The 56,642-nt window shown below is 43.1% G+C and carries 41 protein-coding genes and 1 pseudogene; 27 read left to right on the plus strand and 15 right to left on the minus strand.

Annotated features, from left to right (window positions below):
• Positions 1-66: 66 nt before the first annotated feature.
• The 4 genes and pseudogenes from FOR85_RS07180 to guaA all read right to left on the minus strand — a co-directional run bounded on the left by FOR85_RS07180 (position 67) and on the right by guaA (position 4,441).
• Positions 67-1,497, minus strand: coding sequence for an ATP-binding protein (locus tag FOR85_RS07180; protein WP_144297347.1), 1,431 nt, complete (start codon positions 1,495-1,497; stop codon positions 67-69).
• Positions 1,498-1,553: 56 nt separating this feature from the next.
• Positions 1,554-1,787, minus strand: a pseudogene (locus tag FOR85_RS07185) (GMP synthase (glutamine-hydrolyzing)); the annotation flags it as partial.
• Positions 1,788-1,798: 11 nt separating this feature from the next.
• Positions 1,799-2,782, minus strand: a complete 984-nt coding sequence (locus FOR85_RS07190) for a lipopolysaccharide assembly protein LapB (protein ID WP_144297348.1) — start codon at positions 2,780-2,782, stop codon at positions 1,799-1,801.
• Positions 2,783-2,830: 48 nt separating this feature from the next.
• A complete protein-coding gene (gene guaA, locus FOR85_RS07195) occupies positions 2,831-4,441 on the minus strand; it encodes a glutamine-hydrolyzing GMP synthase (protein WP_144297349.1) in 1,611 nt (536 codons plus the stop codon).
• 402 nt (positions 4,442-4,843) lie between these two features.
• Here guaA and FOR85_RS07200 point away from each other — a divergent pair, with 402 nt between their 5' ends.
• The 3 genes from FOR85_RS07200 (at position 4,844) to FOR85_RS07210 (ending at position 10,030) form a co-directional block, all read left to right on the plus strand.
• The gene (locus FOR85_RS07200) at positions 4,844-6,586 is read left to right on the plus strand and encodes an FAD-binding oxidoreductase (protein WP_144297350.1); all 1,743 of its coding nucleotides are present in this window, start codon (positions 4,844-4,846) and stop codon (positions 6,584-6,586) included.
• 24 nt (positions 6,587-6,610) lie between these two features.
• Positions 6,611-8,305, plus strand: coding sequence for a glycerol-3-phosphate dehydrogenase/oxidase (locus FOR85_RS07205; protein WP_144297351.1), 1,695 nt, complete (start codon positions 6,611-6,613; stop codon positions 8,303-8,305).
• A gap of 159 nt (positions 8,306-8,464) precedes the next feature.
• Positions 8,465-10,030, plus strand: coding sequence for an FGGY-family carbohydrate kinase (locus FOR85_RS07210; RefSeq protein WP_144297352.1), 1,566 nt, complete (start codon positions 8,465-8,467; stop codon positions 10,028-10,030).
• Between the two features lie 79 nt (positions 10,031-10,109).
• On the opposite strand, the gene FOR85_RS07215 is transcribed toward FOR85_RS07210, so the two are convergent.
• Both FOR85_RS07215 and FOR85_RS07220 read right to left on the minus strand, forming a co-directional pair.
• Positions 10,110-11,273 (minus strand): MalY/PatB family protein, encoded by a 1,164-nt coding sequence (locus tag FOR85_RS07215; RefSeq protein ID WP_190295520.1) that lies wholly within the window; start codon positions 11,271-11,273, stop codon positions 10,110-10,112.
• A 33-nt stretch (positions 11,274-11,306) separates the two neighbouring features.
• Positions 11,307-12,113, minus strand: coding sequence for a crotonase/enoyl-CoA hydratase family protein (locus tag FOR85_RS07220; RefSeq protein ID WP_144297354.1), 807 nt, complete (start codon positions 12,111-12,113; stop codon positions 11,307-11,309).
• A 241-nt stretch (positions 12,114-12,354) separates the two neighbouring features.
• Here FOR85_RS07220 and rlmF point away from each other — a divergent pair, with 241 nt between their 5' ends.
• Positions 12,355-13,407: a 23S rRNA (adenine(1618)-N(6))-methyltransferase RlmF gene (gene rlmF / locus FOR85_RS07225; protein WP_144297355.1), complete on the plus strand. Its 1,053-nt coding sequence runs from the start codon at positions 12,355-12,357 to the stop codon at positions 13,405-13,407.
• A gap of 114 nt (positions 13,408-13,521) precedes the next feature.
• On the opposite strand, the gene FOR85_RS07230 is transcribed toward rlmF, so the two are convergent.
• From FOR85_RS07230 to dnaA, 6 genes are all read right to left on the minus strand, one after another.
• Entirely contained in the window at positions 13,522-14,130 is a 609-nt protein-coding gene (locus FOR85_RS07230) for a manganese efflux pump (protein WP_144297356.1), read from the minus strand.
• 59 nt (positions 14,131-14,189) lie between these two features.
• Positions 14,190-15,671: a DUF6880 family protein gene (locus FOR85_RS07235; protein ID WP_373681947.1), complete on the minus strand. Its 1,482-nt coding sequence runs from the start codon at positions 15,669-15,671 to the stop codon at positions 14,190-14,192.
• A 140-nt stretch (positions 15,672-15,811) separates the two neighbouring features.
• Positions 15,812-18,346 (minus strand): DNA topoisomerase (ATP-hydrolyzing) subunit B, encoded by a 2,535-nt coding sequence (gene gyrB, locus FOR85_RS07240; protein WP_190295522.1) that lies wholly within the window; start codon positions 18,344-18,346, stop codon positions 15,812-15,814.
• A 658-nt stretch (positions 18,347-19,004) separates the two neighbouring features.
• Complete coding sequence (locus FOR85_RS07245) at positions 19,005-20,264, minus strand: DNA replication/repair protein RecF (protein ID WP_144297359.1); 1,260 nt, start codon at positions 20,262-20,264, stop codon at positions 19,005-19,007.
• Positions 20,265-20,344: 80 nt separating this feature from the next.
• Entirely contained in the window at positions 20,345-21,520 is a 1,176-nt protein-coding gene (gene dnaN / locus FOR85_RS07250) for a DNA polymerase III subunit beta (RefSeq protein ID WP_144297360.1), read from the minus strand.
• 190 nt (positions 21,521-21,710) lie between these two features.
• On the minus strand, positions 21,711-23,156 hold the full coding sequence (dnaA, locus tag FOR85_RS07255; protein ID WP_144297361.1) for a chromosomal replication initiator protein DnaA: 1,446 nt from the start codon (positions 23,154-23,156) through the stop codon (positions 21,711-21,713).
• Positions 23,157-23,804: 648 nt separating this feature from the next.
• Here dnaA and rpmH point away from each other — a divergent pair.
• The 8 genes from rpmH to FOR85_RS07295 all read left to right on the plus strand — a co-directional run bounded on the left by rpmH (position 23,805) and on the right by FOR85_RS07295 (position 31,322).
• Positions 23,805-23,939 carry a 50S ribosomal protein L34 gene (rpmH, locus tag FOR85_RS07260; RefSeq protein WP_007394757.1) on the plus strand — a complete coding sequence of 45 codons (135 nt, stop codon included), beginning with the start codon at positions 23,805-23,807 and terminating at the stop codon, positions 23,937-23,939.
• Between the two features lie 205 nt (positions 23,940-24,144).
• Entirely contained in the window at positions 24,145-24,516 is a 372-nt protein-coding gene (gene rnpA, locus FOR85_RS07265; protein ID WP_144297362.1) for a ribonuclease P protein component, read from the plus strand.
• A 1-nt stretch (position 24,517) separates the two neighbouring features.
• Entirely contained in the window at positions 24,518-24,892 is a 375-nt protein-coding gene (gene yidD, locus FOR85_RS07270) for a membrane protein insertion efficiency factor YidD (RefSeq protein ID WP_144297363.1), read from the plus strand.
• 215 nt (positions 24,893-25,107) lie between these two features.
• On the plus strand, positions 25,108-26,790 hold the full coding sequence (gene yidC / locus FOR85_RS07275; RefSeq protein WP_144297364.1) for a membrane protein insertase YidC: 1,683 nt from the start codon (positions 25,108-25,110) through the stop codon (positions 26,788-26,790).
• 214 nt (positions 26,791-27,004) lie between these two features.
• Positions 27,005-28,450, plus strand: a complete 1,446-nt coding sequence (gene mnmE / locus FOR85_RS07280) for a tRNA uridine-5-carboxymethylaminomethyl(34) synthesis GTPase MnmE (RefSeq protein ID WP_144297381.1) — start codon at positions 27,005-27,007, stop codon at positions 28,448-28,450.
• A gap of 108 nt (positions 28,451-28,558) precedes the next feature.
• Positions 28,559-29,017: a transcriptional regulator NrdR gene (gene nrdR / locus FOR85_RS07285; protein WP_068405041.1), complete on the plus strand. Its 459-nt coding sequence runs from the start codon at positions 28,559-28,561 to the stop codon at positions 29,015-29,017.
• A 109-nt stretch (positions 29,018-29,126) separates the two neighbouring features.
• A complete protein-coding gene (gene ribD / locus FOR85_RS07290) occupies positions 29,127-30,182 on the plus strand; it encodes a bifunctional diaminohydroxyphosphoribosylaminopyrimidine deaminase/5-amino-6-(5-phosphoribosylamino)uracil reductase RibD (protein ID WP_144297365.1) in 1,056 nt (351 codons plus the stop codon).
• Positions 30,183-30,647: 465 nt separating this feature from the next.
• Positions 30,648-31,322 carry a riboflavin synthase gene (locus tag FOR85_RS07295; protein ID WP_144297366.1) on the plus strand — a complete coding sequence of 225 codons (675 nt, stop codon included), beginning with the start codon at positions 30,648-30,650 and terminating at the stop codon, positions 31,320-31,322.
• Positions 31,323-31,379: 57 nt separating this feature from the next.
• On the opposite strand, the gene FOR85_RS07300 is transcribed toward FOR85_RS07295, so the two are convergent.
• On the minus strand, positions 31,380-34,313 hold the full coding sequence (locus FOR85_RS07300) for a hybrid sensor histidine kinase/response regulator (protein WP_144297367.1): 2,934 nt from the start codon (positions 34,311-34,313) through the stop codon (positions 31,380-31,382).
• A gap of 183 nt (positions 34,314-34,496) precedes the next feature.
• On the opposite strand from FOR85_RS07300, the gene fmt reads away from it, so the two are divergent.
• From fmt to FOR85_RS07345, 9 genes are all read left to right on the plus strand, one after another.
• Entirely contained in the window at positions 34,497-35,603 is a 1,107-nt protein-coding gene (fmt, locus tag FOR85_RS07305; RefSeq protein WP_144297368.1) for a methionyl-tRNA formyltransferase, read from the plus strand.
• An 84-nt stretch (positions 35,604-35,687) separates the two neighbouring features.
• A complete protein-coding gene (locus tag FOR85_RS07310; protein ID WP_144297369.1) occupies positions 35,688-37,274 on the plus strand; it encodes a transcription antitermination factor NusB in 1,587 nt (528 codons plus the stop codon).
• Positions 37,275-37,332: 58 nt separating this feature from the next.
• On the plus strand, positions 37,333-38,754 hold the full coding sequence (thrC, locus tag FOR85_RS07315) for a threonine synthase (protein WP_144297370.1): 1,422 nt from the start codon (positions 37,333-37,335) through the stop codon (positions 38,752-38,754).
• Positions 38,755-39,102: 348 nt separating this feature from the next.
• The gene (locus tag FOR85_RS07320) at positions 39,103-40,200 is read left to right on the plus strand and encodes a LysM peptidoglycan-binding domain-containing protein (RefSeq protein WP_144297371.1); all 1,098 of its coding nucleotides are present in this window, start codon (positions 39,103-39,105) and stop codon (positions 40,198-40,200) included.
• Between the two features lie 79 nt (positions 40,201-40,279).
• A complete protein-coding gene (dprA, locus tag FOR85_RS07325) occupies positions 40,280-41,530 on the plus strand; it encodes a DNA-processing protein DprA (RefSeq protein WP_190295521.1) in 1,251 nt (416 codons plus the stop codon).
• Between the two features lie 105 nt (positions 41,531-41,635).
• Positions 41,636-42,289, plus strand: coding sequence for an L-threonylcarbamoyladenylate synthase (locus tag FOR85_RS07330; RefSeq protein ID WP_144297372.1), 654 nt, complete (start codon positions 41,636-41,638; stop codon positions 42,287-42,289).
• Positions 42,290-42,448: 159 nt separating this feature from the next.
• Positions 42,449-43,411 carry a TIGR01777 family oxidoreductase gene (locus FOR85_RS07335; RefSeq protein WP_144297373.1) on the plus strand — a complete coding sequence of 321 codons (963 nt, stop codon included), beginning with the start codon at positions 42,449-42,451 and terminating at the stop codon, positions 43,409-43,411.
• Positions 43,412-43,606: 195 nt separating this feature from the next.
• Positions 43,607-44,680 carry a metallophosphoesterase gene (locus FOR85_RS07340; RefSeq protein ID WP_144297374.1) on the plus strand — a complete coding sequence of 358 codons (1,074 nt, stop codon included), beginning with the start codon at positions 43,607-43,609 and terminating at the stop codon, positions 44,678-44,680.
• 116 nt (positions 44,681-44,796) lie between these two features.
• Entirely contained in the window at positions 44,797-45,933 is a 1,137-nt protein-coding gene (locus FOR85_RS07345) for a metallophosphoesterase (protein ID WP_144297375.1), read from the plus strand.
• 107 nt (positions 45,934-46,040) lie between these two features.
• Here the strand turns inward: FOR85_RS07345 and FOR85_RS07350 are convergent, their stop codons facing one another.
• A complete protein-coding gene (locus FOR85_RS07350; RefSeq protein WP_144297376.1) occupies positions 46,041-47,528 on the minus strand; it encodes an alpha/beta hydrolase in 1,488 nt (495 codons plus the stop codon).
• Between the two features lie 476 nt (positions 47,529-48,004).
• Here FOR85_RS07350 and grpE point away from each other — a divergent pair, with 476 nt between their 5' ends.
• The 6 genes from grpE (at position 48,005) to FOR85_RS07380 (ending at position 54,765) form a co-directional block, all read left to right on the plus strand.
• Positions 48,005-48,619, plus strand: coding sequence for a nucleotide exchange factor GrpE (grpE, locus tag FOR85_RS07355; protein WP_144297377.1), 615 nt, complete (start codon positions 48,005-48,007; stop codon positions 48,617-48,619).
• Positions 48,620-48,876: 257 nt separating this feature from the next.
• Positions 48,877-50,820 (plus strand): molecular chaperone DnaK, encoded by a 1,944-nt coding sequence (dnaK, locus tag FOR85_RS07360; RefSeq protein ID WP_087814963.1) that lies wholly within the window; start codon positions 48,877-48,879, stop codon positions 50,818-50,820.
• Positions 50,821-51,150: 330 nt separating this feature from the next.
• A complete protein-coding gene (locus tag FOR85_RS07365) occupies positions 51,151-51,693 on the plus strand; it encodes a porin family protein (protein ID WP_144297378.1) in 543 nt (180 codons plus the stop codon).
• A 168-nt stretch (positions 51,694-51,861) separates the two neighbouring features.
• Positions 51,862-52,350 (plus strand): NfeD family protein, encoded by a 489-nt coding sequence (locus tag FOR85_RS07370; protein WP_223808561.1) that lies wholly within the window; start codon positions 51,862-51,864, stop codon positions 52,348-52,350.
• Between the two features lie 21 nt (positions 52,351-52,371).
• Positions 52,372-53,232, plus strand: coding sequence for an SPFH domain-containing protein (locus tag FOR85_RS07375; RefSeq protein WP_068405008.1), 861 nt, complete (start codon positions 52,372-52,374; stop codon positions 53,230-53,232).
• A 156-nt stretch (positions 53,233-53,388) separates the two neighbouring features.
• A complete protein-coding gene (locus tag FOR85_RS07380) occupies positions 53,389-54,765 on the plus strand; it encodes an esterase-like activity of phytase family protein (RefSeq protein WP_144297379.1) in 1,377 nt (458 codons plus the stop codon).
• 103 nt (positions 54,766-54,868) lie between these two features.
• Here FOR85_RS07380 and hemN read toward each other — a convergent pair whose 3' ends face one another.
• Positions 54,869-56,413, minus strand: coding sequence for an oxygen-independent coproporphyrinogen III oxidase (gene hemN, locus FOR85_RS07385; protein ID WP_144297380.1), 1,545 nt, complete (start codon positions 56,411-56,413; stop codon positions 54,869-54,871).
• Positions 56,414-56,642 lie beyond the last annotated feature (229 nt).

Consider the following 56,642-nt stretch of genomic DNA (forward strand, 5'->3'; position numbering starts at 1 on the left):
TTGCGTTCATTTGCGTTCATTTGCGTTCATTTGCGTTCATTTGCGTTCATTTGCGTTCATTTGCGTTCATTTGCGTTCATTTGCGTTCAAAAAATAAACTGTAGATTTGCTTCGTCCGCGTGTGTCAATAATATTTAACTCAATAAGTTTTTTAAGTCTTTGATAAATTTTTGTTCTACTTTCATCAAAATAAGATTCGACTTCTTTACGTGACATTTCATCATTAAGTTTAAGTAGTTTAATAATTTTCTCATCATTACTATCAATGTTTCGTTCTAAGTCTGTGATAAGTAAATCATCAGGTAGAATGTCATTTTGGTCTACTGTGAAACCTAGCTCAAGTTGTTCAGCATTACTAAGGCTTTGCTTCAATTTGTCGTTTCTTACAATCTCTACAGTATCTTCATCTAGACTATAATGTCTATTGTATAAAACCACTTTAAACTGATTAGCTGTAACAATAAATTCAGGCTCTTTTTCAGCATTTTTATAGCTTCCTAAGATCCTTCTAATTCCACTACCATAGTTTTCCATATAAGTTATTTTATCGAGCACATGAACCAAATTACTATTGCGGCGAGCGCTAGTACCAGTTTTGATATCTTCAACACTTAACCCATCTGGTATATTACCTGCTGAGAATATCTCCATTCTATCATCGTAAATTTCTATCTTTGTATCTGCTGATAAGGTGTAGTCACGATGGGCATAAGCGTTAATTACTGCCTCTCTAATCGCTTTAGCGGGATAAGCTTCATACTCTGACCTTGCAGCGGAGCCTGTAAACGATACTTTTTTATCATTTAATAAAGAAATATATTCAAGTGTTAGATCAACTTGCCTAACTAGAGAACCACTGAACTCCTTTTTTGCTAAAAAGTCATTACTCATATCTAAGCCATCAACAACCGCTATTTTGGTCACAAAAGGGCTTTGCTCACTTAAAATTAATGCGCCATTGTTATACTCTTCATTCAAATCAAGAAGTCTTAAGCTTTTTTCATCAAATGCAATATCATTATCTAAAAGCTTATTTTGTAAATATTGAAAGGTTAGTTTTTGTTTTGTTTGAGCGGTTTGTGCTTCAAACTTGTCGGCTACCTGAGCTTGTATCATTCGCTTGACCTCATCATCAGTAGCGCGTCGTTTACTGCTACCATTTCGGATGTAGATACCTTTACTATTAAAACCTTCACCATCTTTATAATAATAAGGTAGCTGATCACCTTGTTTGATATGAATAGCAAAATGATGAGCAGATACATCAAGTCTTACCAATCTATTTAAGGGTAAATTAAAAGCGCTCTGTATCCAATCACTTAACAATGACTCCCAGCGCTTGAAACTATTAACTGACTCAGGGATAAATATACCGTCATCGTCAACTCCAAGGAAAATAGTACCGTCATTAGTATTGAGAAAAGCAGATATTTCAGCTTTCAAATCATTCACCCTTTTAGGAATATCAGACTTATACTCAACTGTTTGACTTTCCATACTTCATCTCTAATATTTAATGACGATACTTTATTTATTATTTACTTTAACTAAACCTACTCCCACTCAATCGTCGCTGGTGGCTTACTAGATACATCATAAGTCACACGCGATACTTCAGCGATTTCATTCATGATGCGATTCGATACCGTCTCAATCAAATCATACGGCAGATGCGCAAAGCGCGCGGTCATAAAGTCCACGGTCTCAACGGCACGTAGCGCAATCACCCACGCATAGCGGCGGCCATCACCGACTGATTTGATTGGTTGGAATACCGTAAATGCTTGCTTAAAAAGGATTATTTTTTCTTCTTTTCGGCACGTTTTTTCTCGATCAATGCTTGCGCCGTATCATCCATCTCCCACCATTCGCCCATGTCCTGCCAGTAATAATACGCTTGCTCCTTACCGCCAATGATCATCCCCTGAGCATTCTCATTCAGACCGCGCGGTCTAGAGTGACGCTTTTTAAGAATTTCATGCGCCACTTCAGGCAAGTTATCTTTTGCGATAGCCCATTCTTTTTCCGCCTTATCAAGCTTACCTTGATAGCAATAAGCTAGCACCTTGCCAAACGCAATATTTGCCAGCATATCTTCAGGGTATTTATCACAAAGTTGAATAATCTTTTGGTATTGCTCGGTGAGCATATAAAAGTCTACCATTCGTTCGCGTATGCCTAGATTGTCATTGGGGCAAACTTGTAATAGCTTTTCACCTTCTACACATGCTAAGTCAAATTGACCATTATCGGCATATAAGTTGACCAATTGAAACAATGCTCGCAGAAAGGGGCGATTTTCTAGGATACCCCATGGTAGTTTGCTTTTTTGCCAGTTAAACTTGCTAGGGAAATACTGTAAATACAGACGCATACATTCACGACTGCTCAGCAATGCCGTAAAACTCTCACCAACTTGCTCACATAAATAAGCTAAATTAAAGTAGGCATCAGGGTCATCTAAATTCTCTAACACCAAGAATTCTGCCAGCTCTAAAGCTGCCTCATAACCTTCTTTCTCCAAAATCATTTGAATCATTTGAAACGAGGTTGGCGGCTGCTCATCAAAATCTTGCACGATTTCATGCTGAAACTTAGTCATGACTTCATTCATAATGTCATTGATATCACGACCCTTTTTTACCTCGGCATCCACAAAGGCTTTTACTTTAATATTAAGCGCTCTACCAGCGCCAAGCGCATTTGATCTATTGTCACCCGAATTATCGCTAGCTTCATCTTCGAACATCCACTCGTTTTGTCCCACATGCACCAGTTTCATAATCTACCACTCCTTTACGTTGATATTACAATCATAGCATATGAATAATTATTCCCACTCAATCGTCGCCGGCGGCTTACTCGACACATCATAAGTCACGCGAGATACTTCCGCGATTTCATTCATGATGCGGTTCGATACCGTTTCAATCAAATCATACGGCAGATGCGCAAAGCGAGCCGTCATAAAGTCTACGGTCTCAACGGCACGTAGCGCGATCACCCACGCATAGCGGCGACCATCACCGACCACACCGACAGATTTGATTGGTTGGAATACCGCAAATGCTTGCGCCGTCTTGTCATACCAGCCTGAACGCTCAAGCTCTTGCATAAAGATGGCATCTGCCAAACGCAAGATATCCGCGTATTCTTTTTTGACTTCACCAAGGATACGCACGCCCAAACCCGGACCTGGGAACGGATGACGATAGATCATTTTCTCTGGTAGGCCAAGGGTGATACCAAGTTTACGCACTTCATCTTTAAACAAATCGCGTAATGGCTCGACCAATTCAAACGCCAAATCATCTGGCAGACCGCCAACGTTATGATGGCTCTTAATGACGTGCGCTTTGCCTTGATGCGACTTCGCTGATTCGATAACGTCAGGGTAAATCGTCCCTTGTGCTAAGAACTCAATGGTTTTGCCATCGCTTTGCGCGCTGATTTCACGGGCGCTTTTGGCGAACACATCGATAAAGGTTTTGCCGATGATTTTACGTTTGGCTTCGGGATCAGACTCGCCTGCTAAGGCGTTTAAGAATAAATCTTCGGCATCGACACGGATGACTTTGACACCCATGTTTTCAGCGAACACTTGCATCACCTGATCGCCTTCGTGCAAACGCAAGAGACCATTATCAACGAACACACAGGTCAGCTGATCGCCAATGGCTTTATGCAATAGCGCGGCAACCACTGAGCTATCGACACCGCCGGATAAACCGAGCAATACTTGTTTGTCACCGATTTGCTCTTTGAGCTGTGCCACGCGCATATCGATAATATTATCAGGCGTCCAATCGCCGGCGCAGTCGCAAATCTGATGGACAAAACGACCCAATAACGCCTGACCTTGTAGGGTATGCGTCACTTCAGGATGGAACTGTAGACCATAGTACTGCTTGGCATCATTGGCCATAATGGCGATCGGACAGCTCGGCGTACTGGCGATAATATCAAAGCCTTGCGGCGCTTCGATGACTTTGTCGCCATGACTCATCCAAACATTTAGCGTGGTCGCGTTGTCTTCACTGACCTGGTCTTCGATACCTTCGGTTAATTTTGAATGACCATCGACATTGATGGTCGCGGCACCAAATTCATGGATATCACTGGCATGAACTTTACCACCGAAACGATCCGCCATCGCCTGCATGCCGTAGCAAATGCCCAATACTGGCACACCAAGCTCAAACACGGCGTCATTGATACGCGGGCTATTTTCCGCATGCACGCTCTCAGGGCCGCCCGATAGGATGACACCTTTTGCGCCAAAGTCCGTGATGCGCTGGGTGTCGATATCATAAGGGAACATCTCACAAAAAACGCCAGAGTCGCGTACACGGCGAGCAATCAGTTGGCTATATTGCGAGCCAAAATCAAGAATAAGAATACGATCTTCTTTGATAGTAGGGATAGCAGCGGCAGTGGTCATAAATCGATGTCCATCAAGAAAAAATTAGTGCCCTATTTTAACAAGTTTGCGCCTATTAATGGCTATTAGATGGTGAATTATTGACGATTTTTGCGAGATATTACGCCTTGATAAGAATAATACGCCAGCGCGAACCCCAATAATGCCGCTACTAAATAAAAGTCATAAATTTTTATTATACAAAAGCCGAGTATATATGAAATATTTGTTTATATTGTGCTATGCTCAAACGATAAATATGTTTGCTTTAGGATTGGTGATTGGCATCAGCGCTTAATATCGTATGATTTTTACGATAACCCTGAGCCTAATCATTCATCTATGCTGAGTAGAAAAACTGAATCAGCTTTAACCGAATTCTTTAGTATAAAACTGTGATAACGAATCGACAGGTATGTCCCTATGAGCAAAATCAAATCTCTTATTCGTAAAACCACCAACTTTCCTGCTACCAAAAATACTGATAATAATTTAGAACCTATCCAAAAAAATAATACGGCTACTAATTCGACTGCCAATACGCCTATTGAGCAGACGCGCTGGAACGGTTGGGGCAATGTCAGTATCAATAAAACTGTCTCGCCGCATGGTGCAAAATTAATAAAATCACATATCGGTAAAACCAAAAAACTGTCCTCTGTGAGCTTACAACAGGTACTCAAAACCGTACCAAAATCACGCCTGCCTGCTGCGCTCACCGACCTTGATATCGTCTCAACTGATAAAGAAGTGAGGCTCAGACATGCGCGCGGTCAAAGCTTCCCTGATTGGATAGCGATGCATGGCGGCGACTTTGAAGTATTTCCTGATGGAGTCGCTTTTCCTGAATCGACCGCTGATGCCGAGACTTTATTAACGCTCGCCAATGAGCATGACTTAATTGTCATTCCTTTTGGTGGCGGCACCTCCGTGGTCGGTCATATCAACCCACAAAAGGGTTCACGTCCAGTCCTTACCATCGCCATGAGCAAGATGGATCAGCTGCTTGACTTAGATTTTGAGAGCCAAATCGCAACCTTTGGCGCGGGCACACAAGGGCCAGCTGTCGAAGCGCAATTGGACGCGCACGGTTACCGCCTAGGACATTATCCGCAGTCTTGGGAGCTATCAACGCTTGGTGGTTGGATTGCCGCGCGCTCTAGCGGTCAGCAGTCATTGGGCTACGGACGCATCGAGCAGCTATTTGCCGGTGGTACATTAGTCACTCCGCAAGGTGTGCTCAATATCGCCGATATTCCAGCGTCATCAGCAGGACCTGATTTGCGTGAGATGATGATGGGCACTGAGGGTCGTGCTGGTATTTTTACGACAGTCAAAATGCGTGTACAACCGCAGCCTGAGGAAGAACTGTTTAAAGTGGCTTTCCTGCCTAATTGGGAAGCAGGTAAAGAAGTGCTTAGACAAGCGGTGCAAAAAAATGTTCGCTTATCTATGTTACGTCTCAGTAATGCCGTCGAAACTGATGCGCATCTGCATTTAGGCACGTCACCGAGCCAATTTTTAGCCATTAGCACCTATCTAAAAGCCCGTGGACTGAGCTCAGATAAGGTTATGCTCACTTACGGCGTATCAGGCGATAAAGCGCAGAATAAATTGGCGCTGACACAGTTTAATAAGCTGTTAAAGCAGCACGGTAGTGTCACGGGTAAAATCACTGATATCATGGGCAGTGTTTGGGCGCATGGGCGCTTTAAATTCCCTTATTTGCGTGGCACTTTATGGGACAAAGGCATCATGGTCGATACCTTTGAGACTGCTACTAATTGGAATAATATCGACGAGCAGATGCAGCAAATGCAAGAAGCGGTGAAAACCTCTTTAACAGAGGAAGGCGAGGAGGTCATGGCCTTTACCCATATCTCACACGTCTATAAACAAGGTGCGAGCCTTTATACCACCTACTTTTTCCGCGCGGCAAAAGACCATGCGACTACCTTACAGCGCTGGAAAAAAATTAAACAGGCCGCGAGTACTAGTTTAGCTAATGGTAAAGCGACCATCTCGCATCAACACGGCGTTGGCCGTGATCATGCGCCGTACCTTGCCGCTGAAAAAGGTAGGCTTGGCATGCAAGTAACCCATGATATGCTCAAAAGCTTAGACCCTGAACAGCGTATGAACCCGGGTGTATTGCTTGAAAAGTAATAAACCAATTAAGAAGAGTGAGATATGACTCAAACCAAGCAACGCCAACAAGCATTAGCGCCTTTATCTCGTGGCTCGTCTCAAGCAGAACCTTGGGATATGCTGATTATCGGTGGCGGTATTACGGGCGCTGGGATTGCGCGCGAAGCGGCACGGCGCGGTTTAGCAGTATTATTAATTGAGCAAAAAGACTTTGCTTGGGGCACGTCCAGCCGCTCTAGCAAAATGGTGCATGGTGGGTTACGTTACATTGCCTCGGGTGATTATAAAACCACCTTGCTGAGCGTGCGCGAGCGTGAGCGTATGCTCAGTGAAGCAAGCGGCCTTGTGAATGAAATGCACTACATCATGCCGCATTATAAAGGCAAGTTTCCGCCGCCATGGATATTTAATACTTTATTACGCGTTTACGATGGACTGGCGGGCAAGCGCTACTCTAAGTACTTTAAAAAAGATGCCTTTCTTAGCCTGAACCCAAATATCAAACAAGACAAATTTTTGGGTGCCAGTCAATTTAGCGATGCGGTGACCGATGACTCGCGGCTGGTGATGCGCGTCCTTGCTGAGGCGATTCACGACGGCGCGCAGGCGATTAATTACCTAAAGGCCGAAACGTTGATTACCAATGAACAAGGCTCGGTGGTTGGTGCAACGCTCAAAGACACTTCTTCTGAGGACAATGCTCAAAACAATGTTCAAAGCAATGCTCAAAGCAATGTTCAAAGTTACGATGTTTACGCAAAAGTGGTGGTCAGTGCCACAGGCGCCTGGGCGGATACCTTAAGGATGCAAGCCAGTAAGCAAACCGAACAAAGCTTCCATAAGCAAATCCGTCCGTCACGCGGCAGTCATTTGGTCGTGAGCAAAGAGCGTTTGCCGATCGAGCAAGCCTATACCTTTTTGCATCCTGTCGATAAAAGAGCGGTATTTGTCTTTCCGTGGGAAAATCGTACGGTACTTGGCACCACTGATTTGGATCATCCACCTTTGGACGATAGCGAGGTCGGCATCACGAATGAAGAGGTCGATTATCTATTAACGGCGACTAACGAGCTGTTTAATGATGTCAAGCTTAACCGAAAAGATGTCATCAGTACGTGGGCAGGTGTGCGTCCGCTGATATCAGAAGGCGGCGATGGCAAACGCGTCAGCCCCAGTAAAGAAAAGCGCGACCACAGCGTGTGGCTCGACAATAACCTCGTCACCGTTAGCGGCGGCAAGCTAACAACCTTTCGCCTTATTGCTTTAGATGTCCTTGAAAAGTGTCAAGAAGTGCTCACCCTTGATAAGTCTGTCATTCAAAAGCAAACCTTAAATGATGATCACGTTTTTAGCAATACCGCGCCAACCAATCCTAAATTTTTTACTTTACCAAAAGCTCTACAACAATGCTTGCAAGGGTTTTACGGCTTACAGCTCGATACCTTGCTTGGACTAGCGCATGAGGATGATTTGGCTTATGTCACCGACAGCAATACCATTTGGGCAGAGATCCGTTTTGCCGCGCGCCATGAGCAAGTCATGCATTTAGATGATTTATTACTGCGGCGTACGCGCTTGGGTTTAATCCTACCGAATGGGGCAATGACGCCGTTAATTAGCGCTAGACTGAAGCAGATATGTCAGCAAGAGCTCGGCTGGAATGAGCAAAAATGGCAGCAAGAAGCCCAGCGCTATCAAAATTTATGGCAACGCTATTATCATTTGCCTGCGGCTTAGCTTCTTATCGAGTTATTATAAGGATTAGAGCTGCTAGGGCACTTTTTTTTAAAACAAAATCTGCGTAGCCTCGAGAACTCTGACGGTCGCAAGCAAGGAAAACTTGTACCAATAGCACGTTCTGATTTTGATAAATATCCCCCATAGTAAAGGACTACTATGACCACCTCTCACGACCCCATCTATTTCTTAGCTATCGACAACGGCACCCAAAGCGTCCGCGCGCTTATCTTTGATCAATTCGGCAGCGAGATCGCCAAAGCCCGCGTGCCTATCGAGCCTTATTTCTCTACTGAGCCCAATTTTGCTGAGCAGCACGCTGACTATTATTGGCAAAAGCTAAGCGAAGCTTGTCAGCAATTGTGGCAAAGCTGCGATATTAAACCTGAGCAAATCGCGGGCGTTAGTCTCGCCACCCAGCGCTATACCATGATATGTCTGGATAAAGATATGCAGCCACTGCGCCCAACTATTGTATGGATGGATTTACGCCGCGGCGAAACCAACGATATTGGTTTTTTAAGCCCACTAACCAAAATTATTGGCATGGGCGAATTGGTACAAGAGGCACAGCAAAAAGCACGCTGTAATTGGCTGGCACAAAACGAGCCTGAGATATGGGCGCAGACCGCCCATTACGTCAATCTATCTGCGTATCTTACTTATCAGCTGACAGGCGAATTAGCCGATTCCAACGGCCATGCCCTAGGCTATCTGCCTTACGATTATAAAGCGCAAATATGGCTAAAACCCAAAGATCTTAAATGGCGCTTCTTTAGCTGTCGACCTGAGCAAATGCCTAAGATTGTCGCGCCAGGTCAGCCACTTGGCCGTATCAGCGCCAAAGCGGCTAAAGCCACAGGGATTTTAGAAGGCACGCCGATGATTGCTGCCGCTAGCGATAAAGCGTGCGAAGCGTTGGGGTCGGCAGGTCTCGCTGCTGACACTGCCTGTTTAAGCTTTGGTACTACTGCGACTATCAATACCACGTCGAGCAATTACGTCGAAATCCTTAAACACATGCCCGCCTACACCGCAGCCGCGCCAAACTACTACAATCATGAGTACATGATTTATCGCGGCTTTTGGATGGTCAGCTGGTTTAAGGAGCAATTTGCTCACTATGAAGAACAACTTGCGAAAACCAAAGGTATCGATACCGAAAAGCTCCTCGATCAGGCAGTCAAAGATATTCCGGCCGGTTGTATGGGGCTGATGATGCAGCCGTATTGGTCACCTGGCGTCCGTCATCCGGGGCTTGAGGGCAAAGGTGCGCTCATTGGTTTTGGCGATGTGCACACGCGGGCGCACGTTTACCGCGCTATCTTAGAGGGGCTGGCTTACGAGCTTAAGCTTGGCTTTGATACCATTGAAAAACGTACGAGTAAAACTATCAAACACCTGCGTGTCTCAGGCGGCGGCTCGCAAAGTGACTCAGCGATGCAGCTTACTGCTGATATCTTTGGTATGCCCGCTTATCGCCCGCACACTTATGAAGCGTCAGGCTTAGGCGCTGCCATCAACTGCGCAGTCGGACTCGGCGTCTACCCTGACCATGCAGCCGCAAGTGAGGCAATGACTCATTTAGGCGATGAGTTCATCCCTATTGAGGCCAACGTCCAACTCTACAAACGCCTTTATAATGAGGTTTATCTAAAAATGTATGAGCGCTTAAAACCGTTATATCAAAGCATACAAGATATTACTGGGTATCCTGCCAGATAATATGAAACGTCTGCGTCAGCCTAGTTTTAATATAAATAAGGCATTTTGACTTTCGTAACTGGTTAACCGTCCTTATTGTTTAAGGAGTGCTATTTAAAGCGCTATGAATACGATTTAATCCCTCTATCAATAGCGATTTAGGACAAGCAACATTCAGGCGCATTTTAAGGTGCCCTTCATTGCCATATTTAATCCCTGCATTAAGCTCAACTTTGGCGGCTCGCAGCTTGTCATAAAGCGCCTGATCATCATCACCGTAAGCCGAACAATCGAGCCAAATCAAATACGACGCTTCTGGGCGCATCACCTTGATATCAGGCAGATGCCCTGCTAAAAACTCTAGCGTGATTTCAATATTGTTTTCGATATAAGCCAGCGCCTGCTCTAGCCATCCTCCACCATTTTCATAAGCGCTACGCATTACTTCATAAGCAAATAAATTGAGCTCATACTCATCATTTAACTGCTGCTGCTGACTTATTTTTTTGATTAATGAATTATCTTTAGCAAAGATCATCGAGCCCTTGATACCTGCTACATTAAAGGTCTTGGTCATTGAGGTTAGACTGACGACGTTATGCGCGTAACCTGCCGCTTCTGCCAATTTTAAAAAAGGCGTAAAGGTATGACCACTCAAGGTTAAATCTTGATGAATCTCATCACTGACAATCGCCACATCATATTTTTTGCAAAGTGCCAGTAACGCTTCAAGCTCATCGGTCGTCCACACGCGTCCGCCAGGATTGTGCGGATTGCACAACAAATATAACTTTACCTTATGCTCGATAATTTTAGCTTCGATATCGGCCAAATCTAACTGATATTTACCATCGACTTCTTTTAATAGCGATGTCACAAGTGTGCGACCGTTTTGCTCAACCTTGGTCATAAAAGGCGTATAAATAGGGTCATTAACCAGTACCGCATCGCCTGCTCCGGTAAAGACGTTCATCATCAGTGCGAGGCTTGGCACAACGCCCGGCGAAAACAAGATATTCTGCTTATCGAGTAGCAAGCCATAACGACTGCTATGCCACTGAATAATCGAATCATACAAAGCCGCAGTGGGTCTGGTATAGCCCAATATGCCATGCTGCGCGACTTGCTCAATCGCCTTTAAGATAGGCTGGGCAGTCTTAAAGTCCATATCCGCCACCCATAACGGAATCGTGTCATCGCTATAATGCCATTTAACTGAACCGGTATTACGTCTATCAATTATTTCATCGAAGTTGTATTGCACCACTATTCTCCTAAGGGGAAAATCTTTGAATAACTAACGTCCCTGAAACTCAGCTTCCCTTCTCTCAACCATCGCCATCGCTCCCTCTTTCGCATCTTCTGAATAAAATAAAGACGGCAGATAGCCATGAATATTGGCTAAAGCCGCTTTTGCGCCATTCCGACTAGCATCTTGCGCTGAGGACAATAATCCTTGTACGCCGAGCGGAGCTGCTTTACATATCTCTTGAGCAATAGTCATTGCTCGTTCGTATTCTGTGCCATTTGCCACTACTTCACTGACCAGATTTAACCTATCTGCGGTTTGTGCATCAAAGGCTTTACCAGTGAGCAAATACGGCATGGCTTTTTGCCAACCTGCTGCTGCGACGAAACGTACCGTCGCGCCACCAAACGGCATGATACCGCGCTGAACTTCCATTTGTGCAAAGTTGCAGTTATCACTTGCGATAACAACGTCACTATTTAGCATTAATTCAATGCCAGCGGTAAAGCAGGTTCCTTGTACCGCGACGACCACAGGTTTGCTGCGTAATTTGCCACCGATTCCCCACGGGTCAATCTCGTTATCATTAAACTCAAACGCGCCTTTATCCCACTTATCTTGCAACTCCATTAGATCAAGTCCGGCGGTAAAGTGCTCACCATGGGCAAATATGAGCGCACAGCGTAAGTTCTCGTCGTTTTCATAACGCGTCAGTGCTTCGGATAATTGCTTAATCATATGGCTATCAAAGGCGTTGCGTTTATCGGCGCGATTGAGCCCGATTAGGCAGATATAGCCGTCGGTTTCATAGGTGATGCGGTTATCGGTACTGGGTTTATTACTTTCCGTTGTCATATTTTTATCCTTTTAAATGCATTATTGTCATCTGCTGCGCTTATAAAATAGCCGCTTTATGCTCATTTGGCTTAGTTTCAATATAGACACCCCCATGCGATAACGCAAGGACAGATATACGCGCACAGGCAGATTGCTATTTTATTCGCCATAGGTAAATGAGTAGCCATGGATAAACCGATAGACGGGCGTGAAATCTGCTAAACTGGGTGATTATATTCAAACATTGTAGTCCGAAACTATGACCAGTAAGCCCAGCACCAATATATCAAACGCCCGTAGAGCAAATGCTAATACTCATCGCAACCGCTCACCTGAGACTGCCAAAAAGCTCGGCAAGCTACATCCGCGCAATCCGCATCAAGGGCGCTATGACTTTGCGCTATTGACCCGTGCCCTGCCGGAATTGGCTAAGCACACCATCACTAACCCGAAAGGTGAGCCGACGATTAACTTCTCTGATAGTGAGGCGGTACGCGTCCTCAATCAGGCGTTACTCGCGCATTATTATGGCGTGAAGTTTTGGGATATTCCAGAAGGCTATCTCTGCCCACCGATACCGGGTCGCGCCGATTATATCCATTATATTGCTGATTTACTCGCGCAAACCACGCACGTTAATGACGACAACACACCGCCGACGGGTAAAGAGATTCACGCCCTTGATATTGGTACCGGTGCCAGTGCCATTTATCCGATTATCGGTAGCCAAAGCTATGGTTGGCGCTTTACCGCGAGCGATATTGACCCTATTTCAGTCAATACCGCCGCGCTGATTTGCGAAGCCAACCCAAAGCTAAAAAGTGCCGTTAAAGTAAAACTACAGCCTGAGCCTAAGTTTATTTTTAAAAACATCATCGGTCGTCAAGATTACTTCGATGTGGTCGTTTGCAACCCACCGTTTCATGCGTCATTAGAAGAAGCGATGCAAGCTAATACCCGCAAGCAGCATAATCTGCAACGCCATCGTGGTAAGAATGAAAACGAGCAAATCAGCCGCCATTCAACCAAGGCTGGAAATGCTGCGCAAAATCTCAACTTTGGTGGTCAGCATAAAGAGTTGTGGAGTGAGGGCGGCGAAATTGCCTTTTTGACCAAAATGATAAAAGAAAGTCAAGATTTTGCCGAGCACGTTGGCTGGTTTACCAGCTTGGTGTCAAAGTCAGAGAACGTGAAACCATTACAACTGTTATTAAAACAGCTTGATGTTGCCCAAATGCGCATCATCGAGATGAGCCAAGGTCAAAAGAACACCCGTGTTCTAGCGTGGCGCTTTAATATTGACGAAGCGTAATTAATAAAAAATGACTATCTAAAAAATATTTATTCAAAGTTTCACGTGAAACAAAAAAAACCGCTTTGTTTATCAAGGCGGTTTTCTTATAAGTAAGAACTTGAGGTTAATAAACTAGCTAAAGAAAATCACTTTTAAGCCAATGAGTATAAGTACAAATCCGCCAAGCGCTTCCGCCTTATCCTCAAGATACGTACCTGATTTTTTACCCAAATAAACACCAAAAACGCTAAAAATAGCAGTAATAATAGCGATAATCAAACAGGCTAGCCACGCATTAAGCGCCAACAAATTCAGCGTAAAGCCAGCTGCCATGGCATCAATACTGGTCGCTATCGCAAGGGTAAACATGGTGCGATGATTGATATTTTTCTTTAGGTTGTCATTTACAGAAACTGTCTCACTATTTATATGCAGGGCTTTATCTACAACCTCTTCTCCATCTCCAAAAAACACTTCATAAAGCATTTTTCCGCCAAGACCGATAAGGATAAAGCCACCAATCCAAGGTGCAGCCGCAGCCAACCAGCCTAATAAAGCGGCGCCCAATAAATAACCGATCAACGGCATCACGCCCTGCGCAATGCCAAAATACAAGCCCGCATAAATTGCCAAATGCAACACATAACGATGATGTTGTTTTTGTGATTTAGCTCCTAACCCAATCGCAACAGCAAACGCATCCATCGCAAGAGCAATAGCAAGTAATATAACTTCAATCATTTTATTCTTCGCTTATTTCTGCTTATTGCCATAAGTTTCACGTGAAACACTATATCAATCTAATCGTTTACCTTTTCCCAAAAACTACGCTTTTTACCATGCTTGTCTTTAAGGGTAATGACATATTCTTTATGGGTCGCAAGTTCACTGTAAGGCTTAGACGATTTACTAATAACCGTATCAAGTTTGGTTAGACGATCGAAGTAGCGAGCGGCGTGACCATAAGCTTTGCTGCGAGAGCTGTCTAGAATATCGTTAAGTAAAGTGCGGTAAATAATAACTTGAAGTAAATCTGTCTTAGTTGGCAAATCTTTTAACATGCTTGTGAGATCTGTGTAATGCACATCAGCAAACTGGGAATGACGGGCAACTGCAACCTCATTAGCAAGCTCAATCTCTCCTATTTCTAGCAGTAGCGATGTGGCCATAAATACATTTTCTTGTTGTTCTGCCAGCTCATAAGCTCTTTTTCGCCACTTAGATTGCTGAGCAGGACTGGCCACAGCCATGATAGCCTTTAACCGCGAAGGGGTTGATTGTAGCTCAAACGCCTCGCCTAGCACCTCCATGAGCGCGTCGGTATCTTTTTGCATGTGATATATGTGACTCAGCCAATCCAAACGTCTGATCTTATCTAACAGACCATCGCTTTGCCACTCTTCATTTAAGTAGTGTAATGCCTTATCAAAAGCTCTTTGATTTAGCAGAAATGTTAGCAACTCTTCTAATCTTCGAGGATGAACCGGTCTAGTCTCTTGCATCTCAAAGAATATGGTTTCAAAAAAACCCACATCACCTAGCGCCCTTGTTAGGTTTTTTATGGCGATCTCAATTACCATTTTTTCATAGTTAATTGAAAAAGCATCATCACTTAAAGGGCTGTTTTGCCTTTCATTGAGCGTATCTTTAATTGCTTTTTTTGTTTGGATATTCTCACGCTCTTGTTGATAATCACCGATCAATCCACGTATCTCAGTCTCAGATAACAGTTGATCAATATTTTCTAATAAACTATCTTTGGTACCATAATCATTATCGTCAGCCAGCACTTTTACTTTCTTTATCCAAGCTTGACTGAGTATATCGCGCTCATCAGCAGGTATGTCTCGCTTTTCTTGCTCATAGCAAGTGCTAGCCACTGCTAGCCAAAATGACGTCAAACTCCTATAAATATCACCGATATAACCGTTGGAATCATCAGCACGTTCTAGGCTAGCATTAGTAGACTCTATAAATAACTCAAGTAACGTCAAGCACTCTCGTGGTTGCGCAGGATAAAGGCTCATTATATCGCTGGCTAAGTGCTGAAGCTCAGTAGCAAATTCACTAGATTCCCAGTAATCTACAAACTTCCTTCGTCTTCTAAGTCCTTTTAGTGTAGTGGTTAACTTTTTTATAAGTTTAGGTTTATCTGATTGTAATAGCAGACGCTCAATTTTTTTATCGAGCATTTTATCTATACCATACACCTCAGAGACAAAATCAATTAAGGTCTTTTTTGATAGTTGTGACAAATACTTCTTTTGTTCTGCGTTTAGCATAGTATTCCCTTCACTACTTTATTGATAATATTTCACATGAAAAAAGCCACCTTGCGAGCAAGATGACTTTATACCAATAAACAATTATATTCAAACTTCAAAACTATAACTTCAAGGTCTATAAACTAAAAGCTTAAAAGCTAAATATCCAAATTAGACACGGTCAGCGCATTCTCTTCAATGAAAATACGACGTGGCTCGACATGGTCACCCATTAGGCAGGTAAACATATGGTCAGCGGCAATCGCATCTTCAATTGTCACGCGTAACATACGGCGGTTTTCAGGATCCATGGTGGTATCCCAAAGCTGATCAGCGTTCATCTCGCCCAGCCCTTTATAACGCTGAATCGCCAAACCACGACGCGCCTCAAGCATCATTTGTTGCCAGAGATAATCAAAATCGCGTACTGGGATATCTTTGGTCGTACCTGCGCTTGCTTCACGGCGGATAAAGGCATCTTCTGCAAGCAAGGTATTCCATTCAGCGGATAAGCGCAGCAGCTTGGTATACTCACCTGAATTGATAAAGCTGGCATCTAACAAATAATGATGCGCCAATTGATGCACATAAACAGTGATACGCGGTAACCATTGAGCTTTGGCAGATAAAGAATCACTGTCATCAGCAGATGTTTCACTTTCATCAAGTTCTACCACTGCGGTCATACCCAATAAATCAGCAGCGGCAGCATCCATATTCTTTGGTTGCGGCGCATGGATATTGACCAGTTCAATCTCAGGATTTAAATCACTACCAAAGTGCTCAAGCTGTGTTTGTAATGACGCTTTCCACGCTTCCATTACTGACTTATCATAAGTCATATCGGTGCTAAGCTTCGGCGTATGCGTCAATGCATCCAATAATACTGCAGGATAACGAATCTGCAAACGCGCTTTGATAAGCTGGGTTTGGTTATAGTCATTGAGCAAGGTCTCAAGCGCTTGACCAGTAATAGCCGGCGCATCAGCACTGATATGCAACTTAGTATTATCGATTGTCGAGGATAATAAATACGCTTTTAAGGCTTCATCGTCTTTTAAATACAGCTCTTGACGACCTTTTTTTACTTTATAAAGTGGTGGCTGGGCGATATAAATATAACCGCGCTCAATCAATTCTGGCGTTTGACGGAAGAAAAAGGTCAACAGCAGCGTACGAATATGCGAACCATCGACGTCCGCATCGGTCATGATGATGATTTTATGATAGCGTACTTTGTCCGGATTATATTCATCCGGGCCAATGCCGCAACCAAGCGCGGTAATCAAGTTACCGACTTCAGCAGATGACAGCATTTTGTCAAAACGAGCACGCTCAACGTTAAGAATCTTACCTTTTAGGGGCAAAATTGCTTGGGTCTTACGGCTACGACCTTGCTTAGCTGAACCACCAGCAGAATCCCCTTCCACAATATAAAGCTCTGATAATACCGGATCTTTTTCTTGACAATCTGCCAATTTACCCGGTAAACCTGCGATATCTAGCGTGGTTTTACGGCGGGTCATCTCGCGAGCTTTACGCGCCGCATCACGCGCACGCGCCGCATCGATAATCTTATTGGCAATTGCTTTACCGGCACTTGGGTTTTCAAGCAAATAGTCGTTAAACTTATCATGCATGGCCGATTCAACGGCAGATTTCACTTCGCTCGACACCAGCTTATCTTTGGTCTGACTAGAAAACTTAGGATCAGGTACTTTTACCGAGACAATCGCTGTCAAACCTTCACGCGCATCATCACCCGTGGCGACGATTTTCTCTTTTTTGAATAAGTTTTCGCGATCCATATAGCTGTTAAGACCGCGCGTCAAAGCTGAGCGGAAGCCAGATAAATGCGTCCCACCATCACGCTGTGGGATATTATTGGTAAAACACAATACTTTTTCGTTATAGGTGTCCGTCCACTGTAGCGCCACTTCGACACTGATGCCATCGTCTTGCTCGCTGGTGAAATGAAAGACTTCATTGATACCGTCTTTGCCCGCATTGATGTAGCTGACAAATTCTGACAAGCCGCCCTTGTGCTCAAACTCATGACGTTTATCGATGCGCTCATCGGTTAGGACAATGCGCACACCAGAGTTTAAGAATGATAGCTCACGTAAGCGTTTGGCTAAAATATCGTACTCAAAAATGGTACCAGTAAAGACATCGTTACTTGGATAAAAACGGATTTGCGTACCAGTTTTATTGGTCGCCTCCATCTGCTGAATATCGGCATCAGGAACGCCATCGGTATAGGTTTGATGATAATGATAGCCTTCGCGCCAAATATTCATCTCAAGCTTTTTAGACAGGGCGTTTACAACTGAAACACCGACGCCGTGTAGGCCGCCCGATACTTTATAGCTGTTGTCATCAAATTTACCGCCAGCATGCAGTACGGTCATAATAACCTGTGCTGCCGATACGCCCTCTTCTGGATGGATATCCACAGGGACGCCGCGACCGTTATCCATGACACTGACCGACTCGTCTTCATGGATAATGATATCAATTTGGTCGCAATGACCAGCCAGCGCCTCATCGATAGAGTTATCCACCACCTCAAAGACCATATGATGCAAGCCGGTACCATCATCGGTATCACCAATATACATACCCGGACGTACGCGCACCGCTTCTAGTCCGCGCAATACACGAATATCTTTGGAGCTATAATCAGAGGGCATTCCTTCAGGGGCTGCAGCAGGCGCAGTAATCTCTAGAGCGCTTTCGCTCACCAATTGTTCGTGGTCGGTAGGTAATGAATCACTCATGTGTATTCCTTAATCTAGCCATTATCAGCTATATGTCATCTGCTCACCACAATGGCAACGCTCGACGACGTTATCTTAAATTTAACGTTTCATGGTCAAAATATGTAATTATAGAGTTAGCAAAAGTTTTATCAGAAGTCGCTTAAAAGAAGATAAAACAGTATTAAACAAGTGGACTTAAATACAGCCAATTTCTCAAAGACTGTTTTTAATATACGCTGTCATTTCTTTTACGCTTCATTAAAACAGCTTAGAAATAAGCATATATCTATCAAGCACTTAGAAGCTGAAAATTATCAAAAAACCCTTAAACAATACTGATAAAAATTTATAAGATAACTTGCTGAAAACAGGGCAAAAATAAAGCTCTATTTTAACATTTTTCTGGCGCTAAGTCACTGTTTACTGACAGTTTTCTCGGTATCAAGCAAGTATTTTAGCAAGATCACTTTTCTACTACACCCACAAGCATAACAATGAAATTTTTCGGAAAATATGAAGTGTGGTTGATAAAAATGAAGCCCAAACTTAGCTGATATTCACCATCAAAACCAGTTTATAAAAGCGTTTTTTATAAACGTATTAGGCTTCCTTGTTTCACGTGAAACACGTTAGGTTCTGACCAATACTCATGCACCAAAGGTAAAATATCGTCGGTTAAGCTGGTCATAAATACCTGACATGGCAGCTGCGCCAATGTCGACAACAGAATTTGTATCGCCCTAGCATCAAGTTCAGCGGTAATATCGTCTAGTAGCACTACTGGCGTGGCTCGCGCTTTATTATGGTCATTTGGCAAAATAACACTGCTATTGTCCTTTTCTATCGCATGGGTAGAAGTGTTTTCATTAAGCAATAACGGCAATTGTGATAAGCGTAGAGCGGTAATTAACAGTTTTTTCTCGCCGCGAGAGAGAACGTTAGCAGCCTGTTCTTTTATAGTCGGTAGTTTGGCCGCGGTGTCTGCTTTTTCTATGGTTTTTGATACTGCGTTCGCATTGCTGTCTGCTTCGTTGTTAGCATGCTCTGATAAATCACTAGAGCGCCAATGTACATGAATATCGGCGCGGTGATTACCTATCCGCGTATAACCCAGCTGCAAATCCTGCTCCAAACGCTCGTTAAGCTGGATATCTAACGGGATATTGGTGTCGTAGCCAGCGTTATAGCTTAAGCTTAGTTGCTCAGCGTAGGTAGGCAATAACTGCGTGATACTCTTCGCAAAGTAAGGCTGCCAATCGCTAAAGACTCGCTCACGATAATGATGAATAAGCGCCGCATGACTAGCAAGCCCTTTGTCCCATGATTTTAACTCAGCAAGCTGCACTGGCGTTAAGTAACGGCTCTTTTTTAGCAAACTATTGCGCTGTTTTAGTAAACGCTGATAAGCGACCCATTGCGGATGGAAACCCTGTTTCATGTGAAACACTAGCCAATCTAATAGCTGCCGGCGACTGGCACTGCCCTGCTCTAACATATCCATCGACGACGGATCTATCAGTAATGTGGGTAGTTGCTCGGTTAAGATACTTTGGTTATAAACCGTGGTTTGATTCAGCCGTAGAACCGTCGTCGCATCTGTTTGCTTTTGAATAGCTAAGGTATTGCTATCATTGAGCTTAGCGTGCACCGTTGCCGCATTTTGATGGTGCTGAATATAGCGTTTAGGCTGATGATGGCGGAAGCTTTTACCTCTTGAAAGCAAGAATATCGCTTCAAGTAACGAGGTTTTGCCACTGCCATTTGCACCGATAATAACGTTGCAAGCAGCAGTATTTAAACTGATCTGGGTTAGATTACGCAGGTGTGAAATTTGTAGACGTTCAATCATAAGGGTGACAGCCGCCTATATTACGCCCACTATTTAGTAAGCAAAAGTTTATTACTGTTATTTTTCATAAGGTCACCAAGTTATATACGCATAGGCATAATAACATACTGATGAAAGTCATCATTGAGCTGATTGACCAGTACCGAGGCATTGGATTGGCTCATATGCATTTGCAAATCACCTTGAATCACGCCCAAAACGTCTTGTAGATACGCCGCATTAAATGACAGCTCCATCGGCTCGCCTTGATATTTTGCTTGTATCATCTCGACTGCCTCATCTTGCTCAGCATTATTAGCGCGTACTTCTACCATACCATCGCTGGCAAAATTAAACACCACACCGCGAGATTTCTCATTACTTAAAATTGCCACACGGCGCAGCACATCAGTCATTTTTTCTTGGTTAAATAGTGCCAATTTATCGGTATTACTTGGCATGACACGGCGATAATCCGGGAATTTACCATCGATAAGACGCGCGGTAAAGGTCACCATTAAATCATCACTCACCTGCCCTGTACTATCCACATCACCAAAGGGTAAGCTTACTTGTAAGAATTCACGGCCAAAACTCAATGTCACAGCGTTATCTTTGTCGCCCAGCATCTTGCCAAGCTCAGAAGCCAAACGCTCAAGCTCAATCACCGCTTTACGCGGCAAAATCGCTTGCATACTTAAGTCGCTACTGACATCAATAGCACTACGCGCTAACGCCAATCTATGGCCGTCAGTCGCAACCGTAGTCAGTTGCTGCTGTGACACATCAAATAGCATACCAGTCAAATAGTAACGAACATCTTGGATAGCCATTGCAAATTGGGTTTTATGAATTAAGTCGGTCAAACGACTACGACTGATAGTCAAAGGTGTGATATTTTCAGGATTACCAAGACTTGGATAGTCTTCGCTTGGTAATGTGCCTAAAGTAAAACGACTTTTACCACTGGTCAGCAGGCAACGCTCATTTTCTTGAGTGGTCAGATTGACCTGCGCTTGCGACGGCAATGATTTACAGATGTCTCTGAGCTTTGTGGCAGGTAATGTGGTGGTACCTGCTTCGATACAGGCACCAGCAGGCAATTTTAATGTCGATGTCAGCTCTACTTCTAAGTCAGAAGCAGTTAAAATAAGCGCCCCCTCAGACAATTGCAGCTTAATATTGCCCAAGATAACCATGTTGTGGCGCTTATCAGCAGCCTTGGCAATCAAGTTAATGGCTTTTAGTAACGACTCTCGATTAATCAATAATTGCATGCTTAGTTACTCTTGTTTATTAGTTGCTCTTATTAAAAGAATTTTTATACGTTTTTAAATCATAGGGTTTTAAAATAATGGCTTAATAATACCTTGTCTACTGATGATAATCCATACAGCGTCTGTCCGCTAATCATTAAAATATTATAAATCATATCGACTCGTGACAACATTATGACGCCATAAGCTTCTAACCCGCTTGCAACATCAAGGCAAGCGTTTTGTAATCCTTATCAAACGCGGGGTCAGCGGCGCGTAGCTCATTGACCTTATCACAAGCATGCATCACTGTCGTGTGGTCGCGTCCACCAAATGACTGACCAATCTCAGGAAAGCTATCACTGGTTAATTCGCGTGATAACGCCATCGCTATTTGTCGTGGTCTAGCAATGCTGCGCGTACGTTTACGACCCATGATATCTTTTACGCTTACATCGTAGTATTCGGCGACCACTTTACGAATATTATCCATATTTACCGCTTGCACACGCATCGCAACGATGTCTTTTAGGGCGTATTGCACCATCTCAAGTGTAATAGGCGCTCCCGTCAAGTTGGCATTGGCAAATACTTGGTTTAATGCACCTTCTAATCGCCTAACATTAGAAACCACGTTTTGAGCGATAAATAGGGCACATTCTTTAGGCAGGCTCATGCCGTACGACGCCGCTTTTCTTTGTAAAATTTGTACTCGAGTGTCAATCTCAGGTGGATCTACTGCAACCGTCAAACCCCAAGAAAAGCGCGACCTGAAACGCTCGTCAAACTCCGTCATTTGTGATGGATGACGATCTGATGCCAGAATCAGTTGCTTATCACCGCTGGTAAAATCTGCAAATAAGGTTAAAAACTCATTACTACTTTTTGTTTTACCAGCTAATACATGAATATCATCTACAATTAATAAATCTACTTTTTTTATTTTCTTTTTAAAATCTTCTATTTTATTATTTCTTAATGAATAAACTAATTGATTAATAAATTTTTCGGAAGTGAAATAGTAGAAAGTTAGATTGTTTTTTAAATAGCGATGCGCTACAGAATGCATTAAATGCGTTTTTCCCAAACCAGAAGGTCCGTATATAAATAAAGGATTGTGACGATTTTTTGATTGGCGTTTTCCAAGCTCGTAACAGGCCTTATAAGCTAAGTTATTAGACTTACCAGTGACAAAGGTTTCAAAGGTGAAGTCAGGATTCAGATAGCTTAATGATTTGGCATCGGCAGACTCAATCAGTTCTGCATGACGCATATTGGCATCGATATCCGCTCTAGCAATATCATTATGCGTGCTTTGAAAGTTGTAATCAGCAGGGGGAGGGGAGGGCTGGTCTTCTTCAAACAATGAGCCTGACTGGGCCAGATTACTATCAACCATCTCACGGCCAGCATTATCAACACGTACAATAACGGCTTCAATACTACCTTGGCTATGTTTAGCAACCAACTGCTCGATGTCGTGTAAATGATTCTTTTTGATATAGGTTACAAAGTAATCATTAGGAGCAAGAATAATCAAGCTACTGGCTTCTTGGTGTGCAGATAACGGTCTCAACCACATCGTAAAGACATTATCTTTAACATGATAACGTAAGTCGTTTAGGCATTTATCCCAAATAGTTGCTGTATCAATCATGAAAAATACTAACCCCATAGTCCAAGGTGATCGGTCAAAAGAACGTCATTTTTATAGTGTAAATTTATCAGCTTTAAGTCCCAAAAAGCCTCTTTTCTTAACAAAGATATCTTATGGTCACATAACTCAAAATCATACATCTAGTAGGGCGCCAATCTAACACAAACAGCCTGTGGATAATACCTCGTTTTTTGTGGATAAGACTGTGGATAGTTTTGTGGATAAGTATATATCATGAGTTATCCATATTCCACCCACAGGTTATCCACAACCTTACCCATAGTCTATCCTATTGATAAAAAAGTAAAAAAACAAGTTAACCACAGATAATACGACCCCCAATAACAACAATATTTATATATATTAATAGTTAATTATTATAGAGTTCGACACAAACTGTGGATAAGTTTTAAAAATTGATTATCAAAATAGTTTTTCTAAGAAGATAATTTGGGTCTACTGATATGAGTTTATTTAACTAAATCTCTTAGCTGTAAATATCTCATTACCGATAAATATAAGAAAACTCACTCTGTTGTAAAATCATCTGTATGAAAACAGAGCAAATTAGTTCGTTGACCAAAATACTATGCGGTGGTATAATCCTCCGCTATTACGAATTTAGTCCATTATTTTGATAGGTGAGTTATGAAACGTACATTCCAACCAAGCGTGATCAAGCGTAAACGTACTCACGGTTTCCGTGCACGTATGGCAACCAAAAAAGGCCGCCAAGTCTTAGCTCGTCGCCGCGCTAAAGGACGTCATCGCCTTACTGTATAATTAATCAGTAGATTGCGATAAGCATGGCCGATAGTGCTTGTTGTGTTTCTATTATTTTATAGATTGCGATCGTCAATCATCACAACTGTCACTCAGCCATATATTAAAAGCGCCCACATAGGCGCTTTTTTTGTCTCTATACTTTGTTATTCTTTCTACGCTATTATCTCTGCTAGTGTTACTAGCTCTTATATTAGGTTGTATTATGTCCAATACCGTTTCAGCGCCCCCTAATGCTCGATTTACCAAAGCACAGCGTCTACTCACGCCTTCGTCCTTTCGCGAGGTATTTGACGCGCCTGAGCGTAAGCTGCATCAGAGTCATTTAATGGCGTTTGTACGTAGCAATCATTGTGAACAGCCTCGAGTCGGTATGGCCATTACCAAACGTAAAGTACCGACGGCTGTCACACGAAATTTAATCAAACGCCATGTTCGTGAACAATTTCGTATAAAGGCAAGTCACTTAGAAAACAAAGATATTGTATTTATTGTCAAAAAGTCTATGAAGCAATTAAATAATAAAGAAATAATAAATGAAATTAATAATATCTTTAAAAAGATAGAAAAAAAATAAAATGAATTTTTTATTAAAAGTAGTAAATAATTTTTTATATAAGTTGTTTTATTATTTTATTGTTTTTTATCAAAAAGTAATCAGTCCTATTTTACCTGCGCGCTGTCGTTATTATCCAACTTGCTCAAATTACGGTAAACAAGCTTTAGCATGGCATGGCGTTTGGTCAGGTAGTTGGCTATTATTAAAACGTATTAGTAGCTGTCATCCGTTAGGCGGACATGGCATTGATTTTGTGCCACTACCTTTGTCTTCTTATCATTATCAATATATATCGCCTACGACACCAGTTCATGGCAAAGCGCAAAGCTGGTATGTTTATAAAGATACTAAGAGCTATGTGGCTCGCCTAAATCATCTAATGAAGTCGATATAAACTTTATTATCGACTGAGAAGTTGTGGATATCTTTTAAGTTACCCACAAGTTATCCACACGCTTGTATCATTTAGAGCGGTTTTTTAGTAAAATGATGAACATTTTATGTGATTGACTGCTGGTATGACTGCTAGGAAAGGGGTTTGATACTGTGTGGTGGTCATGACACATGCCTGATTTTTCATTCCCTAATTTTTTAATCTAGGAAAGGTTTATGCAAAAGATATTTCGGGTGATGATCATCATTGCGATGCTAATCACCGCTTATCTGCTGATTTTAGCATGGCGAGATGATTATGCCGATGCACCAGCTGTAGACGCGGTACCAGAAACGTCAACATCGGTAGGGGCTGATATTCCTGCTACCACTGGCGCAGCAGGTGATATTCCAGCACAAACGCTACCAGTTGATACGGGCGCTGTTGCGGAGGCACCTGCGACCAATACGGGTCTCATTACGGTTACAACCGATCGCTATGACATTAAAATCAATCCAGAAGGCGGGGATATCGTTTATGCGGCATTAAAGCAATATGATGCCACGCTCAATAGCGAAAAACCTTTTGTGTTGTTAGAAAATAATAGCGGTCGCGTTTACGTGGCACAATCTGGTCTTATCGGTCCAAACGGTATTGATACCGCCGAAGGTCGCGCCAAATATAGCCACGCTGCCAATAATTATGTGATGGAGAAAGGTCAGCAAACCTTATCAGTACCGCTTACCTATCAAAAAGATGGTGTAACGGTTACTAAGACCTTTACTTTTACCCAAGATAAATATCCGATTGATATCAGCTATCAAATCCAAAATGCTTCTGCCAAAGCTTGGCAAGGTCAGATGTTTGCGCAGTTAAAGCGTGACGATAGTAAAGACCCTGGTATGTCTGATAAAGGCGCGCTAAGCATGGCGACGTATTTGGGCGGCGCTTGGGGCACACCTGAAGATCCTTATAATAAATTAAAATTCGGTAAATTTAACGATGGTGAGTTGACCACGACCAGTGATGAAGGTTGGGTTGGCATCGTTCAGCATTACTTTGTTTCTGCTTGGACGCCTGAAAACTTTACGGGTAAGTTCTTTAGCCGTGAAACGGGTAATGATTACTTTATTGGTTTTAACAGCCAGCCTGTTAATGTGGCACCGAACAAGCAAATTACCTTAAATGCAACTCTCTATGCTGGTCCAAAAGTACAGTCTGAGCTAAAAGAAGTGGCAGTAGGTCTGAATCAAACCGTCGATTATGGCTTGCTCTGGCCAATATCAAAAATATTATTTGCGATTTTGGATGGTATTCATAAAGTCATCGGTAACTGGGGCTGGTCAATTATTCTGTTGACGCTGCTGGTTAAAATCGCCCTGATGTGGGTTTCTAATAAAAGCTACTACTCAATGGCGAAGATGCGTGCTATCGCCCCAAGACTGGCTGCATTAAAAGAAGAGCACGGCGACGATCGTATGAAAATGTCGCAAGAAATGATGGCAATTTATAAAGAAGAGAAAGTCAATCCGATGGCGGGTTGTTTACCTATTCTGATGCAAATGCCGATTTTCTTGGCCCTATATTGGGTATTGGTTGAAAGTGTTGAGCTGCGTCATGCGCCTTGGATACTGTGGATTCAAGATTTATCAGCGATGGATCCATGGTTCATTTTACCGCTCTTAATGGGTGCGTCGATGTTTATCCAACAGCAACTAAATCCGCAGCCAGCTGATCCAATGCAAGCGAAAGTGATGAAGTTTTTACCGATTATTTTCACCGCATTCATGCTGTTCTTCCCAGCAGGTTTGGTGCTATACTGGACGGTGAACAACTTATTTAGCATGACCCAGCAGTACATCATCAACCGTAAAGTTGAAGAAGAACAAAAACGTCGTACCGTCAAAGCTCTGGATTAAATAAAGTTCAAGTCTAAAAAACCATCGCTACGGCGGTGGTTTTTTTATGTATCAAAGAGAATGCTTTTCTTGTGTTAATAAACAAGGAAAATAGCTATATAACCATACTTTAGGATTTTAATAATCTACTCGTTGAAGTTTGCTTTGTCAGTGCCTGCTAAGCCGTCTATAATGGGGTTTTTGCTTATTGAGAGTGATTGTGGATTCTTTAGAGATGGCACTAGCCGCCGATAATTTGGATGAGTCACCTAAAAATTCTAATGTATCTAGCCTTCCGACCATTGCGGCGATTGCCACACCGCTTGGGCGTGGTGGCGTCGGGGTTATTCGTCTGTCAGGCGCGCGTGCTTACGATATCGCTTGTCAGCTTACTAGTAAGTCGACTTTCACGCCGCGTATGGCCAGTTTTTGCCGTTTCTATCAGGCTGATGGCACGACCATTGATGAAGGTTTGGTGCTGTACTTTAAAGGTCCGCACTCGTTTACTGGCGAAGATGTGATTGAGCTGCAAGGTCATGGTGGCATGATTTTACAAAATCAGCTGCTAGCGCGGGTGTTTGAATTGGGCGCAAAACAAGCGGGCGCAGGGGAATTCTCTTACCGCGCTTTTGATAATGATAAATTGGATTTGGTGCAAGCAGAAGCCATCGCTGATGCGATTGATGCCACCAGCGCCGCTGCTGCCAGTAGTGCAATTCGCTCGCTTAGCGGTGAGTTTTCCCAAAAAATTAATCAGTTACTTGAGCAATTGATTCATCTGCGCTTGCACGTCGAAGCGGCGATTGATTTCCCTGATGAAGAAGACGTTGATTTCTTATCTGATGGGGTTATTCAAGATAAGCTTGAACAAACACAAGCCAAAATACAGCAAGTGCTAGCGACCGCCAAGCAAGGTCAGCTATTACGTGACGGTATTCATGTGGTGCTTGCTGGCAGACCAAATGCGGGTAAATCAAGCTTGCTGAATCGTTTGGCAGGGCAAGAGCGTGCTATCGTGACCGATGTCGCTGGGACAACGCGCGATACCTTACAAGAGACCGTCGTGCTTAACGGCTTAACCTTGCATCTAACCGATACCGCAGGTCTGCGCGAGACTGAAGATACGGTCGAGCGTATCGGTATTGAGCGTGCGCGTACGGCAATTACGCAGGCTGATATGCTTCTGATGGTCTTTGATGTGACTCGTGACCTTGCAAGTGACAGCACACCATTACAGCTGGCTGAGCAGCTATTTGGCGAGTTACCAGAAGCCAAGCGCTTACTAATTATTGCCAATAAAAGCGATTTATTGAACGATAACAGCAGTGAAGAAAGAATCGCTACTTCACAAGCAGAAATAAAAAATCGTGGCTATGAGCAGGTGAATGTTTCATGTGAAACAGGTGCAGGAATTGATGATTTGGTCGAAACCTTATGTGCTAAAGTAGGTTTTCATCCGCCAGAAAATAGCTTAATTGCCCGTACACGACATATTGATGCGCTAAGACGTACCGCTGATTCCTTAGCAGAGGCACATGAGCAGCTGACAGTGTTTAAAGCAGGTGAGTTGGTGGCAGAAAGCCTACGCCAAGCGCAGCAAAGTTTGGGAGAAATTACTGGTGAATTTAGCGCTGACGATTTATTAGGAAAAATTTTTGGTAGCTTTTGTATTGGCAAATAACGAGTAAAAGTCTGCTTCTTTATCTGCATAGTAAAATTATCATTTTTTAGAAAATTTAGTTTTATCAATAATTATATTCGCCCTCACTATCAACCTAAGGAAAAGCGTATGCATTGCCCATATTGTAATGCGTCAGATACCAAAGTTATCGACTCACGGCTAGCAGCTGATGGCGCGCAAGTACGCCGCCGCCGTTCATGTAATAGCTGTCAGGAACGCTTTACGACCTTTGAAGTGGTAGAAGTGGTGATGCCGCGTATTATCAAATCAAGTGGCAAAATCGAACCTTACGATAATGACAAATTGCGCCGCTCGATTTTATTACCGCTACAAAAACGTCCGATTACCATCGATGAGCAAGAAGCGATGATTAGTCGTATCGAGAAGCGCGTACGCCAAATGGGCGAGCGCGAGGTGAGCAGTAAGGTCTTGGGTGAGATTATTATGAGTGAGCTTAAAACGCTCGATGATGTCGCTTATGTGCGTTTTGCCAGTGTTTATCGTGATTTTCAAGATATCGACGCCTTTCATCAAGAAATTGCCAATATCCGTCCTAATGAAAAATAAGCATCACTCATGCTAAGTATTTAGCCTGCTTTCAAGTTTATATTGCTTACTCACTCTACTCTATAAAATCTTTAATAATAATTATCAGTTGTTGATTAAGTCCACCTTTATGTCAAACTCAAAACACTCTCAAGACGCCAAAGATCGTTATTTTATGGTGCTCGCTATTGAGCAGGCCAAGCGTGGTTTGTATACGACGCGTCCCAATCCCGCTGTCGGCTGTGTGATTGTGCAAGCGGATAAAGTAGTAGGTCAAGGCTTTCATCCAAAAGCAGGGCAGCCGCATGCTGAGGTTTTCGCCTTAAAAGATGCTGGCATGCAAGCGATGGGCGCGACCGCTTATGTGACATTAGAGCCTTGTAGTCATACCGGACGTACACCGCCTTGTGCCCTAGGTCTTATTGAGGCTGGCATAAAACGTGTTGTCATTGCCGGTCTCGATCCCAATCCACAAGTGGCTGGGCGCGGAGTAAAACTGTTAGAAGAAGCGGGAATCGCCGTAACCGTTGGGGTGCTAACCGCGCAAGCAGAAGTTTTAAATAAGGGCTTTTTAAAGGCGATGCGTAGCCAAATGCCTTATGTTAGGCTTAAAATTGCCACCAGTCTTGACGGTCGTACGGCGATGGCGTCTGGAGAGTCGAAGTGGATTACCGGCACGGCGGCGCGCGAAGATGTACAGAAACTGCGTGCGCAAAGTGGCGTTATTATCACAGGCAGTGAAACGGTCATCGTTGATAATCCGCAATTAAACGTGCGCTCTAATCAACTAGGTATTAATCCTGAACAAGTACCACAACCTAAAATAGTGATACTCGATAGACGAGGGCGATTAGAACACGATTTACAGTCTGACTATCAGCTATGCCAGAGTCCAGAAACTCTTTATTGGCATGAAGAAAACTTAATTGAGTTATTAAAGAACTTAGTGAGTGACCATCACTGTTATGACGTCTTAGTAGAGGCGGGCGCAAGCGTTGCAGGAAGCTTTTTACAACAGCAACTGGTGGATGAGCTCATTGTTTATCAAGCACCTTGCTTATTAGGCACACAAGCACGGCCTATGGTCGCTATCAATCCATTAGCGTTAGCGCAGCAGCTACGTTTTGATATCCATAGTCATGAGCAGCTTGGTACTGATCTTAAGCTTACCTTATTACCTGTATAGTCGGCGTTATAAAAGCCTTGTCTTTCAATATTTTACCCACAAGATTAAACTTACATACAATGTATGTGGATAAGTGGAATAGTTTTATAAAGGTTTCACATGAAACTGTGTATAACTTTGTTTCACATGAAACTTACTAGTAATTGTTAATAATGTTTTAAAGTTATAACTTATTTAAAATCAGCTACTTACGTATATAGCTCAAGTGTAGTGAATAATTATTAAAAAGCAGACTTATTGTGGATAACTCTTTAAAAACCAAGTTTCTCATACTACTACTCCTTATGTCAGCGCTAGTTATCCACAGTTTATCCGCTGAGTCTTTTTATTCTCGCTAATTTTATAGTAAGCGCTATAAATAGCTTAAAGACTAATAGCGATTATCGTTATTGATTTTGAATGAAATAATAGGTTTAAATAATATATGCTGCCTTTAACGGCCATAAAAAATACCAAGAGGTTAATATGTTTACTGGAATTATAGAAAGCGTTGGCAAAGTAAAGTCCATGCAGCCAACGGGCGGTGATATCCGCTTGACCATAGAATCTGCTGGCTTAGATTTTAGCGATGTGAAACTAGGCGACTCGATTGCTTCAAATGGCGTTTGCTTAACTGTGGTGGAGTTTGGTAGTAATTATTACTCTGTCGATGTTTCACGTGAAACTATTGCTCGTACAGCGCTGGCAGATTTAAAGCCCGGTTATGCGGTGAACTTAGAAAAAGCCATGCTACCAACCACCCGTTTTGGTGGGCATATCGTTGCCGGTCACGTTGATGGGGTAGGCGTGGTGAGTAAATTGCAAAAAGATGCGCGCTCACTTTATATTGAAATTGAGATACCGCACGAGTTGGCACATTATACGGCTACCAAAGGCTCTATTACCCTTGATGGTATCAGTCTCACTACCAACTTAGTCCGCGATAATATCGTTTCGCTCAATATCATTCCGCATACCGCGCAAGTCACCAATATTGCCCAGCATTGGTTGGTAGGTAGTAAAGTCAATGTTGAGGTCGATATTGTGGCGCGCTATTTAGAGCGGTTATTAAACAAATCGCAAGCGGATACTGCCCATGCTAGCAGCCCGCAAAGTACGATTACTGAGGCGTTTTTAGCTGAGAATGGTTTTATGAAATAAGGGTTAAATAGCCAAAATCATCACCAAGCTGTTATAAAAGACAGATCTTGCAAACGCTTATTGGTTTTTAATCAGCGTTTGCAAAACAGTTTTTAGCTTTTGTTTATTAATAGGCTTGGCCAAAAACTCATCCATGCCCACTTGTAAACAGGCGATTTTATCTTCTTCGCTGTTATTTGCGGTTAGCGCAACGATTGGAATATCATCGCCTTGCGCGCGAATCGCTTGGGTCGCTTGCAGTCCATCCATCACGGGCATCCGGCAGTCCATCAAAATAAGCGCAATTTCCTGACGCTGCGCTTGCAATTTGTTTAACGCCTGCTGCCCATCTTCTGCCACGATACTGCGATAACCAATCTTTTCTAGTATTTTACAAGCTATTTTTTGATTGGTTGGACTATCTTCTACCACTAAAATCAGTGGCGCTAATGTTTCATGAGCGGCGTTATCTGCGCCTAACGGGCTACTGCTTTGCTGTTTGTTTTCTTGGCTAGTTATTTGCGGTAACAGTGTTTGTCTAACGGGTAGGGTTAATCGCAGTAATTCAGAGAGTGATAATGCCACATCGAGTGGTTTGTTTAAAAAACCGTCACATTGATCCAGTAACATAGCAGGAATGCGGCGCTCAGCTTTCATACTGACCAATATTTTTGGCAGGGCAGTATTAGACAGTAAGCTATTTAGAGCCTGCTGTTTATCGATATCTATACGTGCTTTATCTTCTGATTTCTCCAATTTATTTTCAGCGTCTATATTTTTATCATCAATGTTTATTTGATGTGATAACGCGAGCGTGATGTCTTCATAATATTCGTAATCTAAGAGCAAAATAGGTGCAAGTTTTTGCGCATCTTGCGCCAGTTTATTATTTATTTGCTCAAGCGCCACTCTATCTATAGAAGTGGAAATAGTGGCTGGGATAGATAAATAAGCGCACAAATCGCGTAAATGCTTGGCTCGCAGCGGTTGTTTAATGACGGCAATAAGATGAATATAAGTCAATTGCGGATTAAAGTGGTAAATAGGCTGATAGGCTGGTCGTCTACAAGGCAAATACAGCTTAAAAGTACTGCCTTTATTAAGCGTGCTTTTCATCTCAATAAAACCGCCTAATAGTTTAGCGAAGCTATTAACGTCGTTTAATCCGAGCCCTTTTATGGCGCTGTTTTTGTGCGCGTAGTTAATAGGGTGGTTTTTGATGTGAACACTGTTTTGGCTGTTGCTTTCATTAAAATACGTCAGCAGTTGGTGCTGCTTTGCGATATCGATGCCTGTGCCGCTGTCTTTTATACTAAACCGAATCCAGTCGTGCGATGGATGAATGGTAGTGTTTGATTTATCTAGATTGCCGTGATTCGTATCATGGCTGTTATTAGAAATGTGCTCTTTATCTACCTCGCCTATACTGGTACTTTTGATATCAGCTATGTCAGCATTGGTCACCGCATCGATGGTAAGTGACACATAGCCAGAATTGGTAAATTTAATCGCATTATCTAATAAATTACGTAGGATTTGCCGCAAGCGCCTATAATCGGTATCGATACAGCGCGGGCTGTCAGGTGCAAAAAAATACAAGAGCTCAAGTCCTTGCTGCCTTAAGCTTTCTACCATCGATTGACTGACTTGTTGACCAAGCTTATAAATATCCACCGCTTCAATAGATAGACGGGATGTACGAACCTCTATCTCTCCTATATCTAACATATCGTTTAGCATCGTCAGCATAGAATGGCTGGTTTGAGTCAAAGTCGTAACGATTTGATGTTGCTTAGCGCTCAGATTATCGGGATTGATAGGTTCTAACGTGTCAATCATGGCTTCTAACGGCAGGCGTAAATTATGCCCCATCGTTGATTTAAGTGCTTCAAACTCATCAAGCTGACGTTGTAGTTGACGGTTTTGCTGCTCCAAATGCGCGGTCTGTTCGACAAGTTCGTGAATATTATTTAGGAGGACGGTAAAACCATGCACCTGCCCGTGTTCGCCAAACCAAGGCGTGATATGCAACTGATAAGCTTTTTTATTGTGCAAACCGTAAACCAATAGCGTGCGCGTGACTCGCAAATCCGCCAGCTTTTGTAGCAGGGCTTGGGTTGATTCGTCTTTAGCAAAGAAAAAATCGGTCAGTTGATAGTTGCTATCGCTGTGAAAGGTGGTGTCAAATACTTGCTCAAAGCGATGATTAAAAAAGCTGATTTGGCCATGTCTCATAATCATCAGCATCGGCAGCGGCGCATGATCGACCAATCGCTCTAACCGATGCTTTAGCGTGGTAATGCGGCGATGATTATTATGCAACTGATAACTGATACGGCTAAGTGCGTGACCCAAACGCAAAAATTCATCTGTGGTTTTCTTTTCGATAAACGGCGGCGCGATATAACCATCTTTGGCATGTCTACTTAACTCATCGGTATAAATGAGCAGTTGTTCCCAGTTGGCACGCCGCTTTAGGGTATAGAGTAAGGCCATAGCAAATAGTAAGATGGCTGTCATCAATGGCAACCAATAGCGATACGACATCCAATTGATATCAAGCGCTTCATGCCGCAGTATCAGGTACACCTTGTGACCACTTTCAAGTTCAATGGTGCCGACCAAATTGCGATTATTTAGCTCGTAGGCACTATGATGATTGCTAGCAGAGGGCAAGGAAGTGATAACGTTGGGGAAAGTGATGCCAGTAAACTCTCGTTCATCAGGGCGGGTACGTCGGTGTATATAGGTTTGCCCAGAAGGCATCATAAAAATAAGCTGATAGCTCATATCCTTTAAAAAAGGCTTTTGTAATATTTTTTTAATTGCTAAGTTTGTAGGGTTTGAGAGCTGGGTTATCTCGTGCTGTAAATTATAAAAGCTTTGGATACTGTGCTGCTCATTATGCTGCCTCATCTCATAAAACATAGTGCCGTAATACACTGCCAACATCGCTAATAATGTCAGTGTATAAAAAATAAGCAGTCGTTGTAGAGACTTAAATTGTTGCATAAAAGCAGGACCCTAAATCGGCGGTAAGTCGGTATGTCTTAATATGAAGTCAAAACTACGCTTAATCACCATTATAAAGATAAAACGCCTGATTAATAGCGCTGGATGGCTGCTATTACAATCATGGCACAACACCACAAACTCACCTATAATAGACAAATTAACCATAAATAATGCCTGACTATGACCACACTTGCTGCACAATCTGATATATCTATTGAGGCCAATCAAGCTGAGCAAAGCGCCGTAACCGAAATACCAACAGTCGCTAAGCCGCTAAGAGTGATATTTGCCGGTACCCCTGAGTTTGCTGCTGTCAGCCTTGAAGCGCTTATCAAGCAGCAAGATGCGTTGAATATAGATATCGTTGCGGTCTATACCCAGCCTGATCGCAAAGCAGGGCGCGGGCAAAAGTTATCAGCATCTGCCGTCAAGCAAGTGGCATTGGCAAATGACATCGCGGTTGAGCAGCCTCTCACCTTTAAAAAATCCAGCACCGAAGGCATGGCAGCACGGCAGACGCTGCGTAGCTATCAGCCTGACGTCATGATTGTCGCCGCTTATGGCCTCATATTACCGATTGGCGTATTGACCACGCCTACTTATGGTTGTCTTAATATTCATGCTTCATTACTGCCGCGTTGGCGCGGTGCGGCGCCTATTCACCGTGCATTACTGGCGGGCGATTCTGAAACCGGCATTACTATTATGCAGATGGATAAGGGGCTTGATACTGGTGATATGCTCCACAAGGTCAGCGCGCCTATTGAAGCTGATGATACGGCCGCCAGCTTGCATGATAAGATGGCAGCACTTGGCGCGGCGGCTATTACTACCGTATTAAAAGGCTTGGCGCATTACCAAGCACAAGCGGTTGCTCAAGATGACAGCCAAGCGAATTATGCGGAAAAATTGGTCAAAACCGAAGGCGAAATCGACTGGACGCAGTCTGCTACACAGATTGAACGTCAGATTCGTGGGTTGACTCCTTGGCCTGGTGCCTACACCTTTTTAGCAGGGCAGCGCGTCAAAATTTTGGCCAGTCTGCCGGTAAATCCATCACAGCAAACCGTTAAGCCTGCGGGTACTGTTATCAGTGTTGGGCGAAAAGCCATACTGGTCGCTTGCGGCAAAGACACTATTAGCGAACCACAAAGCAATGAATACTCAGCGACGACTTTGGCGATTACCAGCTTACAATTTGCAGGTGGTAAGCCAGTGACTGCTGAGCAAATTTGCCATGGTAATCAATTAAACGATGGCGATCAGTTTATGGCAGAAGTAAAGTAACTTACTTACGCTTAATGTATTTAATAACAAGCACTCTAACTTTTATTAGACGCTGTCGATCAGACGTCAAGGAAATTCAATTTAATGAGACAAACCAGCACTGCACCAAGAAATAATAAGCTCAAACCGTCAAGCAACCTTATTATGAATGGTAGCGTCCGTGTCCGGGTGATTCGCACTTTAGTGGCCATTCAAAATGGCCAATCACTTGCCAGCGTCCTTGACCCGTTACTCAACAGTCTGCACGACGGCGATAAAGGCTTTGCACATGCCTTACTACTGGCGACACTGCGTCAGTGGTACGCGCTGGCGCGTTTGCTCGATACGCTAGCAGACAATCCTATCGATGAGGTCGAAGTTCGTACGACTATTCAAGTGGGCTTAGCGCAATTGCTGTATTTAGAAGTGGCGGACCATGCAGCGATTCATGAAACGGTTGAAGCGGCAAAAGAGATTGATTTTGCCCATGCAACAGGTTTGATTAACGCTATCTTGCGTAAAGTTGCTAAGAATCCTAGTAAGTTCCGTAAAAAATGTGATAAAAAGCACAGTCTGCCGAACTGGCTTGCTTATCAGCTTAAGCAGGACTGGGGCGAGCAGTATGACGAGCTGATGCAAGGTTTGCGCCATGCAGCACCGATGTTTTTACGCGTAAACTCAGCGGTTAGCTCAGTAGAGGATTATCAGAAAACACTTGATGGGGCAGAGATTGATGCAGACATCGTTGAGCTAACAACTGGTTTTAAGGCGGCGAACTCGTCAGATACAGCTATAGCAACAACGCTATCCACCAAAGGTCTCCGGCTACATCAAAGCACAGCCGTGAACGCTTTGCCGCATTTCGCTGAAGGGGCGCTCAGCGTACAAGATATGCACGCTCAGCTTGCAGCGCCGATTATCAATAAAGCGATAATGGCTAAAATAAGCGCTGATAAGTCCAATACAGACATTGATTTAGAAGCCAATAATAATGAGCTGCATATCTTAGATGCTTGCGCGGCACCCGGTGGTAAATTGGCTCACTGGTTAGAGCTCATAAGCGCTAATAACGAATCATCGTTGTTTCACGTGAAACAAGATGATGCTAAATCGACACCAGTAATAACTGATATCAAGGTAACAGCTATCGATAATGAAGCGCCGCGTATTGAGCGTATTCGTGAGAACTTACAGCGCTTAAATTTAAGTCAGTACGATTTGCAGCAAGCAGAGAAAAGTGTCGCACTGAATATTGTCTGTGCTGATGCCACCAGATGGCAGCATGGGAAAAATAAAAAAGCGGCTACCAATGAGCCGGTATTTGATGCAATATTACTCGATTCTCCTTGTACTGCGACAGGCGTGATTCGCCGTCATCCTGATATCAGTATTTTGCGTACCGAAGAAGACGTTGAGCAAACTGCATTATTACAAGCGGATATTTTGCATAATTTATGGCCACAATTGAAAGCGGGTGGTTATCTATTGTATGTGACCTGCTCTATCTTAAAGCAAGAAAACGTCGAGCAAATGCAGGATTTTATCAGTCATCATAATGATGCGGTAGCGATTGAGTTTACCGAATATTGCAGTTGGGGCATCGCGCAAGCAATCGGTCGTCAGTGCTTGCCCATTGATAGCGAGAGTGGTGATGGGTTTTATTATGCGTTGCTTCATAAGACAATGGCATAAAACTGCTGAATAAACCGTTTTAAATATTGAATAACCTCATTATAGACAGGACAATCTAATGAAATATATCAGTACCCGTGGTCAGACAGCGCCGATGGATTTTAGTGATGTACTATTGATAGGGCTTGCGCCAGATGGCGGTTTAATGCTGCCTGAGCACTATCCAAACATTGATAGCAGGACCCTTGATGAGTGGCGCACGCTCAGCTATCCACAGCTTGCCATGGCGATTATGCAGCGCTTTGCCACTGATATTCCTGCCGCTGATTTGCAAGATATCATCGAGCGTACTTATACCTCCGAGGTATTTGGTTCTGATGAGATTGTTCCTGTACGCAAGCTTGAAGACAATTTATATATTTTAGGATTATCAAATGGTCCGACATTGGCATTTAAAGACGTCGCTATGCAGTTTTTGGGCAATGCCTTTGAGTATGTGCTCAAAAGAAAAAATGCGCGTATCACCATTATTGGGGCAACCAGTGGCGACACGGGTAGTGCGGCAGAATACGCCTTGCGCGGCAAAGACAATATCGAAGTTTTTATGCTGTCACCGCACGGCAAAATGAGCGAATTCCAGCGTGCTCAAATGTATAGTCTGACCGATGATAATATCCATAATATCGCCATCGACGGTATGTTTGATGATTGCCAAGATATTGTCAAAGCGCTGCAACAAGATGCCGAATTTAAAGCGGCTTATAACCTCGGTACAGTCAACTCTATCAACTGGGGTCGTATCCTTGCGCAAATCGTTTATTACTTCAAAGCCTATTTTGCCGTTACGACGAGCAACGATGAAAAAGTCAGCTTTAGCGTCCCATCAGGTAACTTTGGTAATATTTGCGCCGGTCATATTGCCCGCGAAATGGGACTGCCAGTTGACCGTTTAATCGTCGCGACCAATGAAAACGATGTACTAAACGACTTCTTTAATCAAGGTGCTTATCAGCCGCGTCCGACCGATAAAACTTACGTAACGTCCAGCCCGTCAATGGATATCTCTAAAGCCTCTAACTTTGAGCGCTTTGTCTATCTACTACTCGACAAAGACAGCGCCCGTGTCAGCGAGTTATTTGAAGGGGTGAAATCCGGTCAAGGTTTTGATTTGTCTGACTTGATGGAGGCGGTCAATACGCGTTATGGCTTTGCTGCGGGCAAATCGACCCATAGCGACCGCTTGCAAACCATTAAAGCGCTTTATGAGCAGCATGGTGAGCTAGTCGATCCACACACAGCCGACGGTATTAAAGTTGCTAAAGAATTACAGCGCGAAGGTGAAGTGATAGTTTGTGCCGAAACAGCATTACCAGTTAAGTTTGCCGATACAATTGTCGAAGCTATTGGTCACATAGAGATTACTCGCCCTGCTCATACCGAAGGCTTAGAGGACTTACCGCAGCATGTGGTGGTGCTAGATAACAAAGCTGAGCTGGTCGCTGAGCAAATCCGTCAGCACGTGACGCCAAATCTTGCCTAGGCAGCTTATTTATATAAAGTACTCATTGAAATTAATATCCAATTAAAGGTTACGCTATTGTAATAAAGTGTTTATGATTGTGTTATGGTAGATATAATTGTAATATTAGAAACAGCGTCGGCGAGTCATTATTATGCTCGGCGCTTTTTTAGCAATCAAACCCGTCAATCATATCAGTCGACAACACTGAACAGCTGCTCTAGAGGCTTTATGATGGTGATACTTAAGCCTTTTATACTTTTATTTTCTAATCGTTACTTAATGACTAGAATGGAATTTTGAACCTAAGTAATAGACTTAAGTAGACCAGATTCGACGCTAATAGCGCTACATATTGTGGATATAAAAATGAAGATGAGCTTAAAGAAGATAGCAAAAGCACTATTACTGACGACATTTAGTGGTGCAATGCTGCTGACCACTGCCCACGCTAATAATCCACCGCCGACCATTAAAGCGGACGCACCCAATCGCTATATCGTCAAAAAAGGCGATACCTTATGGGATATCTCAGGGCGTTATTTAGACAGTCCATGGCGCTGGAAAGAGATTTGGGCGACCAATAAGCAAATCAAAAACCCCAACCTTATTTATCCTAATGACATTCTTATTTTATGTGTGATTCAAGGTAAGACTTTAATTGGTGTTGATACAGGTGAGGGCTGTGCGGGCGTTGAAAAGCAGTTGACGGGCAATGTAGTGTCTAGCACAGTTTCGGTCACTTCGACCGCTAATAGTATTCCGCCTATTCCATGGTCTGCGATTCAGCATTGGCTCGATAAGACCATCATTGTTAATCCAGCAGATTTTAATACCACGCCCTATATTTTAGCTTCTAAAAAAGGCAATTTAATTACGGCAAGCGGCGATAAAGTCTATGCTAAAGGCGTACCACTTATCGTTGGACAGCGTTATGGTATTTACCGTGAAGGCGAAAAATATGTCGAGCCTAAAACACAAAAAGTTATCGGTTTAGAAGTCACGCAAGTCGCAACTGGGTTAGTGACGTCTACCGAAACCAATGGCGTGACCAGCTTGCAGCTTATCGACAGCTATGGCAAAGAAGTCCGTGAAGGCGACCGCGTTTTTGTGGAGCTAAATAATTCAATACCGCCAGTATTTTATCCAACGCCAGCAACCGTTAATCGCGGCGGTATGATTGTTCGCGTGATGGATTCTATTAGCTCAGCGGCTAAGGGGAGCGTCGTTGCTATCAATTTGGGCAGCGCACACGGTGCCAAACCTGGAGATGTATTGACCGTTTTTCAAAAAGGCGCGGTCATACGCGATATCAAGGATAATGACACGCCAGTCCGTTTACCAAGCGAGCCTACTGGTATGGTAATGGTGTTTAATACCTTTGATAATATCAGCTATGCGTATGTGCTTGATTCTGAGCTACCGCTCAATGTCGGTGATCAGCTGTTACCACCGCCGTATCTATAATAAGTTCAATATCTCTAATAAGTACAATACTTGTTCTTTGAGCTAAAAGTTTAACTTAAACTAAATGAGCTAGATGATTATGACCGCAGTCACTTCTCTTTTATCCGCCGAGCAGCGTGCCGTTTTGGCGCTGTGGACTGAAGTGAATGCGTCATTATCAGCATACCATAAACTCATCTCTAACTTTGGCACGGCAGGGCTTGCTTGGAATGCTAAAGTAGAGGCATGGCGTCAATTGGGCATTCATAGTACCCATCTTAAGCGTCATGAGCAGCCAGAACAAACGCTCACTACTATCGATAAAATCCAGCAAGCATTGTTAGACGGAAAATACGGTCTTTTATTTGCTGACCAGCCTGACTATCCAGCGCAGCTGCTAGAAATATACGACCCACCACCATTGTTATTTTACCGCGGTGATAAAGCGCGTTTGCAGCAAGCGCAAATCGCCATCGTTGGTAGTCGCAAACCCACCGCCCACGCGCAAAAAATCACCTTTGATATGGCGCAATACTTAGCGCAAGCTGGTTATATTATCACTAGCGGTCTTGCGCTGGGTGTCGATAAGCGCGCCCATTTAGGTGCTTTAGCTCAGTCTGATGCCGAATATCAAGGCCGTACGGTTGGCGTGATGGGGACGGGGATTGATGTCAATTACCCCAATCATCATGATAAATTATTTGGTCAGATTATTGATCAAGGCGGCTGTATCGTCAGTGAGTTACTACCGCACACGCAGCCGCACAAACACACTTTTCCGCGCCGTAATCGTCTAGTTGCAGGACTTAGCCTCGCGACCATTGTCACTGAAGCGACCATTCAAAGCGGCTCACTGATTACTGCGCGCCTAACCTCCGAGCAAGGTAAACAAGTTTTTGCCATTCCAAGCCATATTGATAATAGCAATGCCGAAGGCTGCCATCATTTAATACGTGAAGGTGCAACGTTGATTTATCATCCGCAGCACGTCCTTGAAGATATTAATAATCAGTTGGACTATAGAGCGCATACCTATCAGCCGTCATCTAATGCAGAGTCTAGTATTGAGCGGGCAACTCTTAGCCAAGGTTCCAATTCTCTAAATACAGAGACGCTCTCTAGCAAAACTATTAATCAATTGCCACAATCTAATCTCAAACCTTCTTCCCATACTAGTGTTATTCCTGAGCATTTAGCGCTCATTTATGAGCAACTTGATTGGCATGGGCAGGATTTAGATGCGTTGTTAAATACTACTGATATGTCGGCCGCGCAATTGATTGGGCAACTTATGGAGCTGGAGTTATTAGGGGTCATTAGTGTACAAGGTGGGCGTTATTTGCGCGTGTAGTTTTATTATTAATCAAAACGCGATTTTAAGAAATCTTTAAACCTGCTGTTTTACCCGTCGTTTAAGTTGTATTATATCCCTTCATACTTTTCTTCTTATTCTGTCATGTCTAAACCACTTATCACCGATTCTGTTGTTGAAGCCGCGCGTTGGCTGCAAAAAGGGCAGCTGCTTGCTTACCCAACCGAAAGCGTTTGGGGTATCGGCTGTGACCCCTTCAATCAACAAGCGGTAAAACAGCTTTTGGCTATCAAACAACGACCGTTAGAGAAGGGCATGATTGTGGTCACTGATAGTGTCAGTCGACTGACAGCGCTATTAAGTAATCTAAATGATGAGCAACGCCAGTTAGTATTAGATAGCTGGTGTAGCGACTCTAATTCTGATGCTGATTCTGTTTTTGATTGTGATGTCGATAGCCAACAGGCGCATACGTGGTTATTACCGTTATCAGAAAACTTACCCGTTTCTATCCCTGCGTGGATTACCGGTGCCCATCATAGTGTGGCGGTGCGGGTGATTGACCATCCTTTGGTGCAGCAGCTGTGCCGTCAAGTGGTGTCCGTCCATAATCCCTATGGCTTTGTCGTTTCGACCAGCTGCAACCCGTCCGGTCAGCCGCCTGCTTTAACGCTCTCACAAGCACAGGCTTATTTTTCTGATAGCAATGAGCAAGTTGGCTATCTAAAGGGCGAGACGCTTGGTTATCAGCTCCCTAGCCAAATCAGCAATGCTCGAACGGGTCAAGTGATTCGTTAGTAACCATTTAAAAGCTAATATTTTTTATATTAGTAGTTCAGTCCTCTATTTATACCCAATCTTACTTTACGCCTTATACCTACAATTCATCTCTTGTTTTTGTAGATGGTTTTTTGTCACACTGAGAAAAAGGCAAGACAACTATAAGGATAAAAAGCGATGAATATTCTAATCAGTGGCGGCTCGGGATTTTTAGGTAGCGCGTTTAGTGAAGCAATCATTAAGCGCTATCAAAAAGATGATAAAAAAGTGCAGATTACGTGGCTGACGCGCGATAGTAAGCAGGCGCATCCTAATGATATTAAAATGATGACCTATGATGAGCTGGTGAAGTCAGATAAAAGCTTTGATGTTATTTTGAATCTAGCAGGCGCAGGGATTGCTGATAAACGTTGGAGTGACGCGCGTAAAGAGCAGTTGCTTGCCAGCCGTATCAAACCTACTGAGGCGCTACTGGATTTTATTGCGCGTAGTAGTAGCAAACCTAAGCTATTGGTTAGCGGTTCAGCGATTGGCTGGTATGGTCCTCAAGGTGATAAGTCTTTGACAGAAAGCAGTGGTTTTAACGCTGATTTTTCGCATAAACTCTGTGACGACTGGGAACAGTTGGCGCTAAAGGCTACCGATCACGGTGTCCCTGTGGCTATCGTACGCACTGGCGTGGTTATCCATCCTAAGGGCGGTATGGTCAGTAAATTATTAACGCCGTTTAAAATGGGTGTCGGTGGTCAATTGGGTGACGGTAAGCAAATTATGAGCTGGATCAGTCGTACCGATTGGGTAAGAGCGGTGATATTTATCATTGAGCAACATCTTAGTAGTCAGAGACAGCAAGTGAATAGTATTGATAATACTCTAACAACAGCAAACGCTACGCCAGCGCTGGTTTATAACTTGACCGAGCCCAATCCTGTGACCAATCATACTTTTACTAAAACGCTTGGCGCATGGCTACATCGTCCGACATTTTTTACTTTACCAGCATTTTTATTAAAGCTGATGTTTGGTGAGATGTCGACCTTGTTGATTGATGGGCAAAAGGTGCTGCCACAAGCGCTACTGGACGCAGGTTTTGAATTTGAACACACAGCTTTAGAGCATGCACTGGAGCAGCAAGGGTGAGTTTTTAGAGGTATGTTTCATGTGAAACAATGGATTTAAAACAACGTTTTTGAAGCATTGATTTAAAAATAACGTTAAATTACTAAGTGCTTTATATTTCTAGTTCTATAAAGTTTCAATAAACCATCATGCTGTCTACAACAGGTAAGAATATTGGCGTACTATAAGCCTGTCTTTGTCTGATTCAATTTTATCATGTGGCCTTTTATCATTCTTACCCAGCTGCTCGCCCTGATGAGTAGCGTGTTATTTTACTGGTTCTTTCAACCAAAACAGCGCTTAGCTAAAGCCGGTTTGTTTTTAAGTATTTTTATTATCAACAATGTTTTTCTGCTCTACGGCTTGAGTGAATTTTGGCGCGAGCGCTTTCATGTCTATCTGGTTGTCGGCATTTTACAAGGCTTTATGTTTTATGCCGCATTAATAACTGCGGTTATTGCCTTGGTCTATGTTTATATTCTTAAACAAAAACTCCGGCCAAAACTTATACGTGCCGTTGCAGCGATAACTTATATTGGCATTGTGGGCTTGGCGGTATTTAATGCCTATTCACCAGTCGTCCATCGTCTAAACGTCACGACAGATAAGCCACTTAAGCGGCCACTGCAAATTGCTCTGGTGTCTGATACGCATTTGGGTAGATGGTTTGGCAATCGGCAGATTGATAAGCTGGTCAAGCTGATTGATGCCCAGAATCCTGATGTCGTGGTCATCGCAGGCGACGTCATGAATGATTCGACCGACGCTTATGATAAAACCAATATGCATGCGCATTTATCAAAACTAACAGCGCCGCTCGGTGTCTATGCCACTTTGGGAAATCACGATTATTCTGGTAACGAAGTGGTAATTGCCAAGGCCGTTGAACGCGCAGGGATACAGGTAATTGACAATAAAAGCGTTTGGTTAGACGATTCAGTGTTGCTGATAGGGCGTTCAGATGAGACAGATCCCGCACGTCCGGCTGCGACAGAGTTGCTTAGTGAAGTGAGGGCGGATAAACCAGTAATATTTTTAGAGCACAGCCCTGCTGACTTGGAACAAATAAAGGGTTTGCCGATCGATTTGCACCTGTCTGGGCATACACATGGCGGGCAGATATTTCCTTTAACGATATTACTAAAGTGGTTTACGCCGCTGGTTTATGGGGCAAAGTACAGTGAGGGCACGCAGTTTTTGGTGACTTCTGGCTATGGCATTGGCGCAGTACCCTTTAGGATTGGCACGCGCTCTGAGATATGGATGATTACCTTACAGTCGGTGCAGTAGTAGTTATCCCGGCGCTCACAAGTATTGAAAAAGCAGTCGCTATAATCCGCTAATTTATAAATACCGCCACAACCCAGCAAACGCTTTAACAAAATATTATCTCGCTAGGAATTTTCATGCGTTACGCGTTCATTATCACTATTATTGTCCTGCTGCAGCTGTTTAGTTTTGGCGCAGCGTGCAGTCTAGAATGGTGGCTACAGCCTTGGAGCACGCCTTTATTAATACAGGTGACTTGGCTTGCTGTCTTTGCGATTACCAATGTTTTTTTGCTGCTTAGCGTCACAAAATCATTTGCCAATAGCTATCGCTGGATAAGTGCTTGGATGATGGTGATGCACTTTATACTACTAACGGCGCTATTGAGCAGTCTATTGTATGGTGGTTTTTGGCTTTTACATGCTTTGGGTATTCCTACTTTTTATGATACAGACGTAATTAGTATTGGTTTACGCATTTTTGCCCTAGTTTTCTTTATAGGCCTATTTAGCTATACGCTGTATAACGCTTACGTGCCGGCGGTGCGCGAGTTGTCTATTAAGATTAATAAGCCGCTAAATTACTCGCTGCGTATTGCAGTAGCCAGTGATTTGCATTTGGGCCGTTTATTTGGCAATAAATCTATCGAACGGCTCAATGACATTGTGCAGAGCTATCAAGCAGACATATTGTTAATGCCAGGCGATATTATGGATGACAATACCAAGGCGTTTGCGGCCTATAATATGGCAGAAGATTTGGCAAAGCTGGTAAGTAGTCTGCGCTACGGTGTCTATGCGACGTTAGGTAATCACGATTTGTACGGTCACGAGCAGCCAATTAGTGAAGCTTTACAAGCTGCTGGCGTGCAGTTGCTCAACGATGAAGCGATTTGTCTGTCGCATCAAGGCCAGCCGATTTGGCTTGTTGGACGTTTTGATAATCATAAACGGCAGAGGGTAGCGACGGCCGAATTGCTCGAACAAGTGAATACTACTGAGCCAGTGATTTTGTTAGACCACCGACCGAGCGATATTATGGCGCATAGTCAGTTGTCGATTGATTTACAGGTTTCAGGACATACCCATAACGGGCAAATATTTCCAGCTAACTTTATTGTAAAGGCGATTAATCGCTTGGGCTATGGCTACGAAAAAATCGGTAAAGGTCACTTTGTGGTAACATCAGGTTATGGATTTTGGGGCATACCTTTTCGTTTAGGCTCACGTTCTGAAGTTTGGCTTATTACTTTAAGCGGTCAGCAGAATTCATAAAAACTATCTTTATCATATTAATGCCCTTGACGATTTAGTTGGAATAAACCTTGAACTGCCTATTAAACGCCAACCTCACTTTTTAGTGATAACAGCCGTTTTATTTATTAGGCTGCTAATAAATTTTGTGTACTGATGACGTCACGTACAAAGCCAGCAAAGCCATGAATAATATGATTGGTTTCCTGCTCAAGTCCTTGGTGCACGCTCATAAAATGAATAAAGCCATGCGGCGCACCATAGACCGTATAAGTTTGGACAGCTCTACCATAATCCTCTAACTGCTTGGCATACGCAAACGCCTCATCACGTAAGACATCGAGTTCGGCAGCGACCACATAGGTCGGGCAAATGTGGCGATTGTCACCGAGCATAGGCGACGTCAAGATATGTTGACGTGGCAGCGGACTATTTTCTAAACAAGCCGCATCAAAAACCGCCACATCGGCATGATCGAGCAATAACCCTTCGCCGTATAGCTCCCAGCTTGGATAATCATTTTCGATATCCGTTACGGGATATAAAGGCATTTGTGCCAGTGGCTGCGGCAGGCGCTGTAATATCTCAAACGTTTTTTGCCCATCAACGCCTAAATCTTGCCATGACTTTGCAGACGGCGTGATGACTTGTTGGGCAATCATGGTTGATAAGCCGCCGCCCGCACTATCTCCTGCCAAAACAATACGCGACGCTAATGCCCCGAATTTATGGCAATTATCCGCCAACCAAGCATAAGCGGCAATACAATCTCTTAACCCCGTAGGCGCAGGATATTCAGGTGCTAGGCGATAATCAACACTGACCACTGGCCAGCCTGTTCGCTCACAGACGGCATGACAAAATTCGTGATGGGTGTTGATATCGCCGATACAAAAACCACCGCCATGGAAAAATAGCATGACGGTTTCATCAGGATTGATTTTGGCTTTCTTTTTAAAACTAAAGCCTGCTGCGTTTACTTGCTTTTGATAACAACGAATCAGCATATCGCCATCATCCGCATTGGCAATCGTCTTATCTTCCCAATTGACGCTAGGCTCATTTTTCTTGGTAAAAGGTTTTATCGTGTCAAATAACGAAGAGCTTGCCTGTTGCCACACTCTTGGCGTTTGCATAGCAACAGCATCAGTAGCAAAACGTTTACGCAGCTCACCCATCTCTGAGAGCTGTAAAGGAGTTTTAAGCTTACTATTCACCGCCAGAATCAAGCGCAGATGCGCATCAACGTGTTCATACTGCTTAGCCGTAGGTCCATCTAGGTAACCGACCAGACTGTCTAATACCGTCTCTGGCAAGAGACCGATACTTTTCATTGCATAGTGCAGCAAATGGGGCTGATAGGTCGTCAGCAAATTGTGATGCAGTACTTTATCTCTAATGGATAGGGGCTCGCTGTCAATGCAGGATTGCCTATCGTCAGTGCTTATTTGCAAAGTATTTATCTGTAATGGCTCTTTTTCAACATTCTCTAAAGAGTTATTTGATGAGTTAACAGATGAATGCTGACGTTTTTCTTGAGCTAAAGACGTAAGGTTTAGTGTCCTTACTGCTTTATTAAGTAAGGTGTTAACTGATAATGTCGCTGAATAAGGCATAACACCTCCCATAAATGATAAATTATATTTGTAGTTATCATAAGATAGGCAAAAACAAAGTTGAGTATTCTTTAGTAATAGTGTGCAGGCTAATAGTAATTTATCTGGCGTAAATGACGCTTTTTTGTAGGTTTTGTTAGTGAAATGAATTACTTATTGACAATAAGCGTAAAGAGAGTAAGGTTGTTTTAAAAGGGCAAACCTCTTAAATATAACCATACCGTTATCATGGATTAAGACGGTATTTATAACCAGCGATAAAAATTCTGCAGAGTAGGCTTGAAATTTACTCGCCTCACCTTTATTAATCAGCTATCAGAAGGTAGTTAAAAGTTATTGCTAACCATAGGTGATTTATAAAATCACGGTTTGGCTAATGGTCGATTATTTCATTATCTGGCCAATTTATGGTGTTGTTTTCTAATCCATCATTATTCAGTTAATAACCTTATTCATAATTATATAAAGGAGCCATCATGAGCGAGCAGAATAATAACCACGAAAATATTGATCAAAATGTCTCACACGACAATGTTTCGCACGACAATGTCGAGCACGACGACAGTATCTTAAAAGAAACGCTAGAAGAGTTTAATCCCCAGCAAAATTCAGGGGAAGAAAGCACTATCGAAAACGATATCGATTTAGATACGTTTAAAGCGCGTATCGCCGAGTTAGAAGGCGAGGTCAAGCAAGCGAAAGAAGGTACAGCGCGTGCCAATGCTGAAGCTTACAATGCACAAAAACGTATGGAGCAAGAAGCCGATAAGAGCAAGAAGTTCGCCTTGCAAAAATTTGCCAAAGAGCTATTAGAAGTGGTCGATAATTTAGAGCGCGCTATCGAAAATGCTCAAGCAGATGATGCTGTCATAGAAGGCGTCAGATTGACGCATAAAGCATTATTAGATGTGTTAAACAAAAACGGCGTAGAAGTGGTTGAGCCACAAGGCGAGAAATTCAACGCTGATTTGCATGAAGCGGTTGGCATTGACCCAGAAGCCGAAGCTGATACTGTGGGTACGGTACTGCAAAAGGGCTATAGTCTGAACGGTCGTTTGCTGCGCCCTGCAATGGTTCGCGTTGGACAATAGGTTCTGCCAGCTTAACCATTTAAAATTAATCATCTAAAGGTTAATATTTTAAATAATAAGTCTTTAACCACGCTAAACCTTACTATTAATAAGGGTTTACACAAAAAATCACATAAAAGATATTTTTTGCCGGTTAAATGACTTGAAATAATACAGCCTCAAACCTATATAGAACAACAAGTGACCGTCTGGTATCTGCTAGGTTCGGTCTGATGAGATAAATAGCTTATTTAAAAATAAATCAGGAGTAAATAATTATGGGTAAAGTAATTGGTATTGATTTAGGTACGACTAACTCGTGTGTCGCAGTAATGGAAGGTGACAAAGTCAAAGTCATCGAAAATGCTGAAGGTACTCGTACAACACCATCGATCGTCGCTTATAAAAATGACGAAATTCTGGTTGGTCAGTCAGCCAAGCGTCAAGCGGTCACCAATCCAAACAATACATTGTTTGCGATTAAGCGTTTGATTGGTCGTCGTTTTGATGACAAAGTCGTGCAAAAAGACATCGGTATGGTGCCTTACAAAATCGTCAAAGCAGATAACGGTGATGCATGGGTAGAAATTAACGGTAAAAAATTGGCGCCACCACAGGTTTCTGCTGAAATCTTGAAAAAAATGAAAAAAACAGCAGAAGACTATCTTGGTGAACCAGTTACGGAAGCAGTGGTAACCGTACCTGCTTACTTTAATGATTCACAGCGTCAGGCAACAAAAGATGCTGGTAAAATTGCTGGTCTTGATGTGAAACGTATCATCAACGAACCAACGGCCGCTGCTCTTGCTTATGGTATGGATAAAAAGCAAGGCGATAGCACGGTTGCTGTTTATGACTTAGGTGGTGGTACTTTTGACGTATCAATCATCGAAATCGCTGATGTTGATGGCGAGCAGCAGTTCGAAGTACTAGCAACCAATGGTGATACATTCCTTGGTGGTGAAGACTTTGACTCAGCTTTGATTGATTATTTGGTTGATGAGTTCAAAAAAGACCAAGATGTTAATCTAAAAGGTGATTCGCTTGCGATGCAGCGTCTAAAAGAAGCCGCTGAAAAAGCAAAAATTGAGTTATCAAGTGCTCAAAGCACTGAAGTGAACTTGCCTTATATTACTGCGGACAGCAATGGTCCTAAGCATTTGGTTGTCACTATCAGTCGCTCGAAACTTGAGAGCTTAACTGAGGATTTGGTACAACGTACGATGGGTCCTTGTAAGATTGCGCTTGAAGATGCTGGTATTAAAATTGGTGACATCGATGATGTTATCTTAGTTGGTGGTCAGACTCGTATGCCACTGGTACAGCAAAAAGTACAAGAGTTCTTCGGTCAGGAACCACGTAAAGATGTGAACCCTGATGAAGCAGTAGCGGCAGGGGCAGCGATTCAAGGCGCGGTATTGTCTGGTGAAAAAACAGACGTATTGTTACTTGATGTGACGCCACTAACGCTTGGTATCGAAACGATGGGTGGTGTCATGACACCAGTTATTGAGAAAAACACCATGATTCCTACTAAGAAATCACAGGTATTCTCAACGGCTGAAGACAACCAACCAGCTGTGACCATTCAGGTTTATCAAGGCGAGCGTAAAATCGCTAACCAAAATAAACAGCTTGGTCGTTTTGATTTGACGGATATTCCACCAGCACCACGTGGTCTACCGCAAATTGAAGTTACTTTTGACATCAATGCTGACGGTATCATGAATATCTCAGCAACTGACAAAGGTACGGGTAAAGCGCAAAGCATCCAGATCAAAGCAGATTCTGGCTTGACGGATGAAGAAATCGAGCAAATGGTTCGTGATGCAGAAGCCAATGCTGCAGAAGACGAAAAATTTGCTAACTTAGCGCAAGTTCGTAACGAAGCAGATGGTCGTATTCATGCGGTACAAAAAGCGTTGAAAGACGCTGAAGATAAGGTAACTGCTGAAGAAAAATCAACAGTAGAAGCTGCTATCTCTGAGCTTGAAGCGGTAATGAAAGAAGATGATCATGATGACATCAAAGCCAAGCTTGAAGCATTAGACAATGCTTTCTTGCCAGTTAGTCAGAAGATTTATGCTGACGCAGGCGCAGGTAGCGAGGGCATGGATCCAAGCCAGTTCCAACAAGGCGCGGACAATGCAGCAGATAGCAACCAAGCTGATGACGACGTCGTCGATGCTGAGTTTACTGAAGTAGACGAAGATAAAAAATAAGCTTAATTAAAGCTTAAATCGACGTTGATTTCATAATAAAAGGCGTATCTTTCGGGATGCGCCTTTTTAATGTTGACTCTCAGTCGTTGTTAATGAGTAGGAAGTATTACCCAAAATAGGTGATTGTAACAAAAGATTTCATATCTAGCCCTTTGTAACCCAAGGGCCGACAAACACTTGCAAAAGTTAACTTTCTTACCATTAAACACTGACAGAGTCTTTGACATAGTTTGTTACTATGTATACATCGTTAGCAAACAAGGCGATATGGCTAAAAAGCCCACATAAATAAATAACTTGTTTGTCCAAATTGATTTTAAGGAGCTACATATGAAAACTCTACAAAAAACTCTACTTGCACTAGCCGCTGGTTCTTTAGTAAGCATGGGTGCACAAGCAGCTGTATCTTATGGCAACGGCTATACTGGTCAACCATACGTCGGCGTAAAAGTCGGTCAGTTTGACTTGGATTATGCTGGTACTGATAAGCCAACAGCTTATGGTATATATGGCGGTTATAACTTTGATCCTAACTTCGGTATTGAAGCTGAATACGTAGGCTCAGATGATGCTGATTACTATAACGGTGATATCGATGCTAAATCTTATGGCGCATACGGTACTTATCGCTATCAGTTCCCGAATACTGGATTATATGCTAAAGGTAAGCTAGGTGTTGCTAAAACTGAGATCGAAGGGAATTTTCTTGCAGAAAATAGTAATCGTAAGACAATTTCTAAAGATGATACTAGCCTAGCCGGCGGTGTTGGTCTTGGTTACTCAGTCAATCCTGACTTTAGTGTTGAAGCAGAGTATGACAAACTAGGTAGCGATGCAGACCTTATGACTATCGGTGCTCATCTTAAATTCTAATTAATTGAACATTAAGTTCAATATTAATAAAAGAATTAGGTACTAATTAAAATTAAAAGCGATCACTTCGGTGGTCGTTTTTTTATGCGTATAAATTTTAAGGCGCTGTTTGAGAACAAAATGTGCTACATTGAAAGGTAGAATGACAAAGATAGGGAATGAGCAATTATGGAGATGCTTTGGATGCTTGAACCGTGGCACTGGCTGGTATTAGGCTTTGTACTACTAATCATTGAGATGTTTGTACCGACGTTTGCCAGTCTTTGGTTTGGCGGAGCGGCTATCATTGTGGCTGCTCTTGCGTGGTTGCTACCCATTTCTGTATCGTTGCAAATCATTATTTGGTTGGTGCTCTCGGCTATCTTTTTATTGGCTTGGTTTAAATTTATCAGACCATTATCTGTCGATCGCACCAAAGCAGGGTTGGGCGGTAGTGTCATCATCGGTGAAACTGGGATGATTATCGTCGCGCCGCAGTTAGAGCGCGCAGGCGTTGTACGCTTTAGTGTACCTATCGTCGGGGCTGCTGAGTGGATGTGCCGTACGAGCGGTGAGCAAGTTGCCGTCGGCGATCGTGTGATAGTGACGGATATCGTAGGTAATGAGCTGATTGTCAGTAGTATGCAAGCGCAAGCAGTTATTAATAAAAATAGTTAGGCATAATAATAGAGGTGCAACATGGAAAGTTTTAGTATTGTCATGATCGTTTTGATTGCATTGGTCGTGTTTACGGTGTTCAAAGGCGTGCGCATTGTTCCTCAAGGGTATAAATGGGTAGTGCAGAGACTTGGTAAATATAGCCAAACCCTAGAGCCGGGATTAAATTTAATCATTCCTTATGTCGACGACGTGGCTTATAAAGTCACGACCAAAGATATCGTCCTTGATATTCCTTCGCAAGAAGTCATTACCCGAGACAACGTGGTCATTATCGCTAACGCCGTTGCTTATATTAATATCGTCCGCCCCGATAAAGCGGTTTATGGTATCGAAGATTATGAATACGGTATTCGAAATTTGGTACAGACGTCTTTGCGTTCAATTATTGGTGAGATGGATTTAGACAGCGCCTTGTCAAGCCGTGATGAAATCAAAACCAAGCTCAAATATGCCATCTCAGAGGATATTGCCGATTGGGGTATTACCCTAAAAACGGTAGAAATCCAAGATATCAATCCCTCGCAAACCATGCAAGCCTCGATGGAAGAGCAGGCGGCGGCAGAGCGCTTACGCCGTGCTACCGTCACCCGTGCTGATGGTCAAAAGCAAGCGGCTATCTTAGAGGCAGATGGTCGCCTAGAGGCGTCACGCCGAGATGCTGAAGCGCAAGTGGTATTGGCGAAAGGCTCAGAAGAATCTATTCGTCTGATTACTGCCGCAATGGGCGACGAAGAAATGCCGATTGTCTATTTACTTGGCGAGCAATATATCAAATCGATTCGTCAGTTAGCCGAATCTGATAATGCAAAAATGGTGGTATTACCGGCTGACATTCTAAGTACCATAAAAGGTATGGTAGGTGATAAGCTTAAGGTTTAACTAAGTATGCTTTAGGCGTATTTAAATTTTTTAGAAAAATAGTCAGTGAGCGTTTTACGTGCTGACTATTTTTTTAATTTTTAATTGACAGCTAATCAACTTTTTAGCGTGCATTACTTTATTTTTAATAACAATAATAATTCAAGGAAAACAATAATGACCAAGCAAGATATCAATACTGCAATTATTACTATAAATGAATTTGTGCAAGGTAGCCCGTTGCCTTATAGCGTGCTTGATGCGACGCATATCAATGCCGCTTATCCTGAGCAGAAATTAGAGATTCGAGGCGGCGGCTACGGCTCAGATGCAGCGGCGCATCCAACCAATGCCAATCAATTTTATGCTCTGACCGACCGTGGTCCTAATGCCGACTTTGACGGAATTGCCGGTAAAGGTAAGCAGTTTCTTGTGCCAAATTATACGCCGTCTATTGGGTTGTTTGAATTGCAAGCTGACAGCAAAATTATCAAAGTAAAAGAAATAATTCTAAAAGATAGCAATGGCAATCCTATCTCAGGACTACCAAACCCCAAGGCTTTTGGCGGTACCAACGAAGTACCATACGATATCAATGGTCAGCCGATGACTGTCAATCCAAAACTACCATTTGATCCAGTGACCAATCCGATTAAAACCGATATTAATGGTTTAGACCCTGAAGGGCTCGCAGCGCTGCAAGATGGCAGCTTTTGGGTCAGTGATGAGTACGGTCCGCACCTTGTGCATTACGATGGCAATGGCGTAGAGATTGAGCGTATCAATGCGTTTGCCAATGATGAGCGTAATAATGTGATGGTTGAAGGTAAGCCGATTTTGTTACCGACGGAATTTACCAAACGCCGTGCCAATCGTGGCATGGAGGCGTTAACCATTACGCCTGACCAAACGACGCTTGTCGGTATCATGGAGTCCTCTATGGACAATCCTGATAAGTCAGGGCGACTATCTAGTTTGGTACGTATGGTAACGATTAACTTAGTTTCAGGACAAATAGCGCAGTATTTATATCGATTGGATAATGCAGCGCATGTGACCTCTGGCATTGTGGCGCTTAATGACCATGAGTTTTATCTCATTGAGCATGATCGCAAATTCCCGCTCCAAGATAAGTCAGCACAAAAACTCATTTATAAAATTGATATCGCACAAGCAACAGATATTGAAACTATTTTAAATGATGGAAGCGTTAGGCAAGATGAGACGGTTGGTTTGACAGTGAATGGACAAACGCTTGAGCAGCTGATTGCCGCTGATGAAGAAAACTGGCAAATGCTTGAAAACATAAACATCCCGCCTGTTAAAAAGACCTTGGTCGTCGATGTGCTGGCGAGCTTAGATTATCCGCATGATAAGCTTGAGGGCTTATGGTTACGACAAGATGGTTCACTGGGTCTACTCAATGATGATGATTTTGCGATGACAGATACTGATATAATCAATCCAAAAAGTAGCGTCGAGCAAAAGTATCTCGATAAACAAAAAACCATTGAAGATGCCAATCGTTTATATATTGTTATGCCGACTGAATAGAGTAGATTGATTTATCCTAAAAACCTTACTTATCGTCACCAAAAAAAATACCTCATAAAAGTGAGGTATTTTTTATTATTTACTCGAAAGAAGCTTATAAAGCTTAGATAACTTTTGAAAAGCGATTTTTATGTTTTTTGTCAAGGTATTCATCGAACACCATAGCGACGTTACGCCCTAATAGACGACCTTTTGGCAGGACGCGAATACCAGCGGCATCCATGTCAATCAAGCGGTCCTCTTGCATCGCGCCCAATTGCTGAATTTCATCTATAAAATAAGTAATGGCATCGATACCGAATTTCTGATTGACGTCTCTAAAGTCGATATAGTCATGACAGAGTAGATTCATAATCACGTATTCACGCAGACGATCTTTAATCGAGGTTTTAATCACATTGACCGCTGGCATGATCGCTGGATTATCACGCGCGGCATCAATATTTTCTTTATATACCTGCAAATCCGTATGGTTTTGCAAAATATAGCTGCTATTGGCGTTAGAGATTTGGCTGATTGACGATACGCCAAAGCCTAATAAATCGCAATCGCCCATGATGGTATAACCCTGAAAATTGCGATGTAATTTGCCTTCGCGCTGGGCGATAGCAAGCTCATCGTCAGGTTTGGCAAAATGGTCGATACCGATATATTGATAACCGGCCTCGCTCAAGGTATTGATGGTGTTACCGAGCATGGTAAGCTTGGCAGCTGGCGTCGGTAAATCTTCCTCTTTAATTTGGCGTTGCGATTTAAAGCGCTCAGGTAAATGAGCGTAATTAAACACCGATAAACGATCGGGTGACATCTCGATAACACGGCGTACGGTCTTGTCTAGAGTCGTCGGCGTTTGATGCGGTAAGCCGTAAATCAAATCGACGTTGGTAGAATGGAAGCCCAATCTACGCGCTTCAGCAAGCACATTTTCAATCAGTTCAGCAGAGTTGATACGGTTGACGGCGATTTGTACTTTTTCGTCTAAGTCTTGTACGCCTAGACTGACGCGGTTAAAACCAAGGTTACGCAGTACCGTTAGTGTCTCGTCGCCAAGCTCACGCGGATCGATTTCAATAGAGTAATCGCCTTGGTCTTCTGGCAAAAATTCAAACTGGGTCTGCAAAAACTCCCAAAGTTTTATCAACTCATTATCTTGTAAAAAGGTTGGCGTACCGCCACCGAAATGCAGCTGCTTGACCAGTGGATTTTTACGATCGGCTGGCGTTTTTAATAAGCTACGTTTGTGCTTAATTTCTGCCATTAAATATTCTAAATAATCTCCAGCATCACTGTTCTTTTTGGTGATAATTTTATTACAAGCACAGTAGTAGCAAAGGTGACGACAAAACGGAATATGGAAATACAGCGATAAGGGCGCATCGGCTTCGCGCTCTTGCAGAATCTTAGTCTCCAGCCCCTCAGGCATCGGTGAAAATTCTAACGCGGTCGGGTAGGAGGTATAACGCGGCCCAGATCGATTGTATTTATTGATAATCTCTTCATCGAATGCCGGCAGCTGCTTACTGGTAATGCTGCCACGAGTACTGGCATAGGGATTGGGCATCTCAACCACAGGACGTGCAGTAGTAGGCTGCTCGTCGGCATGAGCGAAAGATTTTTGGTCGCTATTGATATCGGCTGGTTCTGACATGCGAGATTCCTCGGTTTAACTGTATAAATCGCCACTTAAGTAATAAGTAGTATAACAAATCAATAGTCATAGTGGCATGGACGGTAAGTTTTCGTATATACCCACGCCAATCTCAACTTATCGTAGGCTTTTGATTTTTATAGAACTTAGATTAACACATGAAGTGCAATACCAAATGCAAGGTGAAAAAAAGACCTAGATGCGCTAGCATCAAAGTTTTTATCCACCG

It is taken from the genome of Psychrobacter sp. YGAH215 (assembly GCF_007280595.1).
In the GTDB taxonomy this organism is placed as follows: Bacteria; Pseudomonadota; Gammaproteobacteria; order Pseudomonadales; family Moraxellaceae; genus Psychrobacter; species Psychrobacter faecalis.

What these genes read in the sequence shown, in the direction of transcription:
- FOR85_RS07350 (WP_144297376.1), bottom strand. Translation starts at nt 47,528, where the DNA reads ATGCCTTATTCAGCGACATTATCAGTTAACACCTTACTTAATAAAGCA.
- FOR85_RS07230 (WP_144297356.1), bottom strand. Translation starts at nt 14,130, where the DNA reads ATGATTGAAGTTATATTACTTGCTATTGCTCTTGCGATGGATGCGTTT.
- rlmF (WP_144297355.1), top strand. Translation starts at nt 12,355, where the DNA reads ATGACCAGTAAGCCCAGCACCAATATATCAAACGCCCGTAGAGCAAAT.
- FOR85_RS07210 (WP_144297352.1), top strand. Translation starts at nt 8,465, where the DNA reads ATGACCACCTCTCACGACCCCATCTATTTCTTAGCTATCGACAACGGC.
- FOR85_RS07180 (WP_144297347.1), bottom strand. Translation starts at nt 1,497, where the DNA reads ATGGAAAGTCAAACAGTTGAGTATAAGTCTGATATTCCTAAAAGGGTG.
- FOR85_RS07235 (WP_373681947.1), bottom strand. Translation starts at nt 15,671, where the DNA reads ATGCTAAACGCAGAACAAAAGAAGTATTTGTCACAACTATCAAAAAAG.
- hemN (WP_144297380.1), bottom strand. Translation starts at nt 56,413, where the DNA reads ATGTCAGAACCAGCCGATATCAATAGCGACCAAAAATCTTTCGCTCAT.
- rpmH (WP_007394757.1), top strand. Translation starts at nt 23,805, where the DNA reads ATGAAACGTACATTCCAACCAAGCGTGATCAAGCGTAAACGTACTCAC.
- fmt (WP_144297368.1), top strand. Translation starts at nt 34,497, where the DNA reads ATGACCACACTTGCTGCACAATCTGATATATCTATTGAGGCCAATCAA.
- FOR85_RS07220 (WP_144297354.1), bottom strand. Translation starts at nt 12,113, where the DNA reads ATGACAACGGAAAGTAATAAACCCAGTACCGATAACCGCATCACCTAT.
- FOR85_RS07365 (WP_144297378.1), top strand. Translation starts at nt 51,151, where the DNA reads ATGAAAACTCTACAAAAAACTCTACTTGCACTAGCCGCTGGTTCTTTA.
- FOR85_RS07300 (WP_144297367.1), bottom strand. Translation starts at nt 34,313, where the DNA reads ATGCAACAATTTAAGTCTCTACAACGACTGCTTATTTTTTATACACTG.
- FOR85_RS07340 (WP_144297374.1), top strand. Translation starts at nt 43,607, where the DNA reads ATGTGGCCTTTTATCATTCTTACCCAGCTGCTCGCCCTGATGAGTAGC.
- dprA (WP_190295521.1), top strand. Translation starts at nt 40,280, where the DNA reads ATGACCGCAGTCACTTCTCTTTTATCCGCCGAGCAGCGTGCCGTTTTG.
- dnaA (WP_144297361.1), bottom strand. Translation starts at nt 23,156, where the DNA reads ATGATTGATACAGCAACTATTTGGGATAAATGCCTAAACGACTTACGT.
- FOR85_RS07330 (WP_144297372.1), top strand. Translation starts at nt 41,636, where the DNA reads ATGTCTAAACCACTTATCACCGATTCTGTTGTTGAAGCCGCGCGTTGG.
- FOR85_RS07320 (WP_144297371.1), top strand. Translation starts at nt 39,103, where the DNA reads ATGAAGATGAGCTTAAAGAAGATAGCAAAAGCACTATTACTGACGACA.
- FOR85_RS07380 (WP_144297379.1), top strand. Translation starts at nt 53,389, where the DNA reads ATGACCAAGCAAGATATCAATACTGCAATTATTACTATAAATGAATTT.
- FOR85_RS07205 (WP_144297351.1), top strand. Translation starts at nt 6,611, where the DNA reads ATGACTCAAACCAAGCAACGCCAACAAGCATTAGCGCCTTTATCTCGT.
- yidD (WP_144297363.1), top strand. Translation starts at nt 24,518, where the DNA reads ATGAATTTTTTATTAAAAGTAGTAAATAATTTTTTATATAAGTTGTTT.
- FOR85_RS07190 (WP_144297348.1), bottom strand. Translation starts at nt 2,782, where the DNA reads ATGAAACTGGTGCATGTGGGACAAAACGAGTGGATGTTCGAAGATGAA.
- FOR85_RS07370 (WP_223808561.1), top strand. Translation starts at nt 51,862, where the DNA reads ATGGAGATGCTTTGGATGCTTGAACCGTGGCACTGGCTGGTATTAGGC.
- FOR85_RS07345 (WP_144297375.1), top strand. Translation starts at nt 44,797, where the DNA reads ATGCGTTACGCGTTCATTATCACTATTATTGTCCTGCTGCAGCTGTTT.
- FOR85_RS07335 (WP_144297373.1), top strand. Translation starts at nt 42,449, where the DNA reads ATGAATATTCTAATCAGTGGCGGCTCGGGATTTTTAGGTAGCGCGTTT.
- yidC (WP_144297364.1), top strand. Translation starts at nt 25,108, where the DNA reads ATGCAAAAGATATTTCGGGTGATGATCATCATTGCGATGCTAATCACC.
- FOR85_RS07310 (WP_144297369.1), top strand. Translation starts at nt 35,688, where the DNA reads ATGAGACAAACCAGCACTGCACCAAGAAATAATAAGCTCAAACCGTCA.
- FOR85_RS07200 (WP_144297350.1), top strand. Translation starts at nt 4,844, where the DNA reads ATGAGCAAAATCAAATCTCTTATTCGTAAAACCACCAACTTTCCTGCT.
- mnmE (WP_144297381.1), top strand. Translation starts at nt 27,005, where the DNA reads ATGGCACTAGCCGCCGATAATTTGGATGAGTCACCTAAAAATTCTAAT.
- dnaN (WP_144297360.1), bottom strand. Translation starts at nt 21,520, where the DNA reads ATGCAATTATTGATTAATCGAGAGTCGTTACTAAAAGCCATTAACTTG.
- thrC (WP_144297370.1), top strand. Translation starts at nt 37,333, where the DNA reads ATGAAATATATCAGTACCCGTGGTCAGACAGCGCCGATGGATTTTAGT.
- gyrB (WP_190295522.1), bottom strand. Translation starts at nt 18,346, where the DNA reads ATGCCCTCTGATTATAGCTCCAAAGATATTCGTGTATTGCGCGGACTA.
- FOR85_RS07245 (WP_144297359.1), bottom strand. Translation starts at nt 20,264, where the DNA reads ATGATTGAACGTCTACAAATTTCACACCTGCGTAATCTAACCCAGATC.
- FOR85_RS07295 (WP_144297366.1), top strand. Translation starts at nt 30,648, where the DNA reads ATGTTTACTGGAATTATAGAAAGCGTTGGCAAAGTAAAGTCCATGCAG.
- rnpA (WP_144297362.1), top strand. Translation starts at nt 24,145, where the DNA reads ATGTCCAATACCGTTTCAGCGCCCCCTAATGCTCGATTTACCAAAGCA.
- ribD (WP_144297365.1), top strand. Translation starts at nt 29,127, where the DNA reads ATGTCAAACTCAAAACACTCTCAAGACGCCAAAGATCGTTATTTTATG.
- dnaK (WP_087814963.1), top strand. Translation starts at nt 48,877, where the DNA reads ATGGGTAAAGTAATTGGTATTGATTTAGGTACGACTAACTCGTGTGTC.
- grpE (WP_144297377.1), top strand. Translation starts at nt 48,005, where the DNA reads ATGAGCGAGCAGAATAATAACCACGAAAATATTGATCAAAATGTCTCA.
- guaA (WP_144297349.1), bottom strand. Translation starts at nt 4,441, where the DNA reads ATGACCACTGCCGCTGCTATCCCTACTATCAAAGAAGATCGTATTCTT.
- nrdR (WP_068405041.1), top strand. Translation starts at nt 28,559, where the DNA reads ATGCATTGCCCATATTGTAATGCGTCAGATACCAAAGTTATCGACTCA.
- FOR85_RS07375 (WP_068405008.1), top strand. Translation starts at nt 52,372, where the DNA reads ATGGAAAGTTTTAGTATTGTCATGATCGTTTTGATTGCATTGGTCGTG.